At 43.1% G+C, this 51,133-nt stretch carries 41 protein-coding genes and 1 tRNA gene; 31 read left to right on the forward strand and 11 right to left on the reverse strand.

Annotated elements, in window-relative coordinates:
• Positions 1–429 precede the first annotated feature (429 nt).
• Both QWZ17_RS25350 and QWZ17_RS25355 read left to right on the forward strand, forming a co-directional pair.
• Complete coding sequence (locus tag QWZ17_RS25350; RefSeq protein WP_290308133.1) at positions 430–1,035, forward strand: DUF4142 domain-containing protein; 606 nt, start codon at positions 430–432, stop codon at positions 1,033–1,035.
• A 93-nt stretch (positions 1,036–1,128) separates the two neighbouring features.
• Positions 1,129–3,552, forward strand: a complete 2,424-nt coding sequence (locus QWZ17_RS25355) for a zinc-dependent metalloprotease (protein WP_290308134.1) — start codon at positions 1,129–1,131, stop codon at positions 3,550–3,552.
• Between the two features lie 397 nt (positions 3,553–3,949).
• Here QWZ17_RS25355 and QWZ17_RS25360 read toward each other — a convergent pair whose 3' ends face one another.
• Positions 3,950–6,214, reverse strand: coding sequence for a glycoside hydrolase family 31 protein (locus tag QWZ17_RS25360; protein ID WP_290308135.1), 2,265 nt, complete (start codon positions 6,212–6,214; stop codon positions 3,950–3,952).
• A 326-nt stretch (positions 6,215–6,540) separates the two neighbouring features.
• On the opposite strand from QWZ17_RS25360, the gene QWZ17_RS25365 reads away from it, so the two are divergent.
• Positions 6,541–6,924 carry a hypothetical protein gene (locus tag QWZ17_RS25365; RefSeq protein ID WP_290308136.1) on the forward strand — a complete coding sequence of 128 codons (384 nt, stop codon included), beginning with the start codon at positions 6,541–6,543 and terminating at the stop codon, positions 6,922–6,924.
• 173 nt (positions 6,925–7,097) lie between these two features.
• Here QWZ17_RS25365 and QWZ17_RS25370 read toward each other — a convergent pair whose 3' ends face one another.
• Together QWZ17_RS25370 and QWZ17_RS25375 are read right to left on the reverse strand one after the other, a co-directional pair.
• Positions 7,098–8,000, reverse strand: a complete 903-nt coding sequence (locus QWZ17_RS25370; RefSeq protein WP_290308137.1) for a nucleotidyltransferase family protein — start codon at positions 7,998–8,000, stop codon at positions 7,098–7,100.
• Between the two features lie 86 nt (positions 8,001–8,086).
• Entirely contained in the window at positions 8,087–9,202 is a 1,116-nt protein-coding gene (locus tag QWZ17_RS25375; protein ID WP_290308138.1) for a M42 family metallopeptidase, read from the reverse strand.
• A 268-nt stretch (positions 9,203–9,470) separates the two neighbouring features.
• Between QWZ17_RS25375 and QWZ17_RS25380 the strand changes: the two genes are divergently transcribed.
• Entirely contained in the window at positions 9,471–10,388 is a 918-nt protein-coding gene (locus tag QWZ17_RS25380; RefSeq protein WP_290308139.1) for a DUF6340 family protein, read from the forward strand.
• Positions 10,389–10,552: 164 nt separating this feature from the next.
• On the opposite strand, the gene QWZ17_RS25385 is transcribed toward QWZ17_RS25380, so the two are convergent.
• Positions 10,553–10,993 (reverse strand): GNAT family N-acetyltransferase, encoded by a 441-nt coding sequence (locus QWZ17_RS25385; RefSeq protein ID WP_290308140.1) that lies wholly within the window; start codon positions 10,991–10,993, stop codon positions 10,553–10,555.
• Between the two features lie 118 nt (positions 10,994–11,111).
• Entirely contained in the window at positions 11,112–12,653 is a 1,542-nt protein-coding gene (locus tag QWZ17_RS25390) for an acyl-CoA carboxylase subunit beta (protein ID WP_290308141.1), read from the reverse strand.
• Positions 12,654–12,761: 108 nt separating this feature from the next.
• On the opposite strand from QWZ17_RS25390, the gene QWZ17_RS25395 reads away from it, so the two are divergent.
• From QWZ17_RS25395 to can, 5 genes are all read left to right on the forward strand, one after another.
• Positions 12,762–13,094, forward strand: coding sequence for a hypothetical protein (locus QWZ17_RS25395; RefSeq protein WP_290308142.1), 333 nt, complete (start codon positions 12,762–12,764; stop codon positions 13,092–13,094).
• A gap of 77 nt (positions 13,095–13,171) precedes the next feature.
• Positions 13,172–14,776 (forward strand): SulP family inorganic anion transporter, encoded by a 1,605-nt coding sequence (locus QWZ17_RS25400; protein ID WP_290308143.1) that lies wholly within the window; start codon positions 13,172–13,174, stop codon positions 14,774–14,776.
• Positions 14,777–14,786: 10 nt separating this feature from the next.
• Entirely contained in the window at positions 14,787–15,500 is a 714-nt protein-coding gene (locus QWZ17_RS25405; protein ID WP_290308144.1) for a carbonic anhydrase, read from the forward strand.
• Between the two features lie 224 nt (positions 15,501–15,724).
• Entirely contained in the window at positions 15,725–16,471 is a 747-nt protein-coding gene (locus tag QWZ17_RS25410) for a YoaK family protein (RefSeq protein ID WP_290308145.1), read from the forward strand.
• 31 nt (positions 16,472–16,502) lie between these two features.
• A complete protein-coding gene (gene can / locus QWZ17_RS25415) occupies positions 16,503–17,165 on the forward strand; it encodes a carbonate dehydratase (RefSeq protein WP_290308146.1) in 663 nt (220 codons plus the stop codon).
• 140 nt (positions 17,166–17,305) lie between these two features.
• On the opposite strand, the gene pruA is transcribed toward can, so the two are convergent.
• Positions 17,306–18,943, reverse strand: a complete 1,638-nt coding sequence (gene pruA, locus QWZ17_RS25420; protein ID WP_290308147.1) for an L-glutamate gamma-semialdehyde dehydrogenase — start codon at positions 18,941–18,943, stop codon at positions 17,306–17,308.
• Between the two features lie 376 nt (positions 18,944–19,319).
• Between pruA and QWZ17_RS25425 the strand changes: the two genes are divergently transcribed.
• Both QWZ17_RS25425 and QWZ17_RS25430 read left to right on the forward strand, forming a co-directional pair.
• On the forward strand, positions 19,320–20,225 hold the full coding sequence (locus tag QWZ17_RS25425) for an SRPBCC family protein (protein WP_290308148.1): 906 nt from the start codon (positions 19,320–19,322) through the stop codon (positions 20,223–20,225).
• 1 nt (position 20,226) lies between these two features.
• Positions 20,227–20,724 (forward strand): luciferase domain-containing protein, encoded by a 498-nt coding sequence (locus tag QWZ17_RS25430; RefSeq protein WP_290308149.1) that lies wholly within the window; start codon positions 20,227–20,229, stop codon positions 20,722–20,724.
• Between the two features lie 65 nt (positions 20,725–20,789).
• Here QWZ17_RS25430 and QWZ17_RS25435 read toward each other — a convergent pair whose 3' ends face one another.
• Positions 20,790–21,158: a response regulator gene (locus tag QWZ17_RS25435; protein WP_290308150.1), complete on the reverse strand. Its 369-nt coding sequence runs from the start codon at positions 21,156–21,158 to the stop codon at positions 20,790–20,792.
• Positions 21,159–21,425: 267 nt separating this feature from the next.
• Between QWZ17_RS25435 and QWZ17_RS25440 the strand changes: the two genes are divergently transcribed.
• From QWZ17_RS25440 to QWZ17_RS25510, 15 genes are all read left to right on the forward strand, one after another.
• Positions 21,426–22,079, forward strand: a complete 654-nt coding sequence (locus tag QWZ17_RS25440; RefSeq protein ID WP_290308151.1) for a hypothetical protein — start codon at positions 21,426–21,428, stop codon at positions 22,077–22,079.
• 326 nt (positions 22,080–22,405) lie between these two features.
• Complete coding sequence (locus QWZ17_RS25445) at positions 22,406–25,471, forward strand: CBM35 domain-containing protein (RefSeq protein ID WP_290308152.1); 3,066 nt, start codon at positions 22,406–22,408, stop codon at positions 25,469–25,471.
• Positions 25,472–25,874: 403 nt separating this feature from the next.
• A tRNA-Ser gene (locus tag QWZ17_RS25450) sits at positions 25,875–25,961 on the forward strand.
• A 240-nt stretch (positions 25,962–26,201) separates the two neighbouring features.
• Positions 26,202–27,356, forward strand: a complete 1,155-nt coding sequence (locus QWZ17_RS25455) for a DUF4062 domain-containing protein (protein WP_290308153.1) — start codon at positions 26,202–26,204, stop codon at positions 27,354–27,356.
• Between the two features lie 471 nt (positions 27,357–27,827).
• Positions 27,828–28,187 carry a hypothetical protein gene (locus QWZ17_RS25460; RefSeq protein WP_290308154.1) on the forward strand — a complete coding sequence of 120 codons (360 nt, stop codon included), beginning with the start codon at positions 27,828–27,830 and terminating at the stop codon, positions 28,185–28,187.
• A 2-nt stretch (positions 28,188–28,189) separates the two neighbouring features.
• Entirely contained in the window at positions 28,190–29,431 is a 1,242-nt protein-coding gene (locus tag QWZ17_RS25465) for a sensor histidine kinase (RefSeq protein WP_290308155.1), read from the forward strand.
• 23 nt (positions 29,432–29,454) lie between these two features.
• The gene (locus QWZ17_RS25470) at positions 29,455–31,047 is read left to right on the forward strand and encodes a hybrid sensor histidine kinase/response regulator (protein ID WP_290308156.1); all 1,593 of its coding nucleotides are present in this window, start codon (positions 29,455–29,457) and stop codon (positions 31,045–31,047) included.
• 59 nt (positions 31,048–31,106) lie between these two features.
• Positions 31,107–32,141 carry an AMP-binding protein gene (locus QWZ17_RS25475; protein WP_290308157.1) on the forward strand — a complete coding sequence of 345 codons (1,035 nt, stop codon included), beginning with the start codon at positions 31,107–31,109 and terminating at the stop codon, positions 32,139–32,141.
• 263 nt (positions 32,142–32,404) lie between these two features.
• Positions 32,405–33,220, forward strand: coding sequence for an oxidoreductase (locus QWZ17_RS25480; protein ID WP_290308158.1), 816 nt, complete (start codon positions 32,405–32,407; stop codon positions 33,218–33,220).
• Between the two features lie 40 nt (positions 33,221–33,260).
• Positions 33,261–33,701, forward strand: a complete 441-nt coding sequence (locus QWZ17_RS25485; RefSeq protein ID WP_290308159.1) for a DUF2147 domain-containing protein — start codon at positions 33,261–33,263, stop codon at positions 33,699–33,701.
• Positions 33,702–33,723: 22 nt separating this feature from the next.
• A complete protein-coding gene (locus QWZ17_RS25490) occupies positions 33,724–34,221 on the forward strand; it encodes a hypothetical protein (RefSeq protein ID WP_290308160.1) in 498 nt (165 codons plus the stop codon).
• 34 nt (positions 34,222–34,255) lie between these two features.
• Positions 34,256–35,167: a helix-turn-helix domain-containing protein gene (locus tag QWZ17_RS25495; protein ID WP_290308161.1), complete on the forward strand. Its 912-nt coding sequence runs from the start codon at positions 34,256–34,258 to the stop codon at positions 35,165–35,167.
• Between the two features lie 172 nt (positions 35,168–35,339).
• A complete protein-coding gene (locus QWZ17_RS25500) occupies positions 35,340–35,756 on the forward strand; it encodes a Fur family transcriptional regulator (RefSeq protein WP_290308162.1) in 417 nt (138 codons plus the stop codon).
• A 156-nt stretch (positions 35,757–35,912) separates the two neighbouring features.
• Positions 35,913–38,600: a magnesium-translocating P-type ATPase gene (gene mgtA, locus QWZ17_RS25505; RefSeq protein WP_290308163.1), complete on the forward strand. Its 2,688-nt coding sequence runs from the start codon at positions 35,913–35,915 to the stop codon at positions 38,598–38,600.
• A 114-nt stretch (positions 38,601–38,714) separates the two neighbouring features.
• The gene (locus QWZ17_RS25510; protein WP_290308164.1) at positions 38,715–40,031 is read left to right on the forward strand and encodes a carbohydrate porin; all 1,317 of its coding nucleotides are present in this window, start codon (positions 38,715–38,717) and stop codon (positions 40,029–40,031) included.
• Between the two features lie 236 nt (positions 40,032–40,267).
• On the opposite strand, the gene QWZ17_RS25515 is transcribed toward QWZ17_RS25510, so the two are convergent.
• Positions 40,268–40,984, reverse strand: a complete 717-nt coding sequence (locus QWZ17_RS25515; RefSeq protein ID WP_290308165.1) for a hypothetical protein — start codon at positions 40,982–40,984, stop codon at positions 40,268–40,270.
• 235 nt (positions 40,985–41,219) lie between these two features.
• Between QWZ17_RS25515 and QWZ17_RS25520 the strand changes: the two genes are divergently transcribed.
• Together QWZ17_RS25520 and QWZ17_RS25525 are read left to right on the forward strand one after the other, a co-directional pair.
• A complete protein-coding gene (locus tag QWZ17_RS25520) occupies positions 41,220–42,167 on the forward strand; it encodes a proline dehydrogenase family protein (RefSeq protein ID WP_290308166.1) in 948 nt (315 codons plus the stop codon).
• 116 nt (positions 42,168–42,283) lie between these two features.
• The gene (locus QWZ17_RS25525) at positions 42,284–43,306 is read left to right on the forward strand and encodes an LLM class flavin-dependent oxidoreductase (protein WP_290308167.1); all 1,023 of its coding nucleotides are present in this window, start codon (positions 42,284–42,286) and stop codon (positions 43,304–43,306) included.
• Between the two features lie 460 nt (positions 43,307–43,766).
• Here QWZ17_RS25525 and QWZ17_RS25530 read toward each other — a convergent pair whose 3' ends face one another.
• The gene (locus QWZ17_RS25530) at positions 43,767–44,435 is read right to left on the reverse strand and encodes a Type 1 glutamine amidotransferase-like domain-containing protein (protein ID WP_290308168.1); all 669 of its coding nucleotides are present in this window, start codon (positions 44,433–44,435) and stop codon (positions 43,767–43,769) included.
• A 270-nt stretch (positions 44,436–44,705) separates the two neighbouring features.
• Here QWZ17_RS25530 and ppsA point away from each other — a divergent pair, with 270 nt between their 5' ends.
• Positions 44,706–47,309 (forward strand): phosphoenolpyruvate synthase, encoded by a 2,604-nt coding sequence (gene ppsA, locus QWZ17_RS25535; RefSeq protein ID WP_290308169.1) that lies wholly within the window; start codon positions 44,706–44,708, stop codon positions 47,307–47,309.
• Positions 47,310–47,519: 210 nt separating this feature from the next.
• Here ppsA and QWZ17_RS25540 read toward each other — a convergent pair whose 3' ends face one another.
• Both QWZ17_RS25540 and QWZ17_RS25545 read right to left on the reverse strand, forming a co-directional pair.
• On the reverse strand, positions 47,520–48,233 hold the full coding sequence (locus QWZ17_RS25540) for a hypothetical protein (RefSeq protein ID WP_290308170.1): 714 nt from the start codon (positions 48,231–48,233) through the stop codon (positions 47,520–47,522).
• An 18-nt stretch (positions 48,234–48,251) separates the two neighbouring features.
• Positions 48,252–48,917, reverse strand: coding sequence for a hypothetical protein (locus QWZ17_RS25545; RefSeq protein WP_290308171.1), 666 nt, complete (start codon positions 48,915–48,917; stop codon positions 48,252–48,254).
• Between the two features lie 288 nt (positions 48,918–49,205).
• Between QWZ17_RS25545 and QWZ17_RS25550 the strand changes: the two genes are divergently transcribed.
• Positions 49,206–50,024 (forward strand): SDR family NAD(P)-dependent oxidoreductase, encoded by an 819-nt coding sequence (locus QWZ17_RS25550; RefSeq protein WP_290308172.1) that lies wholly within the window; start codon positions 49,206–49,208, stop codon positions 50,022–50,024.
• 66 nt (positions 50,025–50,090) lie between these two features.
• Positions 50,091–50,981: a helix-turn-helix domain-containing protein gene (locus QWZ17_RS25555; RefSeq protein ID WP_290308173.1), complete on the forward strand. Its 891-nt coding sequence runs from the start codon at positions 50,091–50,093 to the stop codon at positions 50,979–50,981.
• The last annotated feature ends 152 nt before the right edge of the window (positions 50,982–51,133 follow it).

A 51,133-nucleotide genomic window follows, 5' to 3' on the forward strand; every position in this document is an offset into this window, starting at 1 on the left:
CTAAAAGATGTGTACACACAGTAGCCCCTGGGAGGGGTGCGCCGGAAATGAGCGCAAAGACAGGGAGGGGTTTCTACGTGCGACCATCCGTCATGTTAACGAATAGTTCATCAAACCCCTACCTCCTCCTTCCCCCAATGTCATTAAGTTAAGGAAAAACAGACTTAGAAATAATATCGAATAATGAATTTCGAATGTCCAACACCGAAGTGCTTTACTTCATTATTCGATATTGGACATTCAGTGTTCGATATTAAAATCAACATTAAATCCTTAACTTAATGACATTGCCTCCTTCCCCAAGGAAGGAATCGCACATTGCCACACTTTTTTTCTGTTGATCAGCAATTCCTGTATTTTACTTTTAAGAAAACAAAACTTATCTTAAAGAAATATGTTGTAAATAAAAAACAACATATCACTACTACTATGAAAAAGTTAAGTTTAATAGCGATTACGGCCATAGCTGCCTTATCGTTTCAATCATGCGGCGGATCAAAAGACAGCAAGGGAGCTGCCGATAGTGTAAACGCCGTAAAGGATACATCAACCATGGCCGCTAAAGATACCGCCGGTGTTACTGGCGCAAAAGGTATCGCGGTTGATAAAGATGATGCCAAATTTGCTACAGCCGCCGCAAATGCCGGTTTAGCTGAGGTTGCCGCAGGTACATTGGCCAGCGAAAAGGCAACTAATGCTAAAGTAAAAGCTTTCGGTGCTATGATGGTTACCGATCATACCAAAGCCAACGAAGAATTAATGGCTATCGCCAAAACCAAAAACATCACTTTACCAAACGAGCCTGATGCCGATCATCAAAAAATGAAAGCCGATCTGGCTGCAAAATCGGGAGCAGATTTTGATAAGGCTTATGTGGATGCCATGGTTAATGGTCACAAAAAAGTAGAATCACTTTTTGAAGATGCATCAAAAAACTGTAAAGATGCCGATTTGAAAGCTTTTGCTGTTAAAACATTGCCTACCATCAAAAGCCACCTGGCCGAGATCGAAACTATTCAAAAAGGCATGAAATAATTAATGCTGATTTTATAAATGACAGTAAAGGAGGTAATTGTACCTCCTTTCTGTTTTTATACCTATTTTAGGGCTTAACAACGACTGGCCCTTATGAAAAAACTTTTCCTCCTCTTATTTTTCCTCAGCACAACGTTTTTAAATGTTAAAGCCCAAAAGGGAGATGACATTGATGCCAAAACCAAAGGCCTCAGCAAACACACCGGCTATTTCAATTTTTATTGGGATGAAAAGTCCGGTAAGATCTATTTGGAGATTGATAAGTTCGACCAGGAATTTCTGTACGTTAACTCGCTGCCGGCTGGGGTAGGCTCCAATGATCTTGGGCTTGACCGGGGCCAGATTGGCAATAGCCGCATTGTAAAATTTATCAAAAGCGGACCTAAAGTAATGTTGGTGCAACCTAATTACAGCTACCGCGCCATCAGCGATAATCTTGATGAACGTAAATCTGTAGAAGAAGCCTTTGCGCAATCGGCCATATGGGGCACCACGGTTGTTGCGCAGGTGGGTGATAAAGTGCTGGTAGATTTCACGCCTTTTTTGCTTCGAGATAGCCATAAAATAGCCGATAGGTTAAATGATAATGGGCAGGGCAGTTTTGGGTTTGATGAAAGCCGGTCGGCCGTTTATTTACCCAATACCAAAAGTTTTCCCGATAACTCGGAGTTTGAGGCCACCATTACGTTGGCCGGTAAAGGAAAAGGTTATGAGATTAGTTCGGTAACGCCGGATGCTAACGCGGTAACTGTGCGGATGCATCAGTCTTTTATAAAACTGCCCGATGGCAATTACAAGCAGCGCAAGTTTGATCCACGCTCTGGTTTTTACGATGTGGAGTACATGGACTACGCCACGCCGATAGATGAGCCAATTATGAAACGAATGCTTACCCGGCATCGCCTGCAAAAGAAAGACCCAACCGCTGCCATTAGCGAAGCCGTAGACCCTATTGTTTATTATGTTGACCGGGGCGCCCCCGAGCCGGTGCGCAGCGCCTTAATGGAAGGTGCCGGCTGGTGGAACCAGGCTTTTGAGGCGGCTGGTTATAAAAACGCGTTCCAGGTAAAATTGCTGCCTGCGGATGCCGATCCGATGGATATAAGGTATAATATCATTCAGTGGGTACACCGTTCAACGCGTGGCTGGAGCTATGGCGAATCAATCACCGATCCACGTACCGGCGAGATCATTAAAGGCCAGGTTTCTTTAGGCTCGCTTCGCGATAGGCAGGATTTTTTAATTGCCGAAGGCCTGGTACAACCCTATGAAGATGGCAAACCCACCAGCGATAAAATGTTGAAGCTTGCCCTTGCCCGCCTGCGCCAGTTAGCCGCGCACGAGGTTGGGCACACTTTAGGACTACAGCATAACTTTACCGCCAGCGTAAACGGCAGGGCTTCGGTAATGGATTACCCGCCACCGGTGATCAGCCTGAACACCGATGGCACTATCGATCTGAGTAAAGCCTACCGTACCGAAATTGGCGAGTACGATAAACGGGCTATTCTTTATGGTTATCAGGATTTTGCAAACGGCACCAATGAGTACGATGCTTTAAAAGGCATTATCGCCGAAACCATTAAACAAGGCTTTTTATTTATATCTGACGATGACGCCCGACCCGCTGGCAGCGCCCATCCGCAAGCCCACCTTTGGGATAGTGGCAACAACGCTGCCGACGAATTGAACAGGCTGATGGTATTGCGTAAACATGTGTTGGATAATTTTTCTGAAAAGGCCATCCGGCAGGATGCGCCAATGGCCACTTTAGAAGAGGTATTGGTGCCGATGTATTTGCTGCACCGTTTCCAGGCCGAAGCAACCTCCAAAATGTTGGGCGGCCTGTATTATACGTTCGCTTTAAAAAACGACGGACAAACTATCACCCGTTTTGTGCCCCCAGCCGAGCAATGGAAAGCGTTTAATGCCTTGATGGGCACCATTACCCCCGATGCGCTTGCCCTGCCCGAAAAGCTAATCGAAAAAATTCCGCCACGCCCGATTGGTTATCCACGTACAAGGGAAACATTTAAAGCGCACACCGGATTAACGTTTGATCCGATGGCTGCCGCAGAATCTGCCGCAGGCGCGACACTTTCATTTATGCTGCAGCCAGAGCGGGCCGTGCGCCTGGTGGAATATCAATCGAGAGATAACACACAGCCCGGCTTGTTACCCGTGCTTAATAAACTGGTAGCCCAAACCTGGAAAGCCCCGCAACCGGCAGGCTATAAAGGCGAATTGCAAGGTTTAGTAAATAATCTGGTGCTTAAACAAATTCTTACGCTTGCCGCAACAAAAAGCGCACCGGCCAGTGTACGTGGCATCGCATTGCTACAAATAGATGAGCTAAAAAAATGGATGCAAACCTCAGTTGTCAACGTTACAGATAGTCGCAAAGCAAATCTGTTATTTGGTTTAGCCGAGATCAAACAGTTTGAAAATAATCCTGATAAATTTGAACCGGCACCGACATTGAATATGCCCGATGGTTCGCCGATTGGGATGGAGTAGAAGACGATTAGATTTGCGAAGTTTTTAAAACTTCGCAAATCTTAGAAGCTGTTTAAAAACATATAAAAGCCGTCATTGCGAGGTACGAAGCAATCCCCAAGAGGCAGATCGAATATGCAAATCCGCCCTGTACAGTCGGGGATTGCTTCGTACCTACCCATGACAAGTTATGTTTTAAAGTAAGGCGGCCTGTCACCCTGAGCCTGTCGAAGGGTCGTGCGCAGAGGCCTTTGCCCGCGTGCTTCGACAGGCTCAGCATGACCCTATTTTTTTTCTTTTTTTTTGATGTTGTCATTTCCACTTTCAAAGTCTCCGGATTTCACAACTCGCAATGACGTAACGGATATAGTAATTTTATTTATTCGTTTTTAAACAGCTTCTTAAGTTCCGAAACTCCCTAGTATTTAAGTTCGATGACATCGTTAATGAACGGGATGGATGTAATTGGCTTGTTTTGTGTTTCGAACCCGTGCCACACTATTTTCACCTTACTAAACCTCGATACAAAACTACCTTCCACAGCCAAAAGCCGCACTATTTTGTGTTTAGGATCAAAGCGGATTATACGTTTATAATAAGCCCCGTTTTCATAATCATAACTATCGCCGTCATCTTCGTAGTACATAAATTCGGTAGCTTCCTTGCCGTTCCAAACATGCAGCTGTAAAATGCCGTCGCCTTTTTCTGTAGTGCTTTGCACAATGTTTTGCATAGGGATTATTGCGCCCGCTTTTGCAAATACAGGCAGATCTGTTAATGGCGAGGGTACGTTCACAATTTTATCGCCTTTCAACTTTTCGTCGGTACTAAGTCGGTACCAATCGCCTTTGAGCAGGTATACTTCCGTGTTCATTTTATCGCTTTCAACCGGGGCCACCAAAAGGTTATCGCCAAACATAAATTGGTTTTGGAAACGTTCGTAATAAACCTTTTCTTCAAACGGAAATTCAATAGCCAGCGTGCGGCTAATGGGTAAGCCATTTAAGGCAGATTGATAAAAGCCCGAATAAATATAAGGCAGCAGGCGATAACGTTGTTCAATATCTTTTTTGATGATCTGTTCGTTGGCCGCTCCCCATTCCCAGGGCTCGCGCATTTTGCTGCCTTTGATGGCATGATTGCGAAACATGGGGGTATAAACTCCTAATGAGTTCCAGCGAACCATCAGCTCCGGCGTTGGATTGCTGGTAAAGCCTCCGATATCTACACCTGTAAAAGACATACCTGTAATGCCCAGGCTGTTTACCAATCGCTGCCCCAGCAACATATGCTCATCGGTACCCATGTTGTCGCCTGTCCAAACAGCCGAATAGCGCTGTGTGCCGGCATATGCGGCGCGGGTTAGTACAAATGGCCGTTTATTTTTTAAGATGGTCTTAGTGCTGTTATAAGTGGCCCGCGCCATTTGCATGCCGTAAGCATTCCGTACTTCGGGCATATACTTATCGCCAAACTTTACAATCCAGGGCATATTTTGGCCCCATGCTGCCGGTTCGTTCATGTCGTTCCAAAAACCATCAACGCCCACATCCGTTAGTGAGGTAAAAGCCGCGCCCCACCATTCGCGCACATCTTCCCTAAAAAAATCAGGGAAATGACAGCGCCCAGGCCATACGTAACCGGTGTAATTTTCGCCATCGGGATATTTGGCGAAATAATCATTAGCAATGCCTTCGTCATATTGGTGATAGCCTTCTTCAATCTTAATACCGGGGTCAACAATGGTAACCAGGTGAAAATTCATTGCCTTTAACTGGTCCATCATACCCTGAGGATCGGCAAACGTTTTTTTGTTCCAGGTAAAAATTTTAAAGCCTTCCATATAGTCTATATCGCAATACACCACATCGGCCGGAATTTTCTTCTTGCGGAAGGTTTTGGCAATTTTTAAAACTTCTTTGGCGCTCATATAACTCCAGCGGCATTGCTGGTAGCCCAGGCTCCACAGAGGCGGCATTTCCATGCGACCGGTGAGCCAGGTGTAATCCTCAATAATTTTTGCTACGCCCTGCGCGCCAAAAAAATAATAATTCAGGTCGCCGCCATCGGCACCAAACCAGCTCATTTCATCATCGGTAGTGGCACCAAAATCAAAGTAGCTTTTGTGGGTGTTATCTAAAAATAAGCCATAGGTAAGCCCGCTATGTAGCCCTATAAAAAATGGAAATGTTTTGTAAAGCGGATCAGATTTTGGACCATAATCAACCGCGTCGGTATTCCAGTTGGTGTATGATGTACCACGCCGATTCAGGTTGCCCGTTTTTTCGCCCAGGCCAATAAACTTTTCATCAGCATATAGCTTACGATGGGTAATCACCCGTTCGCCCTGCCAGGTGGTGCCAAAGCGCGCATCATCCTCGCTAAGAGGCTTGCCATCGGCAGTAAAGAAGCTAAACCTTAAAGGCGATTTACTGATGCGAAGTTTTAGCGCGGTGGTGTTTATTTTGATAAACTCTGCAGATTCATCCACATCAAAATCGGCCAATGGCTGCCTGATCACCGCGAAAGAGCCATCGGTATCGGCATGCTTTTTACTGATGCTTACGCGGATGATGGTTGGGCTATATATGAATACCTTAGCCTCTGCATGTGCTATCTGTATATTTAGCACACCAGCTTGTTGTTTAAACCCTTGTACGTTCCCTGCTATTACTGTTTCCATTGTAAAAATAGCCCTGTTAATTACCGGGGCACAAAAAAGGAACGCATATAGGTATTGTTGGTTTTTTTTAATGTGAAACAACGGAAGAGCCCATCACAGCCGACGAGCGAAACAAAAGCATCGACGAAGCCCATGTTTTGAACTATAAAAGTATAATCGCTTGATTATTAACATTGATATAGTGGTTTACCGACTGTGATTTACCCTTCGTCTATTCTTATAAGGAGGTGGTCTATCGCATTTTTTTGATCCTGAAAGATGTTGTTGTTTTGGATATTGAAAATAACAAACACATTTAAAAACAACATTTTAAAATAAAAACGATCATGAAAAATTCAATCAAATTATCAGCATTATTCTTGTTATTAAGCGCAGGCATTTTTACTACAACTGCTGTAAACGCCAAACCACATACCACCGAAACTAAAGACGTGATCACCGTATCGTCATTAAAACATGAGCGTGGTGTTGCGGTAATGATTTCAAAAGCCGAAGCCAGCAAATCATATGTAACCATTTTTGACCAGGCAAACAACATCCTGATGGAAGACTTTTTGCCAAGCAAAGTTGATGTTGCCAAAGGTTACGTATTAACCAACCTTGATAACGGCGATTACAAATTCGAGATCAGATCAAACGATGAAGTGGTTACCAAAACCATCCACGTTTATGATGAGTATAATAAAAAAAGGTTCTTTTTTGTTGACTGAGTGCAGTAACCTTATAAAACAAGAAAATCCCGCCATAGCGGGATTTTCTTGTTTTATGATTTTTTCCAGTCATGCCGAACTTGTTTCGGCACCCCACGCGCTAAGTATACATCATGAGGTTTAACTGTCCTGTGGGTTGCTGAAACAAGTTCAGCACGACTTTGAGTTGGGCGTTAATCCCAAAGATTAGCCGGATAAGTTCCGTTCTCTACCAATGCCGAAATGCTTTTTTGAACAATAGGTTTATCTTCCTTATAAGTTACACCAAACCATTTTGAATCGGTTGGGATAACTTTGAATGATGCTGTACCAGATTTGATCAACTCATCGGCAACCAAAGGAATAAAGAACTCCGATTTTGGGTTGTTTTCGTTAGCCTCAACAAATTTGGTAAACATGTCTTCGCTTTGTTTGAACACAGCCGGGGTAAAGCCCCAAAAGTTCATAGATACACGGGTATCGTTTGGTAATGAATGTTCGCCGGTCGCGTCCTTATAAGCTACGCTGCCATCTTCTTTAAAGTAAACTTCGGTGCGCTCGTTAATTTCAATCATGTTACCTTCATCATTTACCTTACAAACACCGCGCGATACCGATCCATAATCAGAAAGTGTGCGGTCAATCTGGTAACCTACCAATGAATAGGTATCATCTGTGATCTCAGTAGTTAAAAACTTAGCCATTTTTTCAAATGAATCGTAACCATAATAGTCGTCGGCATTGATTACACAAAATGGTTCGTTTATTTGGTTACGCGCGGCAAGTACGGCATGCGCTGTACCCCATGGTTTGGCTCGTTCAATGGTTTTATCAATGCCAAAAGGTTTAAGGTCGAAGCTTTGAAAAACGTAGTCGGTTTCAATGCGGCCTTTAAGCTTTGGCTCAAATATAGCTTTAAAGTTTTCGGCAAATTCTTCACGTATAATGAAGCTTACTTTGCCAAAACCTGCTTTTATGGCATCATATATAGAGTAATCAATAATCGTTTCACCGTTTGGGCCAAAGCCGTCAACCTGTTTCATGCTGCCGTAGCGGCTGGCCATTCCGGCGGCCAAAATTAATAATGTTGGTTTCATAAGTATGAGTGGGGTATGTATCTAATATCGTTTTTAATAATGGTGAATAAGCGTTTAGGAATGTAAAATTGTTTTAATCTTTTTATTTATTTGATGTACCTGAAATCCTGACCGGCTTTAATGTTTAGCAAGGTTTCATAAATTAAGCGAATCACGTTATCCACATCATTTTTGTGGATCATTTCAACCGTGGTATGCATGTAGCGTAACGGCAATGAAATAAGTGCCGACGGAACACCATCATTTGAATAAGCAAACGCGTCGGTATCGGTACCTGTTGAGCGTGACGAAGCCTGGCGCTGAAAAGGGATCTCGGCTTTTTGAGCGGTTTCTATCAGCAACTTGTTCAGGTTGTTTTGTACTGCAGGAGCGTATGATACCACCGGACCCCGGCCGCAAGCCAAATCACCCTGCACTATCTTGTTGATCATTGGGGTTTGGGTATCATGCGTAACATCGGTAACAATGGCCACGTTTGGCTTTATTTTGTGGGCTATCATTTCGGCGCCACGCAGGCCAATCTCTTCCTGTACGGCGTTTACAATGTATAAGCCAAACGGCAATTTAATGTTGTTCTCTTTCAACAAACGTGCAACTTCGGCAATCATGAAACCACCTGCCCGGTTATCCAAAGCCCTGCCTACATAGTAGCGATCATTAAGTACCATAAATTCATCCTCATAGGTAATAACACAACCTACGTGGATTCCCAATTTTTCTACCTCTTCTTTTGAAGTGCAGCCGCAATCTAAAAAGATGTTTTTAAGCGTAGGGGCTTCTTCCTTTTCGCCGCCTAAACGGGTGTGGATAGCCGGCCAGCCAAATACTGCTTTTACAATGCCGTTATCGGTATGAATGTTTACCCTTTTTGAAGGCGCTATCTGGTGATCAGATCCGCCGTTACGGATCACGTATATTAAACCATCATTTGTAATGTAGTTTACAAACCATGAAATTTCATCGGCATGGGCCTCTATAACTACCTTATAATCGGCTTTTGGGTTGATGATACCTACAGCGGTGCCGTAGTTATCTACATAGTGGGTATCTATGTAAGGTTTTAAATAATCTAACCACAATTCCTGGCCTTTCCATTCAAAACCGGTAGGCGAAGCGTTATTAATATATTTTTCTAAAAAAGATAGCGAGGTTTCGTTTACAACAGAAATATGCGGTGAGGCATCTGATTTTTTTTTAGCCATGTTATTTGTAGTAACCTATAAGTATGCAATAAAGCAAATATAACAAACCTGTGGAAATGACATTAAAATAACTTGCCATATTTTAAACAAACGAGTGTTTTTATTATTAATTTAATATTTAAGCAACCCTATTTGATGTTTTTTTTAATTATGCATACAATTAAACCTTTTCATTAATTTTTTGTCATTAAATGTACGCTTTACAGTAATCTGTAAATGTGGGTTATTTAGTATAATTTTGATTTTGTTATTTAATTCTTATCAAATCGTGAAGCGGTTCTTTCTTTTTTTTATCCCTGTAATTGTCTGTTTGGCCTCATGTAATGTGGTGCAATATGTAACGGTGCCGGTTAATTACGGCCCCAAAACGGGCTTCAGCCTGGATACATCAACAGTTGTAATAGTTAGCAGGTTTAACCCCGATACTTCATCAAAAGTAAAAGACCCGCGGAGGATTAGCGTTTTAAAAAAGATGGGTGTTACCGCTTTATCAACCGCGGCTAATCAGCTCAAATACTTACCTAAGGTTGGCATCATTAACCTGGTTGATTCGGTAACTTTTATCCCCAATGCCGATTCTGTTAAAGTTTTAGCCAAAAAGTATAAAGCAAATTACGTACTGGAGTTAAATGATGTAAGCGCCGGCGTTTATACCGAAACCAGTTATAACCAGGGTATGGCCTATACTTATTATGCCACTAAAGTTAAAACCCGTTTTTCTTTGCATGAAAGCAATGGTGTTTATTCAAAGAAACTCAGCGGAATGGCCGAAGTGCAGCAGGATGAAGGCTATGGAGGAGGTTTTTCTTCCATGTTTTACCGACCTACTTACCGAAGCACCATCCCCGCACTCAATAGGGCTATAGCGGATGCCACTTTAGATGCTTTCAAAGATTATTTACCATATTCGATAACAAACGATCGCCCGCTTTACGGCGGCGGAGATATGCTGGAATCAAGCGTGAACCATATAAAAGCAGGCAAATTTGACCTGGCCTACAACATCCTTAACCCATTAATAGACGGACCAGATAAAAAACTGGCCAGCAAAGCCGCGTACAACCTGGCTGTAGTTTATGAAGCCCAGGGCGATATTGAAGAAGCCCTTAAAACCGCCAAACTATCAAACGATAAAAACCGCAACGATTTTGCCAACGCGCTGATTGTTGATTTGATGAAGGAATAATTTGGGGTGTGCAGATGATTTTGTCTGAACCGTGATTAAACAGATTCATCAGATTTTTTGGATTTTGATTTGCAGTCAGAAATAAGTGTAGACTTTTTTTCAGGACGAGACAAAAAAAATCTTGTTAATCCTTTAATCCCATAAATCCCGGTTCAGACAAAAGTCTACAAGTTTTTCTCAAATATTTCGTAATCAAATCCACCCTTTGAAAATATCTCGTCGGTGGTGGTGAAGCCCGATTTTTGATAGAAGTCAAGTGCCGATACGCGGGCATTACACCAGATACGCTTGCCTCCGTTTATAATGGTAAACTGGGTGATATAATCAAGTAATTGCCGGCCAATCCCCAATCCTTGCACCGATTCATCTATAGCGAATTTGCGGAACTGGAAATCATCGCCACGCTGAAACAGGGATACCACACCCACAATATAGTTGTCTTTAAAGGCGGCAAAATGCAGTCCGTCGTAATCTTCATCCATTCCCATTTCGCGCACGGTTTGCGCTGGATAAAGCACCTGCTGTCGCAATTTCCAGGTAAGTTCGGGACGGATTTGTTCCACGCTGATTTCGGATTTCGGATGTTCGATTTCGAATTTAGTCATGTTAGATATAGTGCTGTGCTTCCTATTGAAACGAAATAGCGTTCAAATTTATTAAGATTGATATTTATCTACCTTGCAAATCAAAATAAATCCGAAATCGAACATCCGAAATCCCAAATCATAATGGAATATTCCCATGCTTTTTTCTCGGGTTATTCACCACTTTATTTTCAAGCATTTTAAAAGCATGGATAAGTTTTACGCGGGTTTCGGCGGGTTCAATTACCTCGTCAATAAAACCACGTTCGGCGGCGCGATAGGGGTTGGCAAAGGTATCTGAATACAATTGTTCTTTTTCTTTCCATTTGGCTTCCTTGTCTTCGGCGGTGCTGATCTCCCGTTTAAAAATGATTTCGGCAGCGCCTTTGGCGCCCATTACCGCGATTTCGGCACTTGGCCAGGCATAGTTCATGTCGGCACCAATGTGTTTGGAGTTCATTACATCATAAGCTCCGCCGTAGGCTTTGCGGGTAATTACGGTAACGCGTGGCACGGTGGCCTCGCAAAAGGCGTATAATAATTTGGCGCCGTTAGTTATAATGGCGTTCCATTCCTGGTCGGTGCCGGGCAAAAAGCCGGGTACATCTTCAAAAACCAACAGAGGGATATTAAAACTATCGCAAAAACGCACAAAGCGGGCAGCTTTGGTTGAGCTATGGATATCCAACACGCCGGCTAAAAACGCGGGCTGATTGGCAACAATACCAATACTACGCCCGGCAAGTCTTGCGAAGCCAACCACAATGTTTTCGGCAAAATCTTTATGCACTTCCAGGAACGAATCGGCATCAATTACATGGTCAATAATCTCGCGGATATCATAAGGGATCGAAGCGATTTCTGGAAGTATGGTATCCAGTTCAGGCCTAAGTTCGTTTTGTATCTCGTACGCTAATGCCGGTGCCCTGTCCTCGCAGTTCTGCGGCATATAGCTTAACAGCGCTTTAACATTTTGAATGGCCACTATCTCATTGGCGCAGGCAAAATGCGTAACGCCCGATTTGGTTGCATGAGTATTAGCTCCGCCCAGCTCTTCGGACGTAACAACTTCATGAGTAACCGTTTTTACAACATTTGGACCGGTTACAAACATGTAGGAGGTGTTCTCTACCATCAAAATAAAATCGGTGATGGCAGGGGAGTATACCGCGCCGCCCGCGCAGGGGCCCATAATGGCCGAAATTTGAGGTATCACGCCCGACGCCATGGTATTGCGGTAAAAGATATCGGCGTAACCACCTAAAGATACCACGCCTTCCTGGATGCGCGCGCCGCCAGAGTCATTTAAACCCACAACCGGTGCGCCATTCTTAATGGCCAGGTCCATAATTTTGCAGATCTTTTCGGCATGGGTTTCGGATAACGACCCGCCGAAAACGGTAAAATCCTGCGAGAATACATAGACCAGCCTGCCATTTATGGTACCGTAACCTGTTACAACGCCATCGCCTGGATATTTTTCTTTCTCCATCCCAAAATCTGTCGACCGGTGGGCCACAAGCATACCAATTTCCTGGAACGAACCCTCGTCCAATAAAAAATGAAGCCTTTCACGTGCTGTTAATTTGCCTTTTTTATGCTGACTTTCAATGCGTACCGTGCCGCCACCTTCCAGCGCCTTTTGGCGTTTTTGCCTTAATACTCCAAGCTTTTTATCCACAATTCAGGTTGTTTGTAACCTGATAAAAATAGTAATTAAATTGTAAGATAGCCGCAAAACTGATTTCGACTTGATTTAAAAGAATGTTTTTTATCTATATTTGTGACAATGAAGTCGAGGAATTTCAAAACGTTAATAGTTGCATTGTTTATGGGCGTCTTTTTAATAAAGATGGGCATATCACTTGCACCTGCGTTTTTGGCACTTGACTGCAAAGCCGTAAGGGCGGTTATCATGCAATTGGAGCAGGAAACAAAATCTGAAAAAGATACGCCGGATAAGGATACTTTTAAAGAGAAAAAGGTTTTTGACGAGTACTATTTTCACAGCGTGGAGTTTATAACCTTCATCAACGAAAGCAACATACTCCATAACCAGGAACACAGCTTACTCATACAGCTTTACCACCCGGTAGTACCTACCCCGCCTCCCAACGTTTAAATGATTAACCGGATACCAACATATCCGGACTGTAACGCTTTACAATTCATTTAAATTTTCAACCAAACACAATTCTTATGTCAATTAAGCAAGGTGGATTTGCCGTGGGCGATCTTAACCTACAAAAATATTTTTTGCCCAAAAACTTAAAAAGAGACCTTCCCTCCAGTCTTGTAGTATTCCTGGTAGCATTGCCTTTATGCCTTGGTATTGCCCTGGCATCGGGCGCGCCGCTTTTCGCGGGTGTGCTAACCGGTATTATTGGCGGCGTAGTAGTAGGCTCTTTAAGCGGGTCGCAACTCAGCGTGGCCGGTCCGGCGGCTGGTTTAACGGTTATTGTACTGAACGCCATAACCACGCTTGGCTCGTACGAAACCTTCCTGATGGCGCTTGTACTTGCCGGGTTTTTCCAGATAATACTGGGCGTTTTAAAAGCCGGTACTATTGCCAATTACTTCCCATCGTCAGTAATTGAAGGGATGCTGGCGGCTATTGGGATCATTTTAATTATGAAGCAGTTTCCGCACGCTGTTGGTTACGATGCCGATTTTGAAGGCGACGAAGGCTTTAGCCAGGCCGATGAGCATAACAGCTTTTCGGGAATATTAGGCGCTTTGCATAAGGTAAACTATGGTGCTATCATTATTGCAGTGGTTTCATTATTGATAATGATATACTGGCCAAAGTTTAAAAAGATGGCCATGGTGCCCGCCCCGTTATTGGTAGTGGTTGCCGGCGTTATTTTAAGCACTGTGTTTAAAGGAACAGGTTTGGCCTTGCTTACTAAGCAGTTTGTGCATATCCCGATTGTAAATAGCAGCAATGAGTTTTTTGGACTGTTTAAATCGGCCAATTTTAGCACCATTGGCAATAAACAGGTTTGGATCTCGGCTTTCACCATTGCCATAGTGGCAAGTTTAGAAACCTTGTTAAGCCTGGAAGCGGTAGATAAGATAGACCCTATTAAACGCGTATCGCCTACCAACCGCGAATTAGTGGCGCAGGGAATTGGTAACATTACCAGCGGCTTTTTGGGCGGCTTGCCCATGACGGCCGTTATTGTACGATCATCTGCAAACGTAAACTCGGGTGCCCGCACCAAAATGAGCGCCATAGTTCACGGTTTATTGTTGCTGATATCGCTGTTGTTTATACCGGTGCTTATCAACATGATTCCGTTATCATGTTTGGCGGCAATATTACTCATGACAGGTTACAGACTGGCCCGCATAGGTTTGTTTAAACATATGTGGCACCAGGGCCTAAATCAGTTTATACCTTTTGTGGTAACCATCATAGCGGTGGTACTTACCGATCTTTTGATAGGCGTAGGCATCGGTATGCTGGTAGGCATCTTCTATATTTTACGCACCAATTTACGCAATCCCTACTTTTACCAGATAGTGAAAAACGGTGATAAAAAGACCATCAACATCAAGCTGGCCGAGGAGGTTTCCTTTTTAAACAAGGCGGCTATACAGGTTACGTTAACCAGTTTGCCAAGTGGTACCGATGTAGTGATTGATGGCTCAAACTCGCGTTACATTGATCCGGATGTGTTGGAGATCATCCATAATTACAAGCACAATGCTTTTACTAAAGGCATATTGGTGCAATTATTAAACATAAGGGATAAGTACGATGTACCTCCTTTGAAAGAATTAATTTATAACCCTAACTAACAAGAAAATCATGTCATCAACAGAAAATAAAAAACAAGTAATAGATACCACCAACATCAAACTGGCCCAGGCTGATAGCTACAACGCCCTGATTAAAGGCAATGCCGAATGGGTAGAGCGGAAGTTAGGCGAAGACAGCGACTTTTTCAAAAAATTAGCTAAAGGTCAGCAGCCACAGGTATTATGGATAGGCTGCTCAGATAGCCGTGTACCGGCCAATGAAGTTACCGGCACCAAAGCCGGCGAAGTGTTTGTACACCGCAACATTGCCAATGTATGCGTACACTCGGATATGAATATGCTGAGCGTGCTTGATTACGCCGTAAATGTACTTAAGGTAAAACACGTGATTGTAGCCGGTCATTACGGTTGCGGTGGTGTTGCCGCTGCTATGAGCAATAAACAATTTGGACTGATTGACAACTGGTTGCGCCACATTAAAGATGTGTACCGTTTGCATAGCTACGAGCTTGACCGCATAACTGACGAAACCCAGAAGCTAAACCGCCTGGTTGAGCTCAATGTAAGCGAGCAGGTGTATAACCTTTGCAAAACATCCATTATCCAAAACGCGTGGATGGAACGTCATGACCTGGAGGTACATGGCTGGGTGATAAACTTAGGTACCGGTTTGGTAAAAGATTTAAAAGTAACCAGCAGCAGCCCCAATAATTTGGGCTATGTATATGAACTTGACGGTGTTAACGCGGTGGCCGCGCACTAAGAAGAACTTGTTTGTTTAATCTGGTTCGATCCCGGCTTGCGAAAGCGGCCGGGATTTTTAGCCTCACCTAAATCCTCTCCAAAGGAGAGGACTTTTGATTTGCGTGTTTTGGAAAGTTCAAAATATTTAAACTATTCTTTTAAAGTCCCCTCCTTTGGAGAGGATTTAGGTGAGGCCAATTTTTTATACTAAATTTACCCTAAGTACAACCGCTTAATAATTATATGCTTAGGCAATCAAAAGAAGATCGTACGCTTAAACAAAATTTGATGCTCGCTTCGTCAACGGCATTTGTATCCGGGGTAACCAATATTGCGGGTATGGTCGCTTTTTTGGCCTTCTCGGCCAATATAACTGGCCATGTGGCTAACCTGGCTAAACATATTGTACAGCAAAATTTCAGGGAGATCATTGTATTTGCCATCTGGCTGCTGATGTTTTTTGCCGGGGCATTTTTATCAAACTTTATTGTGCGTTCGTTTGAGCATAAAAGCCGCTATAAGGCACATTCCATCCCTATTGCTATGGAAACCGTACTGTTATTGTTTGTGGCGATATACGGCCATAACTTTTACCGCGAAACAGATCTTGAACGTGAGGTTGTGATCGGGTTTATCATATTTTCGATGGGATTGCAAAACGGCCTGGTGTCAACCATATCCGGCGGACTCATCAAATCTACCCATCTCACCGGTTTATTTACCGATTTGGGCGGCGATATATCCGAATGGCTGCACCCAAGAATTGCTAAAACCGATGTGATCCGCAATAAAATATACATACGCCTAACGGTATTGTCGTTTTATTTGATTGGGGCGATAGCCGGCGGCATTTTATTTAATATGTACGATTTTGCGATATTCTATTTCATTCCACTAATTTTGTTAACAATATTGTACTATGATCTGTCGCCCATTGCCCTCTATAAAATTTCGCGTTTATTTGGGGGCGAGAAAAGCAGTTCGGTATAAAACATCTTTCTAAACTAAAAACTAAAAAACTATGTGCGCTAAAAAGTTATTACACGACACCAGTCACATCACTTACGAAAGCCTTTTGGAAGGTAATGAACAATTTATTGCCGATGCTTTAGCCGAAGACCCAAAGTTTTTTGAAAAACTGGCCAACGGCCAAACCCCGCCGGTACTATGGATTGGCTGTGCCGATAGCCGTGTACCCGCAAACCAGATCACCAACACCTCGCCGGGCGAAATATTTGTACACCGTAACATCGCCAATATGGTTATACACTCGGATATGAATATGCTATCGGTACTGGATTATGCCGTAAACGTGCTGAAAGTAAAACACGTAATAGTAACAGGTCATTACGGCTGTGGCGGTGTAATTGCCGCTATGAGCAACAAAGAATTTGGCCTGATTGACAACTGGTTGCGCCACATTAAAGACGTTTACCGCCTGCATTCTGCCGAACTGGAAGCTATTGAAGACCATGACGCACGTGCCAGTCGCCTGGTGGAATTAAACGTGGTTGAAAACGTTTATAACCTATGCAAAACCACCATCGTACAAAACGCCTGGAAACACGGCCAGGAACTATCTGTACACGGCTGGGTATACAGCTTAGCCACCGGCAAAATAAACGACATGAAAGTGAGCACCAGCAACAACACCAAGCTGGGCGACGTGTTTAAATTCGAGTAATCTATAGAGTCAAGAATCAAGAGTCAAGAATCAAGACAGCTGCAATAAAGAAGGGCCGGAAATTCGAATTTCCGGCCCTTTTTGCTTATGAAGGCGGCAAAAGTCTTAACTCTTGATTCTTGACTCTTGATTCTTTCCCCCTACAGTTCTTTAGCCAAAAATGGGTACCTGTAATCCTTCGGTGGATCAAAGGTTTCTTTGATGGTGCGGGGGGATACCCAGCGTAGCAGGTTAATCATCGATCCGGCTTTGTCGTTTGTGCCAGAGCCTCTGGCACCGCCAAATGGCTGCTGACCAACTACCGCGCCTGTTGGCTTATCGTTGATATAGAAGTTACCTGCCGCGTTGCGTAAACGCTCGGTAGCTTTGGCAATGGCATAACGGTCCTGGGATATGATAGAGCCTGTTAGCGCGTAGATTGATGTTTTATCTACAATGTTCAACACTTCATCAAACTGATCGTCCTCGTACACGTAAATGGTTAATACCGGGCCAAAAAGCTCCTCGCACATGGTTACGTAGTAAGGATCATCTACCTTAAGTACGGTTGGCTCAATAAACCAGCCTTTGGTTTTGTCATAGCTGCCACCGGCAACAATTTCAACACCTTCGTCGGTTTTAGCCGCGTCGATGTATTTGGCCAGTTTATCAAATGATACTTCGGTAATTACGGCGTTCACAAAGTTTTCAAAATCCTCTACCGGACCAATCTTAAACGAGGTGATATCGCGCTGCATATTGGCTTTAACAGCCGGCCATAATGAAGCCGGGATGTAAGCTCTTGAAGCAGCCGAACATTTTTGTCCCTGGTATTCAAACGCGCCGCGAACAAGAGCGGTGCTCACTACATCGGCATTGGCGCTTGGGTGGGCCAATACAAAATCCTTACCGCCGGTTTCGCCTACTATGCGTGGGTAAGTTTTGTATTTATGTATGTTGGTACCAATGGTTTGCCAGATGTTTTGGAAAACCTTGGTTGAACCTGTAAAGTGAATACCCGCGAAATCGGGGTGGTTAAAGATAACTTCGCCTGCAACCGGGCCATCAACATAAATCAGGTTGATAACACCATCAGGTATACCGGCTTCTTTAAAGATTTTCATGATCACGTTGGCGGCATAGATCTGTGTATAAGCAGGTTTCCAAACCACAACGTTCCCCATCATAGCAGCAGATGCAGGCAGGTTACCGGCAATAGCGGTAAAGTTGAACGGCGTTAAAGCAAACACAAAGCCTTCCAGCGGGCGCTGCTCCAAACGGTTCCAAACACCTTTGCCGGATACTGGTGGCTGTTGCTTGTAAATTTCGGTCATGTATTCTACGTTAAAGCGTAGAAAATCAATCAGTTCGCAAGCTGAATCAATTTCGGCCTGGTAGGCGTTTTTTGATTGACCAAGCATGGTAGCCGCGTTGATGGTTGCACGGTACGGACCGGCAATCAGTTCGGCAGCTTTCAGGAATATGGCTGCACGTTGCTCCCATGGCAGGTTTTCCCAGTCGGCCTTGGCGGCAAGGGCTGCATCAATGGCGGCGGTAACGTGGCTGGCATCACCTTCGCTGAAGGTAGCTAACAGGTGCTGATGATCATGTGGCGGACGAATTTCCAGTTTGCTGCCGGTACGTACTTCCTGGCTGCCAATGTACATGGGTATGTCTAACTGTTGCGCGCGGGCCTCATCTAAAGCGGCTTTGAGTGCAGCGCGCTCCAAACTTCGGGGGCCATAGTTTAAAACCGGCTCGTTTACGGGAGCCGGGACATTAAAAAATCCTTTAAGCATAATGGGTCGTCAATTAAATTGGTGCAAAGATACGGATTTTGAATAGGATGGGGGATGCATGGATTGTCAAAATATTGATGGAGGGGAAGGCTCCAAATCGATGTAGATCCACAACTTTTTAAAGCACCCGTTAATATCCAAACTACACCTTTCTAACTCCTTTTCAACTCAGTTTGGCATCCTTTTGTGTACCAAATAAGCACTAACTAACAACCAAACGCAGCGGTTTTGAAAAAATTTAAAAGGATTCCTGTTGGTTGTGATTTTTAAACTTACATTATTTATTGAAAATTCAGTATATTTGGAATTGTTGAAAATATAAGTAAATTAGCATCGGAATTTAAACTCAAAAAAATCACCATAAACATACCTTATCATGAACAAAGTGGAACTTGCAAAATTTAAAGGCTACGCGGCATCAAACGTGCTGGCCTTTGTACTCATTGGGCTTAACAAACTGTTGCTGCATGATGCCAATGTGCTTATTTATGCCGAGTTTGTAATTATCCCCATGCTGATGGGTGTGATGTACGCCTGGTTTACCCGCAAGTATGGCATGCGTACCAAAACGCTTGCCTGGGCATCATGCGTTAACTGCTTTATAGCTATTGTGCTTAGCGCGGTTTTTTTGCGCGAAGGGATCATTTGCCTGTTCATCGTGTCGCCGTTGCTGCTTTGCTTTATACTGTTGGGTGGGTTATTAGGCCGGCACATGTTCCGGCGCGATAACAATACTCTTAATATCAGCATAATCTCGCTCATGCTGCTGGCTTTTGTAGCCGATTCCCTATCAACCCACCACTATGAAAACGAGGTGACCGATACTATGGTGGTTAAGGCGCCGCCTGCCGAGGTGTGGAAGTATGTGGTGGCTTACAAACGGAACACTTCGCCAAACAAATACTGGCTGTTTAAGGCCGGCATGCCCAGTCCGGTAGAGTCGACGGTAGAGGGCTATTACCTGGGAGCCAGGCGCAAATGTATTTTTAGCAATGGTTATGTGTTTGATGAAAAGATAGTTACCTACGATGAAGGCAAAAACCTCACCTTCGACGTAACCCACCAACCGCGCGATCCGGAGATTATGGGTCATATCGACATCCTGCGCGGGCAGTTTTTACTGAAGGACAACGGCAACGGCACTACAACTTTAGTTGGCAACAGCTGGTACCGCTTATACGTGTTCCCGGTTTGGTATTATGATTTGTGGGCGCAAAGCATTACCCGCAATGTGCACCTGCGGGTGATGGAGCATATTAAACAACTTAGCGAAACCCGGTAATATGTTTTTATTCACCATCAAATATTTTGGCTTTTTAAAATTTGTGCCCGGCCTGCCCGTTGTATTTGATGCCTGGTTAAAAATTTATACCCTGCTCACCCGGCCCATGCTGCTGGATTGGATAGACGATATAGAAACTCACATGCGTAAGCTACCAAGCGTTACGGCCCATAACCACAAATACGGAGGCTTACAGTTTGACCGGCACAAAACCGAAATCGGCCACATTCACAGTAACGGACTATTGGATATGCTGCTCACCCGCAAAATAAAAGCCGAACTGATGCGGCAAGGCCTCATTACTGACCATCACTCCTTCAAAAACACGGGCTGGATAAGCTTTTACATCCGCAATGAGGATGATGTTAGATATGCGCTGAAGTTGTTGAGGTTGGGGTATGATAGGATAGGGGAAAGAGGAAGGAAGCTCGCGCAGGATTTCAACAAGCTTTTTAAACAAAAAACCGGGAAAACCCCTATCGAGTTTAGAAGTAATTAATAATACCATCATTGCTGCCGCAAGGCTCCAGCCTTGTGGCCCGCCTGCTCAGTTATGGATATGTATTACGCTGCTTCCTGAAGCACCTTTTCAATAAGCGCGGTTAGCTGCGCTATATTATCAAACGGTTTGCTGATAAAAGCCTCGGCTGTACCCAGGGAGGCATAATTCTCAATCTCCTCATGGGCCGACATCATAATCACCGGGATATCCTTTGTTTCGGGTTTCGACTTTAGCAATATGCAGATGATATGACCGCTCAAATAGGGTAATTGCTCATCTAATAAAAAGCAATCGGGTTTTAACCCAATCAGGTGTTCGGGAGTGATGATTGACTTGAGTGCCGTTACCCGGAAGCCATTTGCCTCCAGCAACAGTGTTATACTTTCGCGTAAATCGGTATCGTCTTCTATCAGTACAACATGTCTGGTCATCGGCTATGTAATTTTTGCATTTAACGCTATTTAGGGGGAAAGTGTTTGCAGAAACCCCATTTAAAACTGTAAAAAAGTATCTGGGCGAGTACCAATAAATAATATGTCTTAAATTTTTACAAGATACACTTATCATTCATGCTTGTAACGATAGATTTGCAATGCAGTTGTAATTAACATAAATTTATTGCGCGATAGCCGTAAACGCATACCAAAAACGGGTATTCACAAATTAGCGAGCAACCGAGGTAGCACATCCTAAACCTAATGAAAAAACGTACCATATTAAGCATAGTTCTTACTGTTTTTTGCCTCATATACCTTGGTTGGGTTTTTTATGTTGATAGCACGCATAAAATACAATCCGTTTACTGGTTATGGGGCAAACAGGCTGGGTTAGCTATCATTTATATCACCGCATCTATTGGAGTTTATATTGATAAAGACAGATCCCGGCTATCAAAAGCCGGCGCTGTGGGCATGATGCTTTTTTGGCAGGTTTACTTTGGGTATCATGAAGTAAGCAGATACAATAGTGACGTTCGGCTGGATAAGTTTGGTTGGGGTTATAATCGGGAAAGGCAAAAACGGGGCACACCACAAATTCCGCCAAATTGGGAGATAAAAGACAGAACAGATCGTTCAGTTACGTGGCAGGCTAAGGATAGTACTATTGGGCATCAATCCAAAACCATTGTTTTAGATTCTGCTTACAAGATTGATTTTGAAGATGATAAATATGAGCTTAAGCCAATAGAAGGCCCCCTAAGTGATATGGCAATCAGAACCCAATACGGGAGGGGAAAAGGTAAGGATTCTATTTTTTATTATTATAGCCTGGGCGATAGCAGTCGGCAAATTTCAAGATATCAGGCGGATAGTATCTTTTCAGCAAAAAATATAAAAAAGGATTACAAGTAATAGCAATTTTTGGCCGCTGTTAACGCAAACAATAGTATAGTGCATCCCTTTCATAGTTTTCTCCATTTTTTAAGATAAGCATACCAATTAGCTTTAGCTTACCAATTATGCCGCGGCCTGAATGTTAATGAGTTTGTTATAAAACACAGCCTTTAATTCCTGATCCGTGATTTTTATAGATATACATTGTTTATAACCCATTGAAAAATGGGGTTTATAAACTTTTGTCGTGTGGTTTTTTGTGAGGTTATTTAAAAGCATTTTGGTGATTAATGCCGGCACCCCGCGGCATTTACAGGTTAAACCAATTATCTAAATCATACACTATGAAATGTTTTTACTTAATCTCCGGCTTGCTGCGTTCGCGCGGTATTAAACTCACTGTTTTACTTTGCCTGCTTTTTGCCACGGTAAACGGCTTTGCCCAAACCTGGGTAGAGGCCGAAACAGGTACAGTTTCAAACGGAGCGGTGGTGCAAACCAACAGCGCGGCTTCCGGCGGCAAACACGTGGGGTACCTGGGCGGGCCAACAAACGGCACGGTAGTTATCCCTGTAACCGTGGCCAACGCCGGGCAATACACGCTTTCGGTTAATTACCTTTCGGCTGATCCGCGCAACCTCTACGTAACCGTAAACAACGATGCGGCCGTGGTTATAGCCTGCAATTCGGGCAGTTGGAGCACCGTTGCCACGGCTACCCTGGTGATAAACCTGCAGGCCGGTACCAATAACATCACCCTAAACAATAACAACGGCGATTATGCCCCCAATGTGGACCGTATTGGCACCGCGCCTAAATATTATGAATCTGAAGCTGGCACCCTGGCAGGCGGCGCGGCGGTACAAAGTTGTACGGCATGCTCCGGTACATCTATGGTAGGTAACTTAGGTACCGGCTCGGTTACCAATACGGTGAATGTAGGTGTGGCCGGCAATTACATCCTTACGGTTTATTATGCCACGCAAGATCCGCGGTCATTTTACGTATCGGTAAATGGCGGTGCGGGTACCGAACTGGCCTGCTTGCCATCCGGCGGCTGGGCTACCGTCGCCGCGGCTACTATTCCCGTAACTTTAAATGCCGGCAATAACACCATTAAGTTAGATAATAACGGCTGGTACGCGCCAAACGCCGATAAGCTCAGCCTGGCCTTTGTACCATCAACCATTAAAAATATCAATTTTGGCGGCACCAACCGCATTGAGTACAACCTGGCTACGGGCAAGTACAATGTGTATTTCAACGGCACCAAGGTAATTACAGATGCCATTGCTACGGCGCAATCAAACAACGCGCAATCGAGCCCTAATTACGCTACCCGAACTTATAGTTCATCAGCATTGAGCGATGGTTTGGGTACGGGAACCAAACATATCATTTCTTTATCAGGCAATGGATTGATCCCCATGCAACAAACCTTTTATGTGTACAATAACCGCAATTATTTTTATACCGATATCTCATTAAGCGGTGCCGGTGCCAACTGTTACTATATGGCGCCGCTCATATCAACCAACGTAGTGTTGCCTGTAAGCGGCGACAACCGGTTTTTAAAAGTGCCTTTTGATAATGATACCTTTATCTCCTATGATGCCCAGGCTTTAAGCGGGGTAAACACCACCAGTAGCGAGGTGACTGCCATTTTTGATAACACCAGCCGCAATGGTATGGTATTAGGTTCTATTGAGCATAGCGATTGGAAAACAGGCATCCAGGCGGTGGCATCAGGCACTACCTTATCGCAGCTGTCGGTTTTTGGCGGTTTAGCGCAGGAAGCTATCACTCGCGACAAAAAGGGCCACGGTTGGGTAGGTCAGGGTGGTACTTACGCCAAATCGCCCAAAGTGATGGTTGGCTTTTTTAATGATTGGCGCGATGGCATGGAAGAGTTTGGCAAATCAAACCGGATTGCCGAGCCGCCCTATATTTTTAACTGGGCACAGCCCACGCCCTTCGGCTGGAACAGCTGGGGATCTATCCAAAGCGGCCTTAATTTAACCAACGCCGAAGGGGTTGTCGATTTTTTTGCCAATACGTTAACCGGGTTCCGCAACGGGAATACGGCGTATATTGATCTCGACTCGTACTGGGATAACCTGAATGATACCCAACTAAAGCAATTTGCCGATTACTGCAAACTTAAAGGCTTGAAGCCAGGCATTTATTGGGCACCCTTTGTGGACTGGGGTAAAACAAGCCGCGGGGTAGAGGGCAGCACTTATAACTACACCGATATATGGGCCAAAGAGAACGGCGCATACCATGATCTGGATGGCTGCCGCGCGCTTGATCCTACCCACCCCGGCACCCAGCAGCGCATAGCCTGGATGATAGGCCGGTTTAAAACGGCCGGTTTCCAGATGATCAAGATCGACTTTTTAGGTCATGCCGCTATTGAGGCCGATAGTTATTATGATTCATCGGTACATACCGGCATGGAGGCTTACCGCAAAGGGATGGAATACCTTACAGATCAGCTGGCCGGGCAAATGCTGGTGTACGCCGCCATATCGCCCAATTTGGCAACTGCCCGTTACGCCCACATGCGCCGCATTGCCTGCGATGCCTTTTCATCAACCAGCGATAGCAAATACACTTTAAACAGCACCAACTACGGCTGGTGGCAAACCTATATGTACAACTACATTGATGCCGATCATGAAGTGCTGTCAACCGCCACACTGGGTGCCAACCACATGAGGGTAGCATCGGGCGTAATTACGGGTACGGTAATCACCGGCGACAATTTTTCGACTACCGGCCAGTGGACAACCGTTGCCCAAAGTCTGTTCCAAAATCAGGATGTGCTGGATATCGCCCGTAACGGCATCGCGTTTCGCCCGGTAGATGGCAATACCGGTACCGGCACAAGCGAACTGTTTACCCGTGTTATTGGCAATTACCTGTACCTGGCGGCTTTTAACTATGGTACAAGTAGTAAAGCGTATTCGGTAGGTTACAGCAGGATAGGCCTGCAAAGCGGTACATATACCATGAAGGAGTTATATGGCGGCACAACATCAACCATTACCAGTTCTATCGGCTTTACGGTGCCCGCCGGCGATGCTGCTATTTACCGCATCACTTTAAGCGCGAATTTTTCGGCCGCCGTTACCAATCCCGATGTTGTGCAAAGCGATGGCACATCAACCACCAAACTTACCTATTACCCAAACCCGGTAGCCAATACCTTAAATATTGACAATCCCGACGCGATGGCTACTGTAATGCTCACCGCATTTGGTACCGGTGCCACTGTAAAAAACATAGGCGGCGTTAACAGTAAACATTATGAGCTAAACTTAAGCGGGCTACAATCGGGGTATTACATTGTATCGGTAACGGATAGTAAGAATAAGACGAAGAGCTTTAAGATTTATAAACGATAGCGGTAGGTGCATGGCGCAGAAGACTCACCCGACGGTTCGCCTTTGGTGAACGCAACCCTCCGGCTACGCCGCATAGAGGGGTTTGAACGCGGGTTAGCTTTGCTTTGATGTTTAGCAATTCAAAATATTCAGCGTTCAAACCCCTCTTTCCGGCTTGCCGAAGAGAGGGTGACGAGCGTAGCGATGTCGGGTGAGTCTTCACCTGCGTTTGCGTAAATTGACTATTCGTTAGGTATAAATAGCTGCTTACCCGGCAAAAAACAAGAGCATAAAACCTTTTTTTTGCCCCAATAAGGGCTGAAATGAAAAATTAAATCCCTCGCACAGAGTGAGGTGTATAGTTTTTGCTGCAATTTTTGAAATTAATAATGCCGATCCGCCGCATATTTCTATTTTTGCACCCGGAGAGCTGGCAGAGTGGTCGATTGCGGCAGTCTTGAAAACTGTTGAACTGTGAAAGGTTCCTGGGGTTCGAATCCCTAGCTCTCCGCAAGAAAAGTTGAGTAGTACCCCAAACTACTCAACTTTTATTATTTTTAAACCTTAAAAGCAATAACTGTTTTAGAATTAATACGGTGAAAATAATGCCTACAGAATTATTAAAGAACAAAATAATCGGGCACTTTTTCTGATAATGCTAATACTTGAATTTGTTTAATTATTTTTATCAAACTGCTTTAGCGTGCAATTGGCAGACTTTGTAAATATTTAAATAAGCCTTATCATAATTATGAAGATATTTTTAAGCTCAACGGCTTATGATTTAGGGGATATCAGAGCTAAGATAGTTGACATTTTAACTAAGCAAAAGCATGAAGTAATTTATCACGAAAGCCCAACATTTCCAGCAAAAGTTGATTTGCATTCACATGACCAATGTCTTTTGGCAGTCGAAGATTGCGACACACTGGTATGTGTCTTAGACAAAAGATATGGCGGTAATTATGCAGGGGAAATGTTGGCAAACAACAAACCATTAAAATTCTCCGTCACAGGCAAAGATAACAAAGGAGAGAGGCTAAAAGAAGATCTGGAAATCCCTATTAATAAATTAAGTATAACATGGTGTGAGTTGCAGAGAGCGTATGCTTTGAATAAAAATGTTATCACATTTGCTCGTCAAAGAACAATGGATGAAAAGGAAACAAGACGCCACAACCAGTATTTAAAAACCTTTAGACCATCATACGCTGAAAAAAATGAATTGTTTGACCTTATTGATTGGATAACTAAACAGAAAAGGAATAACTGGATCATTCCCTTTAATAATATAGTAGACTTCGAAGAAAAGCTTGTTGTTTATATTAACGAGTTTGACAAACAAAAACTGAAAACCACAATTAGTAAAAAACATCTTAGTAAAAAGATTTGCGTGATTGTAGAAGGAGAAATTGATCGTATTGTTGTTCAAAATCTCATCCGTAAATCGAAAATTAAAGGTGAGTTTATTATAATACCTGCTTATAGTAAATATAGAATCTTACAGACATTTAATGAATATATACTTCCATTTTCAAGAGCTTTTGACAAGGTATTAGTCCTTGTTGATACCGATGCAAAAAGCTCAGAACAATTATTAACTTTCAGGGATAGCATAAGTCAGCTTGAAGAAAATATAATTATGGAAAATGTCCAAATATTTGGCGCTAATCCTTCTATCGAGGCTTGGATTACTGCTGGGGTTGACGAAAAATTATATAGATGGCATGAAGGCTTTATCGACAAAGAGATTTACGTCATGAGGTTTGGTAGTTCAACTATTCAAAATACAAGAAATGTGATGAAGGATTTTAATATTACACAAGCCATGCAACTATCTTCTGAATTAACTGATTTTGTTGGAGCTTTGCGGCAATTTGCGTTTGAAGAGCAGGCAGGTAAATAATAAAAAACAGTATCCGATTTGTTCTCAACTATTAATTAACCATATCTAACTCGTTACATCGTTTTCAAAATATTTTTAATTACATCCAAAATACCTTCCAAGTGTCCTAATAGACTCCCGTTCACCCCGCTGATACCAATATCAAAATATTAAAAGCCTGTCAATCAAATAATTGCAGGCTTTTGTTTTTTTATCAAATGTGTCGTCCAGTACGAATGTCCCGGTTTTTTCAAAACGTTATCCGATAGGCGGTTACGTTTATATTTTAAGCGTTTCCAAAAGCGTTAAAGCTTCTGTTATCATCTCCCGTTATTTTCACAAGATTGTAAATTCAGCTTGCTTATTCTTTTTAGTTGTGCTTTTTTTAAATCTACCCTTTGGAAAATTCCCAAAATGATATTTTCTTTAAAACTCAAAATAAACACCGAAACGCAAGTGATAATTTTATGTTAAAATCGAAAAAAAACTGTCATGAATTTAACCTTTAATGACCCGTCATTACCAGAATGGCTTGAAACCAGTTCAGAAAAAGACTATGATAACCTGCCATTTGGGGTAGTAAAAATGAATTACGACGGGGTAGTGACTAACTACAGCAAAGGTCAATCGGATTTATCTGGCGTATCTAAAGAAAACGCCAGGGGTAAGCATTTTTTTACACAGGTGGCGCCATGTACCAATAACTTTATGGTAGCGGAGAAATACAAAAGTGACAGTTTGGACGAAATTATGCCTTACATGTTCACCTATATCACTTTGCCTACCCCGGTTGAGCTGCGCCTCATTAAAGGCAGTAAAGGCAATCAATACCTGCTGGCTAAAAACGCATAAAATTGAGCGCTATTTCGGCCGAGAGCCAGGTACAAAAGATGCTTTCCATCATTTACCAGATCCCCATGGGGTTGGTAGAAGCAACTAAAGATGGAGGGATTACAGCTATGAATGCTAAAAGCATTCAGTTATTAATGCCTTTGTTTCATATTCATAAATTAAAGGGTAACAACATTAACCACCTTTTGAGTGTGATAGCGCCCCAAGTACTTGCCGCCGCCCAACAGTTTGTACCCGCCAATGGCAATGTAATCAAACAAGTAAGGCAGGAAATACCTGTTACACATGCGAATGGCTCAGACACCGATCTGTGTTTTTTGTTTACAGTAGAAAAGCTGGACGAGGACCAATTTACTTACGTGTTTGACGACGTTACGGAGCTTTATCATAAGGAGAAAGAACTAAACCAAATGATAGAGGATAAGGCGATTGAACAGCTTAACAAGTTCGAGATCGCATCGGGGCTATTGCATGATATTGGTAACGCCGTGGTAGGGTTTGGTTCCTACATTACTAAAATTAAGCGGTCTATCGAACAAAAGAATGATATTACTACGCTGCAAAGTTTAAAAACATTTGTTGAAAAGAACCAGGTTGCGTTGGCGGGCGCACTTGGCGAAAAAAAAAGTAAAGCTATAGCCGAATTACTGGATGGTGTGATCACTAATCAGGAAAGTAACTTAACAGAAGTGAGAAATTCTGTTACCGACCAAATGAAGATCATTTCACATATCCAGGAGATCTTAAATATACAACGGCAATATGTTAAAGGGCATTATATTGAGCGTGCTACCGTTAGCGTGCGCGACCTGATTAATGATTCGGTTTCTATGCTGGCTAATTCGTTTGAAAAACGGGGGATAAATTTAGGCCTGCAGATATCCAGCGATATGGTGCAGATTAAAGGCGATAGAACCAAACTGATGCAGGTTTTTTTGAACCTGTTAAAGAACGCTGCCGATTCCGTTGTACAACTGGAAAACCCTGAACAGGCTAAAGAAATCAACGTAGCTGTGGGCCGGGGAAAAACCAGTGTGAAGGTAATTATCCAGGATAATGGCCGGGGATTTGACGAGGCAACCGGGGCAAAATTATTTACCAGGGGCTACACTACCAAAGCAGAAGGGACAGGACTTGGCCTGGCCAACTGCAAAAATATTATTGAAGGCCATAACGGCCAAATCTATCTCACCAGCGCCGGTGTAGGCCAGGGTGCTACATCTGTTGTGATTTTTAATATATAAGCCTTTAAAGCGTATATCAACCTATGGAAAATATTAACACAAGAGTGCTCATTATTGACGACGAAGAAGTTGTTAGGGATAATATCGAAGATATATTGGTACCTAAGCGGGCTTATGCCAATGAAATGATCACTAATGCTTCGAGTATTCTTTTTGACGATGAGGAAGAACCTGAAGAAAGGATTCTTACCCCGGTTAATAACAGCACCATACCGGTATTTAGTGTAGATAAAGCCAGTAGCGGTATGGAGGGTTTGCAAAAAATTAAGGCCGCTGTAGCGGCAGGTAAACCTTATGCAGTAATATTTTTAGATATGCGGATGCCGGGCTGGGACGGCCTGGAAACGGCAATGTATATCAAGGAGGCTGATCCCAAAGCCGAAATTATCATCATTACCGCCTTTAGCGATAAATCCATCGAGGAGATATTTAACAAGGTTGGGCAAAACGTGGGTTATCACTGTAAACCCTATGCTTCTGAGGAGATCTTGCAATTAGCCACCAAAGGTGTTAACGACTATAATAAGCTGCGTAACCTGGAAAAACTAATCACGGTGATTTCCAATATCAATATGTCAAAAACGCAGCTTGACCCATTACTTCAAAATATATTAGATCAGCTGGCTATGTACATTGGTAGTGATATGGCTGTATTGGGCAAACTGCTTACTTCTAAAACATATCAGCAGCTCTTCTCTATCGGATCGGTAGGCTCGGTAGAAAAAAAGATCAATGTAGAGCGCCTGTCGGCCATCATTGCCTCAACTGATATTACCGAAGAAGAGGAGGTGGTACAAGTTGATGAACTGGTGTTTATCAAAATTGAAGACTATTATATTTTTGCAGCACTTACCGCTAACCAGTTCCTTAAAACTGAAAAGATTTACCTGCTGAAATTATTTGTGCAAAGTGCCGCTAAAGCCATCAAGAACGCACAATTACACGAAGTAATCGCGCGAGAAGAAAAGCTGGCCGTTGTTGGTAAAGCACTGAGCATGTTAATGCATGACCTGCGCGTACCCATTAAAAATATTCCGCTGCTTACTGGCGCCATACGCGATGAAGGTTTCAACAGTTCCTGGTTAGATATGATTGATGAAAGTGGTGAGCAGGCTTCGGAAATTTTTGACGACTTTTTAGATTTTATAAGAGATACCCCACTAAAAGCCCAGCGCATATCTGTAAACCAACTGATTAACGATAGTGTCACTTTGGCTAACCATACACCCGGTTTTAATCAGATATCCATAAGTGAGCAGGTAGTGCCCGATTTATTTGTACAGGGAGATAGCAGCAAGCTTAAGCGGGTGATAATGAACCTGATGAACAACGCTTGCGAAGCCATGACCGCGCTTAAAGTAGAGAGCCCTTCAATTGAACTTTTAGCAAATAAGGTGGGTAGTGATGTGGTGATCAAAGTTAAAGATAACGGCCCCGGCATTCCGGCAAGTATCATTGAAAATTTGTTTGATGCTTTTGTAACTGTAGGTAAAGGTAACGGCACCGGGCTGGGCCTGGCTATTGCTAAACAGTTTATAGAAGCACATGAAGGCACAATTACTGTAGCGAACCATAATGGCGCGGAGTTTACCATTATACTACCGGCAGCTGTGTAATGTGGGATTATCAGTCGGTTAAGCAAATTATTTTAGATTTATCGCTAAAGGTTAGGGGTATGCCCTTCACAGGCGATGCAGCCCTTTACCAAATAATTGGTGCCGATTGGAAACACGATTTGGGTTTAGATTCTATTGAGTTGATGGGGTTGGCCGCCGAGGTAAACTCGTTATTTAACCTGTTTGCAGTTAATGAGCCACCCTACCTGTTATCATCTGCCAAAGTTGATGATTGGGTTGAAATGGTTTTAAAAACCCGGCAACGTGCCGATGAAATTTTGTGTTTTAACACATCCGGAACTTCCGGGCAAACCAAAGTTATTCGGCATACCATGGCTCACCTCCAAAGGGAGATAGCATTCTTAAAAACGCTTTTCCAAGAGGCTACGTGCATTATCCCTTATGTACCAGGTTATTCAATTTACGGGTTTTTACTAACGGTGGGTTTGCCTAAATTGTTACAAGCGCCTTTATGCTACCCCTCTCAGGTGGATTGGACGCGGTTACCGGCGAACGCCCTGATAGTTGCTACTCCGTTTAACTGGCAGTTATTAATCAATAGTTTGCCAGATATGGCTGTGCAAGTGCTTGGCGTATCGGCTGCGGCTCCATTATATTCAGATTTATATCGGAGCATCAATTCAAAAGGAATTAAGCTTACTGAGCTGTACGGGGCTACCGAAACTTCGGGTGTGGCTTACCGGAATCACTGGGACGATAGCTTTCAATTTTTCCCTTATTGGGCATTAGCGACTGATGGCGAGATAAGAGATATGGAAACGGACCGCGTTTTTAAACTTATGGATGATATCCGGATAGATGACCAGGGGCATTTTACTATCACCGGTCGAAAAGATAAACAGGTGAAAATAGCAGGGCGGCTGGTAAACCTGGATCAGGTTGCTTTAAGTATAAAAAAACTGGCAAATGTTCAGGAATGCCACATCAGCGCCAAAGCAACAGGCAACGACCTCATGATACAGGTTTCTTTAACCCTTTTTGAAGATGGCGAGCACCAACGTACCGATGTAAAAAAACAAATCAGGCAAATGCTGCCAGCTCATGAACGCCCCAGGGACATTTATTTTGATTGATTATTACTTAATTATTTCCGTTGTCACCAACAACCCCGCAAGAAAAAAGTTCGGTAGTATCCGGCTTTACCGTAAAAATTAAAAACCTTGCTGCAATAAAGTAGCAAGGTTTTTTGTTTTTCTGCACTCCAAACCTATCAATGGCTTCTGCGCTTTAATTACAGTCACAAAAGAGAATTAGTGTACAACTATCCAGTATTTGTGTTAACACCGGCCCTCTTATCCTTCAGACATTTGTACTATCAATTTGAAATAGTAACAAAATGAAAAAAATAATTTTAATAATTGGTGCAAGTTCTGGGATGGGTAAGGAAACTGCTAAGAAACTCATCCGGGAGGGTCATACTGTTTATACAGTTGCACGAAGAATTGACCAAATGCAGGATTTAAAGGCATTGGGTGGTTATCCAATGCAAATGGATGTAACAAGTGAAAACGACATACGGAAGGTAATTAATACCATTATCAAAGAAGAGGGTAAGATAGATGTGCTTTGGAACAACGCGGGCTATGGTCTTTATGGTTCGGTAGAGGATGTATCGTTAGCTGAGGCAAGAAAACAGATGGAGGTAAATGTTTTCGGAATTGCTGCGGTATCGCAAATGGTAGTTCCCTACATGCGTAAAGCAAAATCCGGATTAATTATTAACACTTCTTCAATGGGTGGTAAAATGTACTTCCCGATGGGGGCATGGTACCATGCAAGCAAACATGCCGTGGAAGGTTTGAGCGATTGTATGCGATTAGAGTTAAAGCAATTCAATATCAAGGTGGTGATATTGGAGCCCGGCTTTATTGCCACCGAATTTGGATCTGTTTTGATTGGCAACTTTTCAAAAGTTTCAAAGCAAAGCGCCTACACAGGCATGATGGATAAAATCATAGAGGGTACAAAAAAAGCCGCGCAGGGAAACGGTTCCTCGAAACCTTCGGTAATTGCTGATACTGTAAATAAAATAGTAAGTAGTAAAAATCCGAAAACACGTTACAGGGTTGGAAAGTTTGCCAAACCTATGGTTTGGATGAGGACCTACCTGGGAGACAGGCTATTTGACAGAATCGTTATGAGTCAAATGTAATAGCATCAAAGCAAATTAAATAACGTTTAAAAACAAGTAAATGAAAATCTTAAAAATAGCTATTGCATTAGTAATCGCTTTTGCCACTACAGTTAAAGCACAAACTGCCGAAAATGCTATAGCAGGCACATGGGAATCTGATAAGAAAGATGTTCGGTTAGAGTTCTTCAAATTGGGCAATGAGTACCAGGCAAAATTGTTATGGGGTAATAAAATTGTAGAAAGCGACGGCAAAACTTCAAAAAAAGATGCCAAAAACCCGGACGAAAAACTACGTTCAAGAAGCATCATCGGCATTGTAAGTGTAACCGGCCTAAAGTGGGATGGAGAGGAATTTACTGGCGGTAAAATCTATAATCCTCCATCAGGAGATACTTATAAATGCAAGGTTTGGATCAAAAACGGCAAGCTAAATCTGCGCGGGTATATGGGCGTATCTATGTTTGGTCAAACCGCTACATTTCATCGCTACAATCAGTAACTGTGTATTAATAAGTTTGACTATGAATTTCTTTAATAGTACATCTGCATGGATTAAGGGTGAGGTTTTTGAGGGTATTTTGATCTTTGTGTTCGGTGTCTTCATTATTTTATTGGGGCTTATATTCTGGAAATTTGGCGAAACACCAAATGCAAAAGCACTCATCATTCCCCTAATTATCGCAGGTTTTGTGTATGTTTTATTAGGCGGCTCAATGTATGTTTCAAATCAAAACAGGTTGCCGGTTTTCAAGCAAAAGTTTAGTCATAATCAATCGGAGTTTATTCAATCCGAAAAAAAACGCGTAGAAAGCTTTCAATACATGTACACCATTTCAAAGGTGGTGGCAACAGTATGTTTTTCACTTACACTACTTATATTCTGGTTGTTAAAAAGCCCGTCATGGCAAGGCTGGGGTATTGGCTTATCATTATTTGCCATCTCAGGTTTGATGGTTGATTACTTTTCCCAGGAAAGGGCTGAGATCTATTACAAAGTGATTTTAGAGATATTAAAATAGCAGGCAATGAGAACTATTTTCTAAATTTAGATAGATGATCAATAACATTATACATATAGAAACTATTTCAGAGATGCATAAAATGCTTCCCGATTCAAAAGTAAAACACCCCTTAGTAGCAGTTGTGGATTTCTCCAAATATGAAGAGCAATTCTACTCAGGAATGAAATTGACTTTAGGTTTTTATTCCGTTATGTTCAAGAATTTTTGCATTAACCAAATGAAATACGGGCAGCAATCTTATGATTTTAATGAGGGCAGTTTAATTTGTATTGCTCCACGGCAGGTTATAGCATTGGATGAGCCTTTGCAAAAAAAGGTGGATATTTCTGGATGGGGCTTATTTTTTCACCCCGATTTGATCAGGGGTACATCATTAGGCAAATTAATAAAGGATTATTCCTTTTTCTCTTATGAAATCAACGAAGCGCTTCATCTTTCGGAAAAAGAAAAGACCGTGTTATTTGACATTGTGCAGAAGGTAGATACTGAATTGTTTGAAAATATTGATAAGCACAGCCAAACATTAATAGTTTCCAATATTGAATTGTTGCTTAATTATTGTACACGGTATTACGATCGCCAATTTATAACCAGGAAGCATGCGAATAAGGATATACTGTCAAAGGTTGAGAGCGAGTTATTAGATTACATACAATCGCCCCTGCTTAGCAAAAAAGGCTTGCCAACGGTAAAATTCCTGGCAGATAGGATGCATTTATCCGCCAACTATCTCAGTGATCTGCTTAAAAGAGAAACAGGGATGAATGCGCAGGACCGTATTCATTATTATTTGATTGAAGAAGCAAAAAGTCTTTTATTGAGTTCCAACAAATCTATCGGTGAGTTAGCTTTTTCACTTGGGTTCGAATATCCGCAATATTTCTCCCGACTATTTAAGCAGCGGGTTGGACAAACGCCGAATGAATATCGCTCCCTCAATTGATAATATATAATAAACCAATGCGCTATAGATTTCGATTCACCCCGCAGGCAAAAAGGTTTGCAAATTGCGAACCTTTTTTGAAAAGCCAGGTTCAAACAACCGTTTTTTTATTCTGTTAATAAATTTCTTTAATCAAAATTCAAGGTGGTAGTTTTGCGTTTCATTGGCGGGCATGGCAATAAACACTGAACAACACTTACACCATCATCACATAAAACCAACGGCTATGCGGTTGTTGGTGTTAAATTTTCTGTTAAAACGTAAGGCAGCTATTAGTCTTAACGATATAGAAAAGGCTATACAGCCCGCAGATCGGATTACCATTTATCGTACGCTTAAAACTTTCGAAGAAAAGGGACTTGTACACCTCATTGATGATGGTACTGGCACGCATAAGTATGCCCTTTGCGATGATACTTGCGGTCCTGAAGAGCACAATGACCTGCATGTTCATTTTTATTGTAACGGTTGCCATGAAACTTACTGCCTTCCCAATTCAAAATTACCTCAGATAGACCTGCCTGAAGGGTTTGGTTACTCCGAAATGAACCTTGTTGTAAAAGGATATTGCGACAAATGTAAACCCTGAACAATGCAATTGCGTTGCATTGTTTTCTTTCCCACCTTTGCGCCATTAAAAAACAATAAAATGGATACTGGTCCAAGTAGTAATCAACATTATTTAATCAACATCTCCTGACGGGCTACCTCTTTTAAGCTGGCCCGACGGGGCAACGCTACATTTATGCTTAAAAGAAAAAACATCAACAACAGCCCTCAATACAAAGGGCTTAACCAGGCGGCAGAACTTCAACTCAAAAATATCGCCGGTGCCTGCAAAACACAATGCTTTGGTTTATTGGATACGCGTGAGCAAGGTTTGAGTAAAGCGGAGGCACGTTCACGCTTCCTCATTCATGGTGCAAATGAGGTATCGCACGAGAAAGCCCCCGGCTGGTACATTCAATTGCTACAGGCCTTTGTCAACCCCTTTATTGGCGTATTAGTTGTATTAGCGGCAATTTCAATAATTACAGATGTGGTAATCCAGGCTCCTGCTGATAGGGATTTTTCTACGGTGGCCATTATCTGTATTATGGTTACATTAAGTGTACTATTACGGTTCATTCAGGAATATCGCAGTAACCAGGCAGCAGAAAAGCTTAAATCTATGGTTAAAACTACTGCCACCGTTGTACGATACGGCGAGGATAAGCAAGAGATTGATATAAAAGAACTGGTACCCGGTGATATTATTCAATTGGCCGCAGGTGACATGATTCCGGCAGATATACGCGTCCTGCAATCAAAAGACCTGTTTGTAAGCCAGGCTATGTTAACCGGAGAATCGGTACCAGCCGAAAAAATAGCAGATGCAAACCCTTCGCCCGAAAAAATATCCGTTCTGGAGCTTAACAATAGCTGTTTTATGGGTACAAACGTGGTGAGCGGTAGCGCAACCGCGGTAATAGTGAATACGGGCGATAAAACGTATTTCGGTTCATTATCTAAGTCGCTGGTAGGCAAACGGGCCGAAACCAGTTTTGATAAAGGTGTTAATAGTGTAAGCTGGCTGCTTATCCGTTTCATGCTGGTGATGGTACCCGCCGTGATGCTGCTTAACGGTTTTACCAAACACAACTGGCTCGAAGCCTTCTTGTTCGGCTTGTCTATAGCGGTAGGGTTAACGCCAGAAATGTTGCCCATGATAGTTACCGCCAACCTTGCAAAAGGCGCGGTGAATATGTCAAAGCGCAAAGTTGTTGTAAAACGATTGAACGCGATTCAAAATATCGGTGCGATGGATGTTTTGTGTACGGATAAAACCGGTACTCTAACAATGGATAAGATTGTGCTGGAAAGACATTTGAATGTGTTTGGTGCGGAAGATAATGAAGTAATGAAATGGGCATACCTCAACAGCTATCACCAAACCGGATTAAAAAACTTGTTGGATATTGCCGTATTGGAGCATGTACATGAACATGCCTGCCTGCACGAGGGCGAAAACTACGAGAAGATAGATGAGATCCCATTTGATTTTCAGCGCAGGCGAATGTCTGTTATTCTTCGGGAGAAAGGTGATAAGCACCTGTTAATTTGCAAAGGCGCGGTTGAGGAAATGCTTGACCTGTGTACCTGGGCATTCGATCCGGGAGAAGATAACAAGTTACAAATTGCCGGTGACAAACTTATTCCAATGGATGAGCAAATGCGCAAAACCGTGTTACATCAATCGAAGAAATTGAATGAGGAAGGTTTGCGTGTATTGCTGGTTGCGGTAAAAGAGTTTGATGAACGCCCTTTAACATATTCGGTAGAGGATGAAAAAGACATGATACTTACCGGTTTTGTAGGCTTCCTTGACCCGGCAAAACCATCTGCCAAACCCGCTATACAGGCATTACACAACCTGGGAGTGCAAATTAAGGTATTGACTGGCGATAACGAGATAGTAACCAAAAAGATATGTAACGATGTGGGTATCCCTGTTAACGAGATATTAATGGGGAAGGACCTGGAAAACATGAGTGACGATGTGTTGAAGGTAAAGATAGATGCTGTTAATATCCTTGCAAAACTTAGCCCCTTGCAAAAAGCACGGGTGGTAAAGCTATTACAGGAAAAGGGGCATACTGTTGGTTTTATGGGCGATGGTATTAATGACGCTGCCGCGTTACGGGATGCCGATGTAGGCATCTCGGTTGATACAGCAGTTGATATTGCTAAAGAAAGCGCTGATATCATTCTGCTGGAAAAAGATCTGATGGTATTGCGCAAGGGCGTAATATATGGCCGCCGTACATTCGGCAATATTATTAAGTATATCAAAATGACCGCCAGCAGCAATTTTGGCAATATGTTTAGTATGCTTGGTGCCAGTGTTTTACTGCCCTTTTTGCCCATGCTGCCTATACAAATATTGGTGCAGAACTTATTGTACGATATTTCGCAAATATCTATTCCATGGGATACAATGGATAGCGAGTTTATCGAAAAACCCCAGAAATGGGATGCAAGCGGCATCAGTAAGTTTATGGTTTACATAGGGCCAATCAGTTCCATATTTGATTATGCCACGTTTGCGGTAATGTGGTTTGTATTTAAAGCAAATTCAACCGCGCATCAAAGTGTTTTTCAAAGCGGTTGGTTTATTGAAGGGCTGCTATCGCAAACCCTGATAGTACACATGATACGTACCCGCAAGGTGCCTTTTATACAAAGTTGGGCGGCGGCTCCCGTAGTGGCATTAACATCGCTCATTATGTTGGCAGGTATAGCGTTGCCTTTTTCGCCGCTGGCATCTGTGCTTAAAATGCAGCCTTTGTCGCTAAGTTATTTTCCGTGGTTGTTTACCATTTTGATAATGTATTGTGTGTTTACACAATTTATCAAAAATTGGTTCATCAATAAATTTCATCACTGGCTGTAAAACCGGCACACCGGCGCGGGCAAATCGTTGGTATAGGCACAGCCTGCGCCCCTGAGTTAATAGATTACTTCATCAACAAATTGAAAAAACGATTTCAAAAAAATAAATTTTATCATGAAACTGTATACACTTTCCATATTGGCAATATTATGTTTAATCTTCGGTGCTAATGCCTTTGCGCAGGATACCGTAAAACAGCAGCGCTTCAGCTTTCATTTTCAACAAACCGTCATCACCCAAAATAAGCCTGCTTTTAATGCGGCCTACTCCGGGAAAAACAGCCTGTCGCCATCTGCAGAAACACAATCGTCAATCACTTCTACTTTTTATGGTGCAGCGCGCTTATGGCCAGGCGCTACAGCTGTTTTTAATCCCGAATTGTCTGGCGGCTCTGGTTTAAGCAAAACAGAGGGGATAGCAGGTTTCCCTAACGGTGAAACATTCCGGGTAAATAGCGTAGCGCCATCAATCTATATCGCACGCTTATACCTTACCCAGATGTTTCAATGGGGAAAAGAAAAAGATACCCTCACCGACGATAATAACCAACCGGCAGGATTACAGAGTAAAAGATATTTTTCTGTTACTGCCGGCAAATTTGGCATGGCCGATTTTTTCGACGGTAATCAATTCAGCCATGATCCACGCGTTCAATTCATGAATTGGTCATTGATGGATAATGGTGCATGGGATTATCCGGCCAATACCCGCGGATATGTTTTGGGTTTATACACAGCGTTGGGACAACCTACCTGGACTTTGCGATTTGCATTGACGATGAGTGTAACGCAAGCAAACTCATCTACCTGGGACGCGAAGATTGCTAAAGCCAACACACAGACCATCGAGTTTGAAAAACGTTATAGCATAGCAGGCCAGGCGGGTACTTTGCGTTTGATGAGTTTTTTAAATAATGGCAAAATGGGTAGTTACCGGGAAGCGCTGCAACTTTATCCTGCGGCCCCGGTGGTTGATACTACCCAGCGTTACGGCCGCCACAAATATGGTTTCGGCATAAACGCAGATCAATACTTAACCAAAGATTTTGGTGTGTTTGCTAAAGCCAGCTGGAACGACGGGCATACCGAAACCTGGTATTTTACCGAGATTGACCGTTCATTAAGCTTTGGGGGAAGGTTGAATGGTACATCCTGGCACCGCAAAGATGATGAAGTAGCTTTAGCGTTTGTGGTTAACGGCCTATCTCCTGAACACCGCGACTACCTGGCGGCCGGAGGTTATGGCTTTATCATTGGCGATGGTAAGCTTAATTATTCCCCGGAAATGATCGCGGAGTTTTATTACAAGATTAATGCTTATCAAAAGAAACTTTGGTTATCACCAGATTATCAGTTTATTCTGCATCCGGCTTATAACGCCGACCGTGGACCGGTAAACGTGTTTGGTGTGAGGGCGCATGTGGCGTTTTAATTGCGAAATATTCGCTTTATAACATGCAAAACTCCTTCAAAATGTTTTAATAGATTTACTTTTACGCAGCTATAAAACCCAAAAAAGTGCGATGAAGTGTAACTCCATCGCACTTTTATTATTTATGCCCGTAATAATATTACCAGTATGCCTGAGTAAGAAAAATTGCCTTTTGTTGATGTTGTCTCTAACAACGTGGTTTCGGTATGTTGCGGTGAAGAATACTGCCAATCAATCTATCTTCCCGCCGCCTTCTCTGCGTCATTATTGTATCTTTTCACGGCCTCATACAGTCCCTTTTTTTCGACATACTCGGTAGCCTTGGCGTTACCGGTAACAATTTTCAACACGTTTTCTTTTGATAATTTTTCGATGGGGCCATCATTCAGTTGTATGCCAATTATTTCGGCATCGACAAAGCCCATTTTAGGTGCGCTAAATGCGGGGAAGCTAACTACCTTAAGATAGTTGCCGCTTTTGGCATAAATATTTATGGCGCCTGTCATTACTTTTACAGTCCATCCGCTATCAGATGGTAAGCCGTATTTCGCTTCTTCATTACCCTGAGCATCTGTTACCAATGCAGCTATGTTTGACGTTTGATCCGGATAAATTTTCTGAAAACGATGCGCGCTATCTGCTTTTGGGAATTTTTTATCTACAAATACCAGGAAATTCTTATGCAAAACGGTATCCAAAAACATGTATGACTTGATTGTTTTTCTTTGACCGTCCTTTAGTGTCACGATATATCCTTGCCCTTGCCCTGCATTTTTTCGCCAATTTCCATACATGTTCATTTGCATTAGCTGCATTTGCTGGGTCATCAATTGTTGATTTTGCTGTGCTCTGAATGCGGCCATCCCGGGATATTGGGCGTATGCGTTATAAGCAGAAAGTCCGGATAAAATAATGATGGTAAAAAAGAGGATGGTGCTACGGGCGTTTGGCATGATAAGGATATTTTGCTGTACAAATATAAATATGTAAGCATAAGATATCAAACCTTGTATAACATGCTAATATCATATTGGAAGTTATTTATTCAACAAAAAAACACTTCCATCGCCATGTCATAAAGCATAAAAATCATTGTTTTTGTTGCGGATAATACCTACGCTTGCCGCGGATTACGATAGCGTAACAAACCTTAAATCTTTCCATATCTATCATAAACAAAACACTAACATGAGCAATCTTAAATACCAGGCCGGGCATGAGCTGAAAAAAGCCGCGCTCAATATTACAGCCAAAAATTACGTACTAAATAATCCGGTATTGTTCAATCTTTTATTAAAAGGTGCCCGGCGTTACATTGGGGGGCAAAACCTGGCCGAAGTTATTGCCACCGTAAAGCAAACCAATAGCAGCGGCATCCCCGTAGCTGTTGAATTTATGGGCGAAAGTGTGGCATCTGCCGCCGAAGCCAATGAGGCTACAACCGAGTTTCTTGAACTAATTGAAACTATTAAGGCAGATAAACTTTCGTCGTTTGTTGCATTGGATTTATCGCATATTGGTTTATCCGTCAGTCTGGAGCTGGCTTTTACCAATTTGTTGCAATTGGCCGAGGCTACAAAAAACACCCCAATTGAGCTGATCATCAGTGCCGAGGGGGTAGAACGGACCAACGATGTGCTGGATATTTTTAGTAAAGCTTCGCCACTGTACCCGCAACTTGGTATAACGGTACAGGCTTATTTACACCGCAGTATGGGCGATTTGGAAAATCTTATAAATAACACACAAGGTAGAATAAGGTTGGTAAAAGGCGCTTTCGCGGCACCCGAAGATTTGATTCTTCAACGTGGCGACGCGCTTGATGCCCGGTACCTGCAACTGGTTGAGTTGTTGCTGATAAACAATCGTAAATGCGCTATCGCTTCACATCACGATAAAATTCACAGCGCGGTTAAAGAGCTGCTAAAGCTGCATGAAACACCTGCCGAATTGTACGAGTTTGAGATGCTTTACGGCATACAGGAAGAATTGCTTAAAAGCCTGCAGGCAAGCGGTTATCCCTGTCGCCAGTACATTGTATATGGTAGGGAATGGTATTTATATTTATGCAACCGCATAGCCGAATATCCCGATAACCTGTTCCGGTTTTTAATAGATGTTTTGAAACAGGATTGATTGGTAGTGCTTTTTGTCGTCGCAATAACATATTCTTAAAATAAATGTTTAAACATGTATATTTATTATCCCGATCATTTACCTTTGTATAGGCTAATTGAAAGCCTCAAAAATTTATGAAAAAGATAGGATTTTTATCGTTTGGACATTGGGCCAATCATCCTTCATATAAAGCCCGCACGGCAAGCGATACACTCTTACAGTCGATAGATCTGGCTGTGGCTGCCGAGGAGCTTGGTGTAGATGGCGCGTACTTTAGGGTGCATCATTTCGCGTCGCAACTGGCTTCGCCGTTTCCATTGCTATCGGCCATTGGTGCCAAAACCAGTAAAATTGAAATAGGTACCGGGGTAATTGACATGCGTTATGAAAACCCGCTGTATATGGTGGAGGATGCCGGGGCTGCCGACCTGATTTCGGGCCACCGCTTACAACTGGGCATTAGCAGGGGATCGCCGGAACAGGTGATTGATGGCTGGCGTTACTTTGGCTATGAGCCGGCGGAGGGTGAAACTGATGCCGACATGGGCCGCAATAAGGCATTACAATTTTTAGATAAGCTGAAAGGCGAAGGCTTTGCCACGCCTAACCCATACCCAATGTTCCCTAATCCGCCGGGATTGCTCCGTTTAGAGCCGCACTCGGCAGGCTTGCGCGAACGGATCTGGTGGGGCGCGGCATCAAACGCCACCGCGGTTTGGGCGGCCGAAAACGGAATGCACCTGCAAAGCTCCACCCTTAAGTTTGATGAAAACGGCAAGCCTTTTCACGTGCAGCAGGCCGAGCAGATCAGGCTATACAAGGAAGCCTGGAAAAAAGCAGGGCACAAACGCGAGCCGAGGGTATCGGTAAGCAGATCGATATTCGCGTTGGTGAACGATGAAGACAGGTATTTGTTTGGAAGGGAATCGGGCCAGTCTGATAAATTCGGTTACATTGAAGCAGACAAACGCGCCATATTTGGCCGAAGCTACGCCGCCGAGCCAGATCAACTGATTAAAGAACTGGCGCAGGACGAAGCCATACAGGAAGCAGACACCGTGCTTTTAACCATACCTAATACATTGGGTGTTGATTACAATGTGCATGTACTGGAAGCCATATTAAAACACGTAGCACCTGGATTGGGCTGGAAATAATTGATTTTGTGAGGTAGATGGATTAAGCCTGGCGATTTTCGTCGGGCTTTTTTGTGCTTTTTAGGGAATTTTTGAAAACGAACAAATAAAGCTATTATATCCCCAACGTCATCACTGTAAATATAAAACCTCGGACGCGTTGAAAGTGTGAATGACGTAGATCACATGGCGGCGAAGACTCACCCGCCAGCCCGCCTTTGGCGGACGGCACCCTCTCTTCGGCTTTGCCGGAAAGAGGGGTTTGAAAAGTTTGTATTTTATTTGGATATCCTTAGTAATCAGCGTTCAAACCCCTCTTTCCACCGTAGGTGAAGAGAGGGTGGCGGGCGTAGCCTCGCCGGGTGAGTCTTCGCCCACGTTCGAAACCAACGTTTGTTTAAACTACAAAGCGTCAATTGCTTCGTACCTTACAGCAATGACGGCTTTTATATATTTTTTAAGCCTGTGGTCGGTGCTAAAGTTAACTTCCCTCAAACAACCGCCAGTTACCCTCAGATATAACTTCAATAATATTATCAACTACTTTGATGGCGGTTTGATCGTCAATAGCATAGGAGGGCATCGGTAGGGTAGCGGCCAGTTTTTGAATATTGGCCATGGTGTTATTGGGGAAGCCCTCATAATCCAGGTGCGGGTGGATTGCAAAATCAACGAGGTTTAATGATTTCGGCGTTTCGGGCGGTAACGTATGGTTGCCATAAGTGGTGCCAAATTGGGTCATGATCATGCTGCCTGCACTTAGGCCTACGTAAACTATTTTGTTGAGCAGCGAGGGCAATAGATCTGCCACGCCCGATTGCTGCATCCAGTAGGTTAAATACTGGCAATCGCCTCCGCCAACTAATAAGGCGTCGGTCTGTTGCAGCATATTAAGCCAGAGTTCTTGTTTGATGGAGGGAAGCGCTGTTAGTTCCAGTATTCCTAATGATTTCCAACCCAGTTGACAGAAAGGGTCGCCTAAGGTACCGCAAATTACTTTTTGAGCTATCTCCGCGCCTCCCGTTATACCATATATGGCGGTAGGGATAAAGAGGGCATTCGCTTGGGCGATCGGTTTGCCCAACAGCTCAACCAGCGCGTTATGGATACTTGGGTTACTGATACCGGCCGAGGTGAGCAAAAGCTTCATGGTGTTTTTATTTGATAGGTGAAAATAAATATAACCTGTACAAAATTAAAACGAACAAAGGAAGGATATGCGGGGCGATAGCGGCAATATGGAGGCGTTTTGCGACCAGCTACAAGGTGAGGAATATCACCGGTTAACTGACTGCTTATAATTGGTAAACGCAAAAAATCAAGATATAGTTCGCCCGAAAAAATATAGTTTGAAAATGGATTTTGGACGTAAAACCATGAATATATTTGGCTATAAGTATATCAAAAAACAGGGGAAAATATGAGGCCTTACGTACTTGGTTTCCAGGAGATCGATAAAACAAAACTGCCAATAGTTGGCGGTAAAGGGGCTAATCTGGGCGAATTATCCCGGATAGAAGCGATACAGGTTCCCGATGGGTTTTGCCTTACCACCGAAGCCTACAAAGAAGTTGTTGCCAATAACCCCACGCTTGCTTCACTGCTAAATGAACTAACTGTTTTGAAAGCAGACGACAGGAAAGCCATTGCCGAAACCAGTGCGAAAATCCGGAAGCTGATTGAAGCTATTGTGATCCCCGAAGCTATTGATAATAGTATCTCACAACACTTAAAACAACTTGGTGAAAGCAACGCCTACGCGGTACGCTCAAGCGCTACGGCGGAGGATTTGCCAACAGCATCCTTCGCCGGGCAGCAGGATACTTACCTGAATGTTATCGGCAAAAAAGCTATACTGAACGCGATCGGCAAATGCTGGGCTTCGCTGTTTACAGATAGGGCGGTAATTTATCGGTTGCAAAACGGTTTTGATCATGGTAAAGTGTACCTGTCTGTAGTGATCCAAAAGATGGTTTTTGCGGATGTGGCTGGTATTATGTTTACGGCACACCCGGTTAACTCCAACAGAAAAATACTTTCTATTGATGCCGGCTTCGGTCTTGGCGAGGCTTTGGTTTCGGGACTGGTAAACGCCGATAATTACAAAGTTCGCGGGGGTGTTATTATCGATAAAAAAATATCTGCCAAAAAGCTGGCTATTTACCCCCTTGAAGATGGCGGTACCAAACAACAGGAGATTGAACCCGCGCGGCAGCAAAACCAGGCCCTTACCAACGCGCAAATTTTGCAGCTTGAGCTTATTGGCAGAAAGATCGAAGCGCATTTTGGTTGTCCGCAGGATATTGAATGGTGCCTGGCTGGCAATACTTTTTATATTGTACAAAGCCGGCCGATTACCACCTTATACCCTATACCTACGGCTGCCGACCAGGAAAACCATGTTTATATATCTGTTGGCCACCAACAAATGATGACGGATGCCATGAAGCCTTTAGGCTTATCATTATGGCAGTTAACCGCTTTTAGACCAATGTTTATTGCAGGCGGCAGGTTGTTTGTAGATGTTACCCAACAGTTGGCTTCGGCCGGGGGCAGGGCGTTTATAAATGCCATGGGGCAGCATGATCCCTTGATAAAAGACGCGTTGACTATAATTTTAGATCGGGGCGATTTTATAAAACAAGAAATAAATACCCCTCAAGGTGTTGCTAAAGGCAATCCGTTATCAATTCCACAGCAGCAGATTGAAAACGACCCGGCGATAGTGGCCGGTTTGATAGACAAAAATGAGCGGTCGGTTGCCGGATTAAAACAAAACATTCAAGGGAAGTCGGGCAACGCTCTGTTTGATTTTATCCTGGAAGATATCGGTCAATTAAAACAGCATTTGTTTGATCCGCAAAGTTCGGCTGTGTTTATGGCTGCCATAGATGCTTCGGCATGGATCAATGAAAAAATGAACGATTGGTTGGGCGAAAAAAACGCCGCGGATACGCTTTCGCAATCGGTGCAAAACAATATTACTTCGCAGATGGGGTTGGCACTGCTGGATGTGGCCGATGTGATTAGGCCTTACCCGGCTGTAATTGATTATTTACAAGGGGTAAAAGATGATAACTTTTTAGATAAGCTGCCAGCGTTTGAGGGCGGCCGGGAAACCCGAAACGCTATCCTCAACTACCTTCGAAAATATGGCATGCGCTGCGCCGGCGAAATTGACATTACCAAAACCCGCTGGAGCGAAAAGCCCGGCACACTGATCCCTATAATACTCACCAATATCAGAAACTTTGAACATGGTGCAGGCAGGCAAAAATTTGAGCATGGATTACGGGAAGCCCTCAGAAAAGAGCAGGAACTATTGGAGCGGTTAAGAATATTGCCCGGAGGCGATCAAAAAGCCGTGGAAACAGAACAAAAGATAAGCCTGCTACGGAATTTTATTGGTTATCGCGAATACCCTAAATACGGCATGGTTAACCGGTATTTTATTTACAAACAGGCTTTATTGGCAGAAGCCGCGAAGCTGGTACAAGCCGGCCTTATAGCCGAAAAGGAAGATATCTATTACCTCACGTTTGAAGAGCTTAGCGAAGTAGTGCGCGCAAACAAACTGGACTATCAACTTATAAGCACACGAAAAGAACAACATCGGTTAAATGAAAAACTAACACCTCCACGCGTCATCACCTCTGATGGTGAAATTATATCCGGTACATACAAACGGGAAAATTTGCCTGCGGGGGCTATCATTGGCCTGCCTGTATCTTCGGGCATTACAGAGGGGCGGGCAAGGGTTATCCTGAACATGGAAGATGCCGATATAACAGAGGGCGATATCCTGGTAACCAAATTTACCGACCCCAGCTGGACGCCCCTGTTTGTATCTATCAAAGGCCTCATAACCGAAGTTGGCGGCCTCATGACTCATGGCGCGGTGGTTGCCCGTGAATATGGCTTACCTGCTGTTGTAGGTGTAGAAAATGCCACTACGCTGATTAAAGACGGGCAAAGGATCAGGGTAAACGGGACAGATGGGTGGGTGGAGTTTTTGGGTGATTAAGCCAAGGGAAGATCGCTTTCGAAGCTTAAAACTGGAGGATTAGAGCTAAAGCCACTTTTTTAAATTTTTGCTCCGGGTGGTTATTTGAAGCATAATGGCAACAAATAAAAAATGATCTCAAAGCCTCTTAAAAATTAATTGCCACTGCATTTACAGGGCGGCAAATGTCTTCAACAAGATGGCTTTAGCCAAAATGTAGAATGGGTTTTATTAAATAGAGTTGTGTGATTCTGCTTTTTCGATGGCTTTGCACATTTTATGGTATTTCCTATATCTTGGTAGCCAGTAATCGTGGGTATCAGTCATTATCCAATAATACTTCTTAAAAGAGTTTTGAAAAACGAATAATGTCCATATTAACGGACTTAGGAAAACCAAATTAGTGCCGATATTCCAGTAGCCAAATGAGGGGTAACAAACAAGGTTATAGATAGCATAATGAAAGGATATCAGCAAAAGAATCTGTAAAGTTAGGATGCCTAAAAAAAAGCTTCTGCTAAATTCTGGCAAAAAATCTATCAGGGTTTTGTTCCGGGGATTGAAAGAAGCTTTTCCGAATATGCTCCGATACCGATATTGCATGTATTTTTGCCGGATATTATAGATGACTAACTGATCGCGCCTGAAACCATAACCGGTATTGAGAATCACCGTGGCCAGCATGGTTAGAATCAGTTCGGCAATAAAAAACGCTCCGAATAAATGGGCGATAGAAAAACTGATCAGCTTATCATCATTTTTTTGTGCGTTAAAAAGATATGCGCTTGATAACGTATTTGCGTAAACATAGCCGTAACCGATTAATACGGCCAAAATGGCTGACATGAACTGGATGAATATAACCTGTGCATGATTTTGATTTGTTGCAAACTGGTCGTTAAATGAGGTAATCAGTTTTTCTTCTACGCTGTCTTGTTTAGCCATGATCGTTTTTTGAATCTTTTAATCTTTTAATAGGGTTTCACCTTTAACCAGCCATGAAATACCAAACGCTGATAGGGTAATTGTTTCCAGTATAAAAAGAGCTGTGCGGCCCATTAATTTTTGAAAATCGGCATTTAATAATCCCAGCATCCCAACCATTGCTATTAGCATAACTATCCCGCAGGTACGGTAAATCATATTTCGTGCTCTTTTGCGCGGCCCCGGGTGTTCTTTGTCGGTTTTTGTGAATAAAAAGAGTGACATTAAAGCTTGGGTAACAAAGAGACTAACGGCCGAACCTAAGTGTACGCCATTTCTGAAGCTATTATCCAAATAGTGAAGCACATCGCATTTGAGGCAAGCGGGCGACATGTTGCAGGGCGAAAAAGCAACGCCGAATGCACAGATGGCCGCGAAATTGCTCGCCCACCGGTCCCATTTGTTAACGCCCCTGTAGGTGTACAAAAACAAGCCGACTGCACATAGTATGCCCACCAATAAGGTTCCGGCAACCGTATAATAATAGTGACTGATGGAATCTTGTATCTGGGTGCAATGCCCAAAAAAGTAATTAATGAGTATCAATCCCGGGGCTAATACTAACCCCAAAATTCCCACCGCGCGCCTGATTTGGCGGTAGGATAACACCATTTCGTTAGGAGGAGGCGAAGGTTTTGTTTGCATGTTACTGGTTTAGGTATCAGCAATATACAAAAAAAATAGTTAATCACAATTCTAATAAAATAAATCGGCGGTTTTGAAAAAAATGAAGCAGATTCAACTAAACTTACTTATATAGGCTTCTTAATTAAATCTCCTATCGTTTTAGCAATCCTCTGCTTTCCCCTCATCATGACAATCCCATTACCAATTATCATCCCTTTGGTAAAAATGTATCAGTGTTCCCTACTTCTGTATAACTCTGGCTGGGATACTCGCCATACTTTTGTTTCAACATTTAAAATTAAAACAATGAGCAAAACAATTTTTATTACCGGTGCCTCACGTGGCTTCGGTAAATTATGGGCCGAAGCATTATTGCAAAGAGGCGATAAAGTAGTAGCTACAGCCCGCGACTTGAGCAGCCTTGACGACCTGGTAGGCAAATACGGCAACAATATTTTACCCCTGCAATTAGACGTTAACGATCGCGCCGCCGACTTTGCAGCCGTAGCCAAAGCAAAACAACACTTCGGCAGCATTGATGTACTGATCAATAATGCCGGTTACGGTTTGTTTGGCACCGTGGAGGAAACCTCAGAGCAGGAAGCCCGTGCCCAAATGGAAACTAACTTTTTTGGTTTGTTATGGCTATCACAAGCGGTATTGCCCGTAATGCGCGAACAGGGACATGGTCATATCATTCAGCTGTCAAGCGTGTTAGGCCTTATTACCATACCAGTATTGGGTTTATACAATGCATCTAAGTTTGCCGTAGAAGGTTTAAGCGAAACATTAGCCACCGAAGTAAAAGGCTTTGGCATTAAAGTTACCCTAGTTGAACCAAACGGTTTTGCAACTGACTGGGCAGGTGCATCTGCCGCGCAAACGGTTGCAATGACCGAGTATGATGGTGTTCGCGCCGCTTTCCAGGCCGGTTTAACCGACGAAGCCTTTGGTGTTCCGGAAGCTACTACGCCAGCCGTGTTGAAATTAATTGACGCCGAAAATCCTCCGTTGCGTTTCTTCCTGGGCAAACAAGCTCAACCATGGGTTAAACAAAATTACGATGGCCGTTTTGCCGAATGGGCAAACTGGAACGAGGTAGCGGTTGCCGCCCACGGTAAATAATTTATTATAATCTGTTGACATCATCTACGCCGTATTTCGGCGTAGATTTGTGTAACTTGTATCATTATGCAGCATTATAAAAACTTAGCCGATATGCACCGGGCAAACGGTTTCCCGATGCCCGAGAACCCGCTCATCAGTATTTACAGATGTACCAATACCTGTAGCCTTGGCGGTAGGGAATTTACATCTGATTTTTATATGATCGGCTTTAAAAAGCTTAAATCGGGCGCTATCATGTACGGTCGTACCAGGTACGATCATGATAATGGCAGCATGATGTTTATTAAGCCCCGGCAAATCATTGAGTTTAAAAGCGTAGAATTTGAAGAAGATGCCTTTATGATATTTATTCATGAAGATTTTTTAAACGGCCATCCCCTGCACGCAGAGATTAATAAATACGCGTATTTTGATTACGAGGCCAATGAAGCCCTGCATCTTTCGCCACGGGAAGAAGAAATTATGTGGGATCTTTTTTATAAAATAGATACCGAATACCGGAGCAATACCGATGAGTACAGCAGGGATATTATGCTTACGCATATTGATTCGATGCTCAAATACTCGCAGCGTTTTTACAAACGCCAGTTTATTAACCGTGCCGAGCTTTCGGGTAAAACGGTATCAAAGTTCAATGATGCCTTAGCGGCCTATTTTAAAAACGGTTTGCTGCTTACCCAGGGACTGCCTACGGTTAACGCCCTGGCATCGCAACTCAGCCTTTCATCTCGCTACCTGAGCGATATGCTAAAACAGGAAACTGGTAAAACCGCTATAGAACTTATCCATATTTACCTGGTTAACGAAGCCAAAAACCGACTTAAAGGCGATGGCCAAAGCGTATCAGAAATAGCCTACGAACTCGGCTTTGAAAACCTGCCGTATTTTTCAAGGCTGTTTAAAAAGGAAACGGGCATTAGTCCTAACCAATTTAAAAAGGGATTGGTTAATTGAGGGGGGGACATGAGGAGATTGTACGGAGTTAAAATCCGGTGTTCCCGAAAATAAAAAATTAATAAAAAACCGTCATTGCCTTTGGTCTAACAAAAGAAACATAAAACAAAAGATTGTTATTGTTATACCGGGGGTGCAGGGGGTGTTAAGAA

The sequence above is a fragment of the Mucilaginibacter flavus genome (assembly GCF_030409315.1).
In the GTDB taxonomy this organism is placed as follows: Bacteria; Bacteroidota; Bacteroidia; order Sphingobacteriales; family Sphingobacteriaceae; genus Mucilaginibacter; species Mucilaginibacter flavus.

Excerpts from the sequence above, each read along its gene's own strand:
- QWZ17_RS25350 (WP_290308133.1), top strand. The coding sequence starts at position 430 with ATGAAAAAGTTAAGTTTAATAGCGATTACGGCCATAGCTGCCTTATCG.
- QWZ17_RS25355 (WP_290308134.1), top strand. The coding sequence starts at position 1,129 with ATGAAAAAACTTTTCCTCCTCTTATTTTTCCTCAGCACAACGTTTTTA.
- QWZ17_RS25360 (WP_290308135.1), bottom strand. The coding sequence starts at position 6,214 with ATGGAAACAGTAATAGCAGGGAACGTACAAGGGTTTAAACAACAAGCT.
- QWZ17_RS25365 (WP_290308136.1), top strand. The coding sequence starts at position 6,541 with ATGAAAAATTCAATCAAATTATCAGCATTATTCTTGTTATTAAGCGCA.
- QWZ17_RS25370 (WP_290308137.1), bottom strand. The coding sequence starts at position 8,000 with ATGAAACCAACATTATTAATTTTGGCCGCCGGAATGGCCAGCCGCTAC.
- QWZ17_RS25375 (WP_290308138.1), bottom strand. The coding sequence starts at position 9,202 with ATGGCTAAAAAAAAATCAGATGCCTCACCGCATATTTCTGTTGTAAAC.
- QWZ17_RS25385 (WP_290308140.1), bottom strand. The coding sequence starts at position 10,993 with ATGACTAAATTCGAAATCGAACATCCGAAATCCGAAATCAGCGTGGAA.
- QWZ17_RS25395 (WP_290308142.1), top strand. The coding sequence starts at position 12,762 with ATGAAGTCGAGGAATTTCAAAACGTTAATAGTTGCATTGTTTATGGGC.
- QWZ17_RS25400 (WP_290308143.1), top strand. The coding sequence starts at position 13,172 with ATGTCAATTAAGCAAGGTGGATTTGCCGTGGGCGATCTTAACCTACAA.
- QWZ17_RS25405 (WP_290308144.1), top strand. The coding sequence starts at position 14,787 with ATGTCATCAACAGAAAATAAAAAACAAGTAATAGATACCACCAACATC.
- QWZ17_RS25410 (WP_290308145.1), top strand. The coding sequence starts at position 15,725 with ATGCTTAGGCAATCAAAAGAAGATCGTACGCTTAAACAAAATTTGATG.
- can (WP_290308146.1), top strand. The coding sequence starts at position 16,503 with ATGTGCGCTAAAAAGTTATTACACGACACCAGTCACATCACTTACGAA.
- pruA (WP_290308147.1), bottom strand. The coding sequence starts at position 18,943 with ATGCTTAAAGGATTTTTTAATGTCCCGGCTCCCGTAAACGAGCCGGTT.
- QWZ17_RS25425 (WP_290308148.1), top strand. The coding sequence starts at position 19,320 with ATGAACAAAGTGGAACTTGCAAAATTTAAAGGCTACGCGGCATCAAAC.
- QWZ17_RS25430 (WP_290308149.1), top strand. The coding sequence starts at position 20,227 with ATGTTTTTATTCACCATCAAATATTTTGGCTTTTTAAAATTTGTGCCC.
- QWZ17_RS25435 (WP_290308150.1), bottom strand. The coding sequence starts at position 21,158 with ATGACCAGACATGTTGTACTGATAGAAGACGATACCGATTTACGCGAA.
- QWZ17_RS25440 (WP_290308151.1), top strand. The coding sequence starts at position 21,426 with ATGAAAAAACGTACCATATTAAGCATAGTTCTTACTGTTTTTTGCCTC.
- QWZ17_RS25445 (WP_290308152.1), top strand. The coding sequence starts at position 22,406 with ATGAAATGTTTTTACTTAATCTCCGGCTTGCTGCGTTCGCGCGGTATT.
- QWZ17_RS25455 (WP_290308153.1), top strand. The coding sequence starts at position 26,202 with ATGAAGATATTTTTAAGCTCAACGGCTTATGATTTAGGGGATATCAGA.
- QWZ17_RS25460 (WP_290308154.1), top strand. The coding sequence starts at position 27,828 with ATGAATTTAACCTTTAATGACCCGTCATTACCAGAATGGCTTGAAACC.
- QWZ17_RS25470 (WP_290308156.1), top strand. The coding sequence starts at position 29,455 with ATGGAAAATATTAACACAAGAGTGCTCATTATTGACGACGAAGAAGTT.
- QWZ17_RS25475 (WP_290308157.1), top strand. The coding sequence starts at position 31,107 with ATGCCCTTCACAGGCGATGCAGCCCTTTACCAAATAATTGGTGCCGAT.
- QWZ17_RS25480 (WP_290308158.1), top strand. The coding sequence starts at position 32,405 with ATGAAAAAAATAATTTTAATAATTGGTGCAAGTTCTGGGATGGGTAAG.
- QWZ17_RS25485 (WP_290308159.1), top strand. The coding sequence starts at position 33,261 with ATGAAAATCTTAAAAATAGCTATTGCATTAGTAATCGCTTTTGCCACT.
- QWZ17_RS25490 (WP_290308160.1), top strand. The coding sequence starts at position 33,724 with ATGAATTTCTTTAATAGTACATCTGCATGGATTAAGGGTGAGGTTTTT.
- QWZ17_RS25495 (WP_290308161.1), top strand. The coding sequence starts at position 34,256 with ATGATCAATAACATTATACATATAGAAACTATTTCAGAGATGCATAAA.
- QWZ17_RS25500 (WP_290308162.1), top strand. The coding sequence starts at position 35,340 with ATGGCAATAAACACTGAACAACACTTACACCATCATCACATAAAACCA.
- mgtA (WP_290308163.1), top strand. The coding sequence starts at position 35,913 with ATGCTTAAAAGAAAAAACATCAACAACAGCCCTCAATACAAAGGGCTT.
- QWZ17_RS25510 (WP_290308164.1), top strand. The coding sequence starts at position 38,715 with ATGAAACTGTATACACTTTCCATATTGGCAATATTATGTTTAATCTTC.
- QWZ17_RS25515 (WP_290308165.1), bottom strand. The coding sequence starts at position 40,984 with ATGCCAAACGCCCGTAGCACCATCCTCTTTTTTACCATCATTATTTTA.
- QWZ17_RS25520 (WP_290308166.1), top strand. The coding sequence starts at position 41,220 with ATGAGCAATCTTAAATACCAGGCCGGGCATGAGCTGAAAAAAGCCGCG.
- QWZ17_RS25525 (WP_290308167.1), top strand. The coding sequence starts at position 42,284 with ATGAAAAAGATAGGATTTTTATCGTTTGGACATTGGGCCAATCATCCT.
- QWZ17_RS25530 (WP_290308168.1), bottom strand. The coding sequence starts at position 44,435 with ATGAAGCTTTTGCTCACCTCGGCCGGTATCAGTAACCCAAGTATCCAT.
- ppsA (WP_290308169.1), top strand. The coding sequence starts at position 44,706 with ATGAGGCCTTACGTACTTGGTTTCCAGGAGATCGATAAAACAAAACTG.
- QWZ17_RS25540 (WP_290308170.1), bottom strand. The coding sequence starts at position 48,233 with ATGGCTAAACAAGACAGCGTAGAAGAAAAACTGATTACCTCATTTAAC.
- QWZ17_RS25545 (WP_290308171.1), bottom strand. The coding sequence starts at position 48,917 with ATGCAAACAAAACCTTCGCCTCCTCCTAACGAAATGGTGTTATCCTAC.
- QWZ17_RS25550 (WP_290308172.1), top strand. The coding sequence starts at position 49,206 with ATGAGCAAAACAATTTTTATTACCGGTGCCTCACGTGGCTTCGGTAAA.
- QWZ17_RS25555 (WP_290308173.1), top strand. The coding sequence starts at position 50,091 with ATGCAGCATTATAAAAACTTAGCCGATATGCACCGGGCAAACGGTTTC.